Genomic DNA, 50,606 nt, shown 5'->3' on the forward strand with positions numbered 1-50,606 from the left:
CGTTCAATCTGAGCCATGATCAAACTCTTCAGTTTAAATCATACAAGATCCGAAGATCTTAAATCTGCTCAAGACAAAAACTCAATTCTTGACGAGTCGTTGACTTGGTATTTCTTACCGAAATACTCCCGTCAGCGCCCACACGAATTACTTGGTTGATTTTTTAAAGAGCGTTTGAGCCGTGGCTCAATCAGGAGGCGAATCATACATCGTTTCGCTGCCCTGTCAACCGTTTTCGCGTTCAAAGTTTGAATGACATTTCCTAAACTTTTCAACGTCTTACCAAACAGTTCCCGCTTAATCTCTGCCCCCTCTAATCCGGGGTGTCCCTCAAGCGAAATGCGCATTCTACAGACTTCTCGGGACAGGTCAACAGCCAATCTGAACTTTATCAAAAAACCTCAAACTGGCCTTGAGTCACCTGTCAGGTGTCCATGAATGGCCACCTGAACCTACCCAAATACTATAGCTAGTTCAGAGACACTTTAATAGCACTTGCGGCGTTTCTTGCTTTTTCCCGCGCAGCGTCAATAGAACCAGCCAGCGCCAGTGCAACACCCATGCGACGCCGGCCACTGAGTTCCGGCTTACCAAACAGACGTAACTGTGTATCGGGCTCAGCCAGTGCCAGTTGCATACCACTGTATCGGATACGCTTCGAGTCACCTTCCGGCAGCACCACCGCCGATGCCGCAGGGCCGTATTGACGTATAGAAGGAACCGGCAATCCGAGAATTGCCCGGACATGCAAAGCAAATTCAGAAAGGTCCTGACTGATCAACGTTACCAAACCCGTATCGTGAGGCCGGGGCGACACTTCCGAAAACCAAACGTCGTCGCCCTTAACGAACAGCTCTACGCCATACACCCCCAAACCACCCAGGCTTTCAACCACGGTACGAGCAACGCGAGCTGCTCTCTCAAACGCGAGATCCGACATCGGCTGAGGCTGCCAGGATTCGCGATAATCACCGTCATCTTGACGATGGCCAATAGGATCGCAAAACGATATGCCATCACGGTGCTTCACCGTCAGCAGAGTGATCTCGTACTCGAAGCCCACAAAACCTTCAACAATCACCCTTCCTTTACCAGCACGACCGCCGCTTTGGGCATAATCCCACGCAGCCTCGATGTGCTCGGCGCGGGTTACCGTTGACTGCCCTTTACCAGACGAACTCATTACCGGCTTTACCACTAGTGGCAAACCCACCTCTTCCACCGCCGCCAAGTACTCTTTCTTAGTACCTGCGAACTGAAAAGGAGACGTCGGCAATTCCAGCTCTTCAGCTGCCAACCGACGGATGCCTTCCCGATTCATGGTTAGATGCACAGCTCTTGCCGACGGAATCACCGTGAAACCTTCGTTTTCGAGCTTAACCAACTCTGCGGTAGCGATGGCTTCAATTTCCGGCACAATCAGGTTCGGCTTTTCAAGCTCGACAATCCGCCGTAATGCCTGAGCATCCAACATATCGATAACGTGACTGCGGTGGGCAACCTGCATCGCGGGTGCGTTGGCATAACGATCAACGGCGATAATTTCCACACCGAAGCGCTGCAGCTCTATTACAACTTCTTTGCCCAACTCACCGGCACCGCAAAACAGAACTTTGAACGCGGTGTCTGTTAACGGTGTTCCCAAGGTGACGTCTGCTATTTTTTGTTCCATAACAATTCCATCGGATGATATTGAACGGCCAGCAGCCGGGTTCAGATTAAAGCTTTTTTCTCACGCTCGGCAACCAGACGCAATACCTCGCGCCGCTCGTCGTTGTTCATTTGCATCCAACGCATAATTTCATCACTGGAACGATGGCAGCCAATACACACGTCATCTTCATTAAGCGCGCAGATGCTGACACAAGGCGACCTGACTTTATTAGCAACGCTCATCGCTCGGGCTCACAGGGTTGCAGGTTGTCCAGATAGTACGCAGCATTCTTGACGTAACTGAGCGCGGCCATTTCCAGCATCTTTTGCTGCTCCGGGCTTAATTGGCGTTTTACCCGTGCCGGCGAGCCTATAACCATCGAGCCGTCGGGTATAACCATATGTTCCGGTACCAGCGTGTTCGCACCTATCAAGCAGTGCTTGCCAATTTTGGCACCGTTCAGCACAACTGCGTTGATACCGATCAACGAATAATCGCCCACATCACAGCCGTGAAGCATGGCCTTGTGCCCCACAGTCACACCACGGCCGATGTTTAACGGTAATCCCGGGTCGGTATGCAATACGGCACCATCCTGCACGTTACTCTGCTCGCCAATCGTAATCAGCTCGTTATCACCGCGAATCACCACGTTAAACCACACGCTGGCTTTGTCTAACAAGCGAACACTGCCGATCACCGAGGCATTATCGGCAACAAAATGGCCACTTCCTTCTAACACCGGAACTCTGTCGTTCAATTTGTAAAACATAATTTCCTCTTGAAGTATGCCATCTCTGTTGGGCTCTCGAGCCGATTAACACCACAATATTAACGCAAGGGCGGTCGTTCCAGATCAATACCGGCATCGTACACAGCGTTCATAAAATCGACCAATACTACGGCTGACAAACCCCATATCTGGTATTGCTCCCAGCGGTAGCAGGGCACGTGAATGATGCCGCCCATAAAAGGTAAGGCATCGGTACGCTCACGCCGGTCTTCCAGCAACCAGGCTATGGGGACACGGAACACACTTTCGATTTCTGCGGGATTGGGGCGTAGTGGATGGTCTTCGGGTACCACGCCTACGTATGGTGTTACAAGAATACGGGCATGAGATGTGACCTGGCTTAGTGATGACACAATCTGCACCTGGTCTGGCGGCAAGCCGATTTCCTCATGAGTCTCCCGAAGAGCCGTGACCATCAGGTTTTCGTCTTCGGGGTCGCGCCTGCCACCAGGGTACGCTACTTGGCCACGATGGGTTTTGAGGTGGGCAGATCGCAAGGTGAACAACATCTCCGGATTACCGCTGTTGTCGGTAATAGGCACCAAAATACCAGCTTCAGGATAGTCCAGCGCCAGCTCGTTAGGCCGGTAGCCTGCTAACCGGGAATGTAACAGGTGCTTCAAAGTATCTCCTGGCATGCTTCAATCAAAGGCGCCATGGCGCTAAGGTGGCTCAGATGGTTAAACTAACGGCCTTTAAGACATCTATTATCAGTATACGGGGAAAGCTATGAATTACTGCAGTGACTGTGGTGAACAGGTAGAACAGCGGATCCCCGACGGCGACAATCGTCACCGCTATGTATGCACCCACTGCGACATCATTCATTACCAGAACCCTCGTATTATCGCAGGCACGGTGCCGGTATGGAACAACCGTATTCTTCTGTGTCGCCGCGCCATCGAGCCTCGTTACGGTTATTGGACTCTGCCTGCAGGCTTTATGGAAAACCAGGAAACAACCGTGGAAGCGGCAGCTCGCGAAACCCGTGAAGAGGCTCTGGCGGAAGTTTACATTGAGGGCCTTTACGCCGTAATCGACGTTCCACACATCGATCAGGTACACATATTTTACCGCGCCACGCTGATTGATGGTAAATATGGCGCAGGCGAGGAATCACTGGAAACACAATTGTTTGAGCTGTCAGACATTCCCTGGGACGAACTGTCATTTCCGACTGTGCGTAAAACCCTTGAGCTTTTTATAAACGATATGAAAAAGCAGACGTTCGGGGTTCACGTTGACAGTATTCGTCACCCTATGGCGAAATCCGGAAAAGCCTGATCAAAACTGCGTCAGAGCAAGCACTTCGTAGGCGGGCTCCTCGTAAGGGTGCGCCGCCTTTAATGCAGCAATGGCATTTCTCACGCAGCCTTCAGCACAAACCAACTCCACCTTGTACTCTGCAACGGTTTCCAGAACACCCGCTTGACCGATAAACGGCTGGCTTCCGTCCAGTGGTCGAAACTGCCCTCGCCCTGATATTTGCCAGGCACATTGATCGTAATCGCCAATGCGCCCCGCTCCGGCGCCGAACAATGCATGTTTGGTTTCGTCAAGATGGCTTTCTGGCACAAAGTAGCAAATTTTATACATAGTATCCCTCATAGACGGTCAAATTCTAAACACCTGAACATTCGAAAAAGTTACCCACAGATTCTGTGGATAACTCTGGGGAAAGTTTTTAAGTAGCGCCCCAAAAACCCCGCCATTGCTGCCTTTAAGACAGATTGGTGACAAAATCGCCGCCTATAAATAATCGTTATTTATCAATTACTTAAATTTTTCTACTGAAATTATCATGGTAAATCATGGGGTTGCTTACAGAACATACAGTGAATACCCGAAAATGTGCATAAAATTTACCAGTCAAGAGTTTTTTTTGGAAATTATGCAGTTTTTTCTCTTGATATCCCCAAACAACACGAATTTCAGGCAAAAAAACCGGGCATCCGCCGACTCCTTTAACAGAGCCGAAAAAAGCCCGACTTTTACACCAACGACTTAGCCAAACCAGCGCCGCGCATTACGGAACATCCGTAGCCACGGGGCGTCTTCGTCCCAACCTTTTGGTTGCCAGGAATGCTGCACTGCGCGGAATACGCGCTCCGGGTGCGGCATCATGATCGTTACCCGGCCGTCACGAGTTGTGAAACCGTTCACGCCAGCCTCAGAACCGTTAGGATTAAACGGATAGCGTGTAGTAGCGGCGCCGTAATTGTCCACGTAGCGCAAAGCGATTTGTTCGCTTTCTGCCAGCGACGCCAACGAGATGTTGCTGCTCAACTCGATCTGGCCCTCGCCGTGCGCTACGGCAATGGGCATACGCGAACCCGCCATTCCTTCGAAGAAGGCCGACGGTGAAGGCAACACCTCCACCATCGCCAGTCGCGCCTCGAACTGCTCTGACTGATTGCGAACAAAGCGCGGCCAGCCTTCACTGCCAGGGATCAGTTCATGCAGACTGGACAGCATCTGGCAGCCGTTACACACGCCCAGAGCCAGGGTGTCCTGACGGTTGAAGAAAGCCGCAAACTGGTCACGCACACGATCGTTGAACAGTATGGATTTGGCCCAGCCTCCGCCGGCGCCCAAAACGTCACCAAACGAAAAGCCGCCACAAGCCACCAGGCTGTTGAAGCCTTCCAGTGACATTCGACCAGACAACAAATCGCTCATGTGTACGTCAACAGCGGTGAAACCGGCACGATCAAACGCCGCCGCCATTTCAACGTGGCCGTTTACGCCCTGCTCTCGCAACACGGCTACTTTGGGTCGCGCGCCCATGTTGATAAAAGGCGCACTGATGTCTTCATTGATATCGAACGTGGTTACTACCTGCAAACCCGGGTCTTTGGCATCCAGAAGGTTGTCAAACTCCTCCCGCGCGCAATCTTCGTTGTCGCGCAACGATTGAACACGGAAGCTGGTTTCGCTCCAAAGGCGCTGCAAATCGAGCACCGACTCATCCACTACAAATTCGCCGTTAAAGCTCATCTGTACACGAGCCTCCGAAGTCGGCTCACCAATAACGATCGTATGGTTGCCTAATTCAGCTGCGGAGAACTGCTGCAGCACGAATTCGGTATCGTCGCGGCGCACCTGAATCACCGCACCCAATTCTTCGTTGAACAGTTCGCGGGCAAACTGCGAGGCATCTTCCGCCACTCCGTCCAGCTTGATGTCGATACCGGCACGACTGGCAAAGCACATTTCAACCAGAGTGACAAAAAGGCCGCCATCCGAGCGATCGTGATAGGCGAGCAATTTTCGGTCAGCGTTCAGGCCCTGAATCACCGCGAAAAATGCTTTCATGTCTTCCGGATCGTCCAGGTCCGGCGCTACTGCGCCAACCTGGCTATATACCTGGGCCAACGCAGAGCCGCCAAGGCGGTTCTGGCCCGCAGCGAGGTCTACCAGGATAAGATCGGTATCGCCAGCGTCCAGCTGAAGCTCGGGCGTTAACGTAAGCCCCACATCGGTAACCGGCGCAAAACTGCTAACCACCAGCGACAGAGGCGCCGTAACGCTTTTCTGCTCACCACTGCTTTCTTCCCACACGGTTTTCATGGACATCGAATCTTTGCCCACGGGAATGGTAATACCCAACTCTGGGCAAAGTTCCATACCCACCGCACGCACGGTTTCATAAAGATTCTCATCTTCCCCCGGGTGGCCAGCCGCGGCCATCCAGTTTGCTGACAAGCGCACATCTGACAGCTTGGCGATAGGCGCCGCAGCCAGATTGGTCAACGTTTCACCCACCGCCATACGGCCAGACGCCGGCGCGTTGACCGCGGCAACCGGCGTGCGCTCGCCCATGGCCATAGCTTCGCCGCTGCGCACGTCAAAGGAACTGGCGGTTACCGCTACGTCTGCGACTGGAACCTGCCACGGGCCCACCATCTGATCCCGTGCTACAAGCCCGGTAATGGTGCGGTCGCCAATGGTGATCAGGAAGCTCTTGGAACCAACCGACGGCAAACGCAACACGCGACGAATCGCTTCGTGCAGGTCCACCCGGGTGGAATCGAATAAGCGTTTGGTAAATGACGAGCGTGTAATGCTGCGATGCATACGCGGAGCCTTGCCAAACAGCACATCCATCGGCAGATCGACCGGCTTGTCATTGAAGTACGAATCGGCCAACTCCAGGTGGTGCTCTTCAGCGGCTTCGCCAATCACCGCATACGGGCAGCGTTCACGACGACAGAGCGCATCAAACAACTCCAGGTTTTCTGGCGCCACGGCCATAACGTAACGTTCCTGAGACTCGTTACACCAGATTTCCAGCGGCGACATACCCGGCTCGTCGCTGGGGATTTCACGCAACTCAAACTTACCGCCGCGACCACCGTCTTTCACCAGCTCCGGCATGGCGTTTGACAAACCACCGGCGCCAACGTCGTGAATAAAGCAAATCGGGTTGCTGTCACCCATCTGCCAGCAGCGATCAATCACTTCCTGACAACGGCGCTCCATTTCCGGATTGCCACGCTGTACCGAGGCAAAATCCAGATTCTCATTGCTGGAACCGGAATCCATAGAGGATGCCGCTCCGCCGCCCAGGCCAATCAGCATAGACGGGCCTCCCAGAACAATAAGCTTGGCGCCTACCGGAATGTGGCCCTTCTCTACGTGCTCGGCTCGAATGTTACCCAGGCCGCCGGCAATCATGATCGGCTTGTGGTAGCCGCGCACTTCTTCGCCTGCAGGGCCTGCAACCTTGGCTTCAAAGGTACGGAAATAGCCCGTGAGGTTTGGCCTGCCAAATTCGTTATTAAAAGCCGCGCCGCCGACCGGGCCTTCAATCATGATGTCCAGCGCGGAGGCAATACGGTCTGGTTTGCCATAACCGATTTCCCAAGGCTGGATGTCGCCCGGCAAATTCAGATTAGAAACGGTAAACCCGCTTAAGCCGGCTTTTGGCTTGGAGCCACGACCGGTTGCGCCTTCGTCACGAATTTCTCCACCAGCGCCCGTGGCCGCTCCGGAAAATGGCGCAATCGCCGTTGGGTGGTTGTGGGTTTCCACCTTCATCAGGATGTGGATGTCTTCCTGGTTGTAGCCGTAGACACCGGTATTCGAATCCGGGAAGAAACGGCCACCGCGACTCCCGGCAATAACAGAGGCGTTGTCTTTGTAAGCCGACAACACGCCTTCGCTGTTCATTTCGTAGGTGTTACGAATCATCCCGAACAGGGATTTTTGCTGATTTTCGCCGTCGATGTCCCAAGACGCATTGAAGATCTTGTGGCGACAGTGCTCGGAGTTGGCCTGGGCGAACATCATCAGTTCAACGTCTGTGGGGTCACGCTTCAGATCAGAGAACGCAGCCACCAGGTAGTCAATCTCGTCGTCCGCCAGCGCCATGCCGAGGCGACGATTGGCGTCCACCAAGGCTTTGCGGCCGCCGGCAAGAATACCCACGCAACCCAACTCGCGGGGTTCGTCGTGGCTGAACAGCAACTCGGCGCCGCCGATCTCGTGAAATACTTTTTCTGTCATGCGGTCGTGCAAGAGCGCCGCAATTTTGCCCCGCTGCGCCAGGCTTAGCTTCTTCGCAGAACGCACGTAGTAAGCAATACCCCGTTCAATACGCAGAATGTGACGCAAGCCACAGTTGCGCACAATGTCGGTTGCCTTGGATGACCAGGGCGAAAGCGTGCCGGGGCGGGGAACCACAAGAAACAACACGCCTTCGGGCTGCTCTACGGGCACACTCGGGCCGTAACTCAACAGCCGATCAAGAATCGCCTGTTCCACGTCAGACAGGTCGCCATCCAAATCGGCAAAATGCATGAACTCGGCGTACACATGGTCAACTTCGGGGACGCTGTCTTTCAGGCAGGCGTGCAGTTTGTTGAAACGAAAAGGTGAAAGCGCTGGTGCGCCGCGAAGTTCAAGCATGGTAGCAACCTGTATCGCGCGTAGCGGGGGTTTGGGGAGACATTTTGAAGGCAGCATCATACTCGAAAGCGCCTTCGGGATACAGCGATCCAGCACCTTATTAAACAACGCCATCAAGGATGCCGCTGATCGCTCTTTTATTGACCGGACCACGCACAACATAGATGATTGCAAGAACCTGTCTGCACCAAGACAGACAATCAGAAATTGGCCGCACACCCGCTTAAAGCCCTACGGAGATAACGCTTTTGCCGGCAAACACCCAGTTGCAGCTCGCTTCCCGGCGGGTGTTGTCGTTGCGCGAGCGGGTCCGCAGGGGCTCAGCCATGGTAGCACTGCTGGCGTTTACTTTGGTTTTGAGTGCCTGCTCACGGCCAACAACCCTGCAACAGATCAAAGCCGAAGGTGTACTGCATGTCATTACCCGGGTTGCCCCCTCAATCTATTACAAAGGTCGCGACGGCCCCACCGGCTATGACTACGAACTGGTGCAGCTGTTCGCAGAACACCTGGGCGTAGAGCTCAGGATTCGCGTTGCCGAAGACAACACCGAAATTCTATCTGTGCTGACCCATGACTTCGCCCACATAGGGTTAGCCGGGCTGTCAGGGCAAAAACAGTTCCAGGGTCAGATGCGGGCACTGGCGACCGGTATAGAAGTAGAGTCAGTGGTGGTGTATCACCGCGACTCTTCCAAGCCCGAAGCTCTTGCCGATTTAGCAGACAAACCATTGCATATAGTGGCCGACAGCAATCACGAACCACAACTGGAAGAGGCGCGAATCGATGTCCCTCAGCTGTCCTGGCAGGTTCACCCGGGCCTCGATGCCGCCGGTTTGCTGGCACGGGTCGAGACCGGTGAGTTGCCTTACGCGGTGGTGTCATCCAACGAGCTGGCGCTGAACCACGTGTTTTTCCCCGATGTAAAAGAAGCAATACCGCTGGGTCCGCCGCGCGAGCTGGCCTGGCTGTTTCCTGCAATGCAGGATCGGTCATTGATTGATGCTGCAGGGCAATTATTTGGAATGCTTGCCGAAGACGGCACCATGGAGCAGATCACCGAGCGTTTTTACGGTCATCTGGACCGGCTGAACTACGTTGGCGCGTTAACATTTGTGCGTCACACCGAAAAACGCCTGCCAAAATATGAAAGCCTGTTTCGCTCTTACGCCGACCAATTTGCCATGGACTGGAGGCTTCTGGCGGCCATTGGTTATCAAGAATCCCACTGGCGACCTCGGGCAACCTCGCCCACCGGCGTACGCGGACTGATGATGCTTACCCGCTCAACGGCAAAATACGTGGGCGTCAAAAATCGCCTCAGCGCTGAGCAGAGCATTCGCGGCGGTGCCAAGTATTTAACGATTGTGCACGACCAGATTCCCGACCGTATTGAGGAGCCCGACCGCACCTGGTTTGCTCTGGCTTCTTATAACGTTGGATTTGGCCACTTGGAAGACGCACGCATACTGACCGAACAGGCAGGCAGGAATCCGGACCGCTGGCTGGATGTAAAAGAATTTCTGCCACTGCTAACGCAAAAAGAATGGTACAGCCAAACGAAGTTTGGTTATGCCCGCGGCCACGAGCCAGTGATCTATGTACAGAACATCCGCCGCTACTACGATGTGCTGGTGCGCATGACCGAACCTGCCGCAACACCGGATACCCTGCTAGCCGATGACCCGCTGAGACAGCTTGGCAACGACGGCGAGGCGCTTATGGCCGCACCCGAAATTCAGGCCGCCTTACCAGAGCAACTGACCGACGTACCACCTACACTGTGATCTTTCGGAGTCCAGGCCTGCAGCGCCTATGCCGGCTCGACTGCATCCAGCGCGGCATTAATCTGTTCCTGGGTAAATCCGCGGCGCTGAAGGAAACGCATCTGGCGCAATCGTTCTTCCAACTGCCCGCGCAAATCTAATAACCCGAAGCGCTTACGGCGCAGTCGTACGGCCTGGTCACACCAATCCTGCGAGCTCATTGCCTGCAGAGCATCAGCATTTTCAGACACACCACGTTGGCTCAATTCACCCGTTATGCGCAGCAGACCGTAACCCGCCTCAATACGTTGCCGCGCATAGGCTTCGGCAAAGCGTTCATCGCTCAGCCAATCCTGCTCTTGGTAGTCATCCAGCACCGTTTCAATGACCGCTTTTGACAACTGGCGCTGCAACAACTTACGGGTAAGTTCAAGCCGGCTGTGTTCACGCCGGGCCAGTAAGCGCAACGCCACAGAACGGGCTTTATAATCGTCATCCTGATCATTTTCAGATTTTGCCATGACATCTCTTTCCGCATCGCTTCACAAAACGCTAGACTAGCGCTCGCGTTCTATACGCCCGGTAGCTTCGTACCAAGAAATCCAAGCGTCCAGCGCCAACCTAAACGGGTGCTGAAGAACGGTAGCGGCACACTTTGCCCGACACCGCAGACTGGTATCAACCAGAAAGATACTCTAAGGAAAACACCCATGGCCGCATTTCTTCGCAGATTGTTCAAATCCCGCACAACACAGCTGAAAACACCCGCACCGGCGGTCAACAAACAGCCTCGGCAGACGGACGCTGCCAAATCCGCAAAAGAAGATCGCGGCGCCCGGATTGCGAAGCAGCTGGAAGCCGTACAAGGCATGCCGGCGCAAAAAAAACTGGCGGAGCTGGCCATTGGCGGGTTAACCGCTGAAGTTCGCAGTCGTGCCGCCAGTGGCCTGCGCGACGAAGCCTTGCTACATGACGTTATCCGCCAGGCTAAAGGCCGGGACAAGGGGGTTTTCCAGATAGTCCGCCAAACACTTCAACAGCTGCGCGACGTCCAAGCCGCACAGAATGAACTGGAAGAAAAGCGACAGCAGCTGATTCAACAAGCGCAAGACCAAGCCCGCAGTGAAGACACCACCCTGTACGAGCCACGCTTGGACACGCTGTTCAAGCAGTGGAAAAGCGTAGAGACTGACGCCAGTAACGAGCAAATCACCGAATTTCTGAGCGCCACCCACCAGTGCCGTGAACGCGTTCGCCAGATGCAGCAACAGCATGAAAAACTCGACCAGCGCAAGCAAACCTTGACGCTACTGGGCGAAACGCTGACCCAATTAAAAACCGACGACACCCGCGAGCCGCCCACGCTGACAGCTCTGGACGCACTGCTGAAAACCCAGCACAACCGCTGGCTTGAGGCCAGTGAAAATACCGACGTAAGCGCGCCCGAACAAAACCGTTACAACACCGCCAGCACCGCTCTACGCGCCTATGTAGAAGCACACGAGCGACTTATGCAGGGGCAAGAACAAATCGCCAAGCTGGCAACCAACGCAGCTCCGGGCGACGAAACCACAGATGATGCAGAGCTTGGCGTTGAAGCAGCGGAGCAGGCCAAGGCCCTGCTCGCCATACTGGACTGGCCAACGATGTTTCCGCAGCCCGAGCCCCTCATTGCGCTACAGGCACTGGCCAAACAGCGCAAGAAAGCAGAACCGGTCGAACAGCCAGACCCAGCACGCCAGAACAGCCTGTCAGCAGATCTGGACAGGCTCCTCACGGAGCTTGATAGCGCCCTGGAGAACAAACAGCTGAAGCCCGCCAAGCAGCTGCTAAAAAACGCCCAGCAAATTACCAAAAAACTCGATTCCCGCCACCAGAAGCCATTTGTTGCGCGCATGCAATTGCTACAAGGCCAGTGTAATGAACTCAGCGACTGGCAGGGCTTTGCCACCACACCCAAGCAGATCGCACTGTGCGAACAAATGGAACATCTGGCAGAGCAGCCTATTGATCCAGAAGCCAAGGCGGCTCACATCAAAGAGCTGCAAGAAGAATGGAAAAGCCTGGGCGGTTCCTCTGACCGGTTGCTGTGGGCCCGCTTCAGGCAGGCATCCGATGCCGCCTATGAACCATGCAAAGCTTACTTCGCCGCAAAATCCGATCTAAAGCACGCCAACCTGGCCACACGCCGACTTATCTGCCAGCAACTGCAGGAATTTGTGGCTCAGGCCGACTGGTCTAGTATTGACTGGAAAGTGGCCGAACGTATTCATCAAACCGCACGCCAGGAATGGAAGGCCGCATGGCCGGTAGAATTCCGCGACAACCGTCCGTTGCAAAAACAGTTCGACGAGTTACTGAAACAGCTGGATGCCAAACTGAACGATGAGCGCCAGCGCAATGAAGCTCTGAAGCAGGCCATTGTTGCCAGCGCCGAAGAACTGATGAGCGCCGAACCCCTGGCCGACGCCATAGTGCAGGCCAAAGAGCTACAAGGCCATTGGCAGGCTATCGGGATTACCCGTCATCGCGAAGACCGCAAACTCTGGCAGGCATTCCGCCAAGCTTGCGACGCCATTTTTGCCCGTCGTGAACAAGAAAATAGCCGCCAAAAGCAAGCCGTTGTGGCAGCCGATGAGCAAGTGACCAGCATTTTGGAACGCGCCGACCAGGCCCTGAATGCAAGCACAAACAGCGACGAACTCAGCGCCATCTGGACCGAACTGGCCACCTACAACCCACAGGCGCTGTCTACCAGCACCCGCGACCGCTACAACGATGTACGCCAGCGTTTGCACACGGCCAAACAGCGGCAGGAACTCGTCGCTCGCCTGCAACAATGGACCGGATGCATTCAGGCCCGCGGCCAGGCCCCTATCGATAGAACCGGCGTCCCCTTGGAATGGACAAAGTTTAATCAGCTCGACCAGCCCATCGATTTTCAGGAGTTGGCTATCCGTACCGAAATACTCGCCGACCAGCCGTCACCCGCGGCAGACCAGCGTAAGCGCATGGAGATTCAGGTGCAGCGCCTGGCACAGAACATTGGCGCTGCCGAACAATCGGCCAGTCCACTCACCGACGCCGAAAAACTGGTGGCGTTATGGTGCCTGGCTCCGGCCTCCGCCGCGGCCTCCAAAGAGCTGGAACAACGCATGGTGAATGCGCTTGAAAGCTTGGTTTAAGGTGGCTGCGCAAGCAGACATAATCATCCGCGTACACCTTTGCGCCGTAATAGTAATGAATAGATTGTCACCTGGCGCAACGGTACATCTATAGCCAGGCGTGTAGCGCTTGCCTACAATCATTAAACGGGTCGCTGGTTGAACACCTTAGCCGCGGCCACCAGCATTTAACTCGGTCAGGTAGGTTCTATGTCCATTGTGGAAAGACTGTGCTCACAGCGCGTAGCCCGCAGCAAGCCCGTAAAAGCGTTGGCGCTCGCGATTTCGCTTTCCGTGTCTTTCGGGGCCGTCGCCAGCAGCGAGTCGCTCCAAAGCTATCAGCCGGTTGCGCCCACCATCGATCAGGCACGAGCCAACATACTGATTGCAAGGCAACTGCAGTTCACTCATTTTCGCGACTTGCGGGTTAGCGATGATTTGTCTGGCGACATCTTCGACACGTATCTGAAATATCTCGACGGCCAGAAGGTCTATCTGACCCAAGACGATCTGGACGGTTTCGTCGATATTCGAGATCACTTGGGTTCGGCCCTGCGCACCGGTAAGTTGCAGCCGGGATTCGATATTTACAATCTGGTGCAAAAACGGATCATCGAGCGTCTGCATTTTGCTCTGAACCTGCTGGACCAAGGCGTTGGCACCTTAGACTTCGGCAGCAACGACAGCATATTGCTAGACCGTTCTGACAGCGACTGGGTCGCTAATAGTGCCGGGCTAGACGAACTCTGGACCAAACGCATCAAAAACGCCGTGCTGGCTCAACGCCTGAACGGTAGCGACGACGACGCCATAACAGACACGTTGCGGCAGCGTTACGAAGGCCAGCTAAAGCGCGCTTACCAAGCCCGCAGCGAAGATGCGTTTCAGGCCTACATGAACGCCTTTGCCGGCATGTGGGACCCACACACATCGTATTTTTCACCACGCACCTCTGAAAACTTCAATATCAATATGAGCCTTTCGCTGGAAGGCATAGGTGCCGTGCTGCAAGGAGACAACGAATACACCAAGGTAGTGCGATTGGTTCCTGGCGGCCCGGCATTTCAGCAAGGCCAGTTGCAACCCGCAGACCGGATTGTGTCGGTCACCCAAGACGGCGAAACGCCGGTCAACGTGATCGGCTGGCGCCTGGATGAAGTGGTCGATCTGATCCGCGGACCGCGCAATTCCATAGTCACACTGGAAGTCATTCCGTCTGGCGCGGCCGATGAAACCATTACCAAAGCCATCGCTATCAAGCGCGATCAGGTCAAGCTGGAAGAACAAAGCGCCAGCAAAAAAGTGATAGAGCTCGATCGCAACGGTGAAACCTATAAGATCGGCGCCATTACCATTCCCACCTTTTACGCCGACTTCCAGGCCATGCAGGCCGGCGATCGCAACTATAAAAGCACCACCCGCGATGTGCGCAGGCTGCTTGGAGAACTTGAGGCTGAAGGTGTTGAAGGATTGGTCATTGATCTGCGCAACAATGGCGGTGGTGCCCTGCACGAAGCCAACGATCTGGTAGGGTTGTTTATAGACAGCGGCCCAACCGTGCAAATTCGCAACGCCAATAACGACGTGCAGATTCTGAACGATGAAGACCCAGAGGTTGCCTTCAAAGGGCCGATGGTGGTGCTGGTAAACCGAATGAGCGCATCCGCGTCTGAAATCTTTGCGGGCGCTATTCAGGATTATGGCCGCGGCCTGGTAGTGGGTTCCCAAACCTTCGGCAAAGGCACGGTACAAGCAGTTCGGCCGCTGAATCACGGCCAGCTGAAAATCACTCAGTCCAAATTCTACCGGGTTTCCGGCGGCTCAACCCAGCATAAAGGCGTTGTGCCCGACATCGAAATTCCGTCGCGCATCGATAATAGCCTTATTGGGGAAGATGCGCTGGACCACGCCCTGCCCTGGGACCAAATTGATGCTGTTGACCACACCCAGTATTTTGACTTCAGCAATATAATTGACGAGCTGCGCCTGCGCCACGATAAGCGCTTTGAAGCCAGCCCCGAGTTCAGCTTGCTACAACAGGAAATCGACTTTCTGAAACAGCAACGCCAGCAGAACTCCGTCAGCCTGAATATGGACGAACGCCAGCAACAGCATAAACAAATCGAACGCACCCGGCTGACCATTGCCAACGCCCGCCGTGAACTGCTCGGCGAAACGCCATTCGGCACCATGGAAGAACTGGACGACTGGCAGGACCTGCAGGCGGCCGACCTGAACTCCAACGATGAGGAAACCGATTTTGTTATCCGCGAAGGCGGACAAATTATGGCGGACATGCTTGAGCTGGACCGTCGAACAGCCGCGCTGCCGGCGATGGGCTCGCCCCTGACGGCCAAAGCACAAACTGTACGGGCGTCATCCGAGCTCTAACCGAAAGGCTGATTCATGACGGCAGAAACCATTGTAGCGGCGGATACCCGTATCAACGCCCGCTGGGTGATTCCCATCGAACCTGCGGATCAGGTTTGGCATCACCACGCGGTGATTGTGCAAGGCGGTCATATTGTTGCCGTATTGCCCCAGGCCGAGGCCGACACTCATTACCGCACTCGCGAAACCCTGAATTTGCCACATCATGTGCTGATGCCAGGGCTAATCAATTTGCACGGCCATGCCGCCATGTCGCTCTTCCGCGGCGTAGCTGACGATATACCGCTAATGACTTGGCTGAACGACCACATCTGGCCACTGGAAGGCGAATTTGTGTGCGAACAGTTTATTGCCGATGGCACCCAGCTGGCCATGGCGGAAATGCTGCGCACCGGCAGCACCACATTTTCTGATATGTATTTTTTCCCGGAAATTGCCGCCCAATGCGCCGCTGATGCCGGCATGCGGGCGCAAATCTGCTTTCCGCTGTTAGACTTTTCCACTTGCTGGGGCAGTGGCCCGGAAGAATACCTGCGCAAGGGCGAACAGTTAATCAATGCCTGGCAAGGCGACGAATTCATTATGCCCGCCATAGGCCCCCATGCGCCCTACACCGCTAACGATGACACTCTGGCTGGCGCCGTCGCTCTGCAGAAAAAGACCGGCGTGAAATTACAGATCCATCTGCACGAAACCGCACTGGAAGTGCAAAACGCCGAGCAGCACTCAGGCCAGCGCCCAGTCAGCCGAATGGCTCAGCTGGGCGTGCTGGGGCCAAACACCCAGTGCGTACACATGACCCAAGTTGATGACAGCGACCTTGAACACCTGTTGCACAGCGGCGCCCACGTTGTTCACTGCCCGGAATCCAATATGAAACTGGCCAGCGGCCAATGTCCGGTCCAGCGCCTGAGCAAGGCCGGTGTTAATGTCGCCATAGGCACCGACGGCGCTGCCAGCAATAACGACCTCGACCTGTTCAGCGAGCTGCGTAGCGCAGCGATGATGGCCAAACATCTGGCCGGTGACCCTGCCGCGCTTTCTGCCCATCAGGCATTGCGTATGGCCACCTTGCAGGGCGCAAAAGCCCTGGGCCGGGAACATGATCTGGGCTCGCTGGAAGCCGGCAAGTGCGCCGATATCATCGCCGTTGATCTCAGCGACCCGTTTTTACAGCCAGTGTACAACCCTGCTTCGCACCTGGTTTACAGCCTGCACGGTCGCGCTGTCAGCCACAGCTGGATCAACGGAGTGCCCCAGATACAAAATGGCGAACTAACACGCATTGATGTGCCCGACCTTATGCTGCGTGTGGCAGACTGGGCCGAACGCATTGGCCGTTATCAGGCCGGCTAAAAAAGCCAGCACGGCCAGCTGTATGTAACCGTATTTAAATCGCATCACCAGGCAGGCAAACATGACGACTCCTAACCCAGGCCGTAATTCAGATCACCCTTCAAATCACTCTTCAGATCGCTCCTCAGATTCCAGCGTGAACCACAATGTGGATCGTAACGAAATCGCCAAATTTGAGGCCCTGGCCAGCCGCTGGTGGGATCCCGGCAGCGAATTCAAACCCCTGCACGACATTAACCCGCTGCGCCTGAACTACATCGACGAACGCGTGTCTCTGCCTGGTAAAAAAGTCATCGACATTGGCTGCGGTGGCGGCTTGCTATCAGAAGGCATGGCCCGCCGTGGCGCCCACGTGACCGGTATCGATATGGGCGAAGCACCGCTAAGCGTGGCGCGCCTGCACGGGCTGGAAAGTGGTGTTCAAGTCGACTATCAGAAAATTACCGTGGAAGAATTGGCCCGCGACCCACAGCACGCAGGCCAATACGACGTTGTTACCTGTCTCGAAATGCTTGAGCACGTGCCAGATCCGGGCTCGGTCATTCGCGCTTGCGCCAGTCTGCTAAAACCCGGCGGCCATCTGTTTGTGTCCACCATCAACCGCAACCCGAAATCGTTTCTGTTTGCCATTGTTGGGGCTGAATATGTGTTGAGCCTGCTGCCCAAAGGCACCCACGAATGGAAAAAGTTCATTCGCCCGTCAGAAATGTCAGACCACCTGCGCAATGCCGGCCTGGATATTCGTGAACTGACCGGAATGACCTACAACCTGTTGACCAAAGTGTACAAGCTTGGGCGCAATGTCGATGTCAATTATATGATGCATGCAAAGGATGGCCGTGAAGCCTGAACTGACTCCTTCAGCGGTGCTGTTTGATCTGGACGGCACCTTGATTGACACCGCGCCGGACTTTGTCCGTGTTCTAAACCGCATGCGCACTGCCTACGGCCTTGACGAGTTGCCGGTGCCGTACATTCGCTGCATGGTGTCGAACGGCGCCCGTGGCATGGTCCGTGTGGGATTTGGGCTGGAGCCGGACGATGACGGCTACCAACAGAAACACACCGAATTCCTAGACCTTTACGAACAGGGCATGACCATAGACACCTGCCTGTTCGAAGGTATGGACAGCTTGCTGCGCAATTTAAAGCAGCGTGCTATTCCCTGGGGCATAGTGACCAACAAACCGATGCGTTTCGCGGCGCCCGTGGTGGCGGCCCTGGGCCTGGCGGAACGCTGTGGCACCTTGATTTGCCCAGACCACGTCAGCCAGCGCAAACCTCACCCGGAACCCATGCTTCTGGCCTGCAAAGAAGTGAATGTAGAGCCGCAAACGGCCATTTACGTAGGCGATCACCAGCGCGACATAGACGCCGGTATTAACGCCGGCATGACCACCATCGCCGTGCGTTACGGTTATATCGAAAAGCCTGAAGAAGCGGATCTATGGGGTTCTCACTATACCGTCGATAGCGTCAGCGAACTCGCAAAGCTGTTACAATAGTTCCCATTACGTACCGATACCGGCGGGCCAGTAACCTGTCGGATTTTGTCGTGCACTTTTGCCCTAAATGGAGACAGGTCATGCAGAATTACCAGGCCCCCGCCGACTTACTGAAAGATCGCATTATTATGGTCACCGGCGCCGGCAGTGGTATTGGCCGCGCAGCGGCTATCGCCTACGCCGCCCACGGCGCAACGGTGATACTGGTCGGCCGCACCGTGTCTAAACTGGAATCTGTGTACGACGAAATTGAAAACGCCGGTTATCCCAAGCCCGCCATCGTTCCCATGAACTTTGATGGCGCCGCCATGAAAGACTACGAAGAACTGGCGATGACCCTGGAAGACAATTTCGGCAAGCTCGATGGCCTGCTGCACAACGCCGCTATTCTGGGCGATCGTAGCCCGGTGGAACTGTCTGACCCGGAAAAGTGGGCCAAGGTGATGCAAGTCAACAGTATGTCACCGTTCCTGCTAAGCCGTGCGATGATACCGCTGCTGCGCAAGTCCGGTGATGCATCAATGATCTTTACCTCGTCTAGTGTAGGGCGTTCCGCGCGGGCCTACTGGGGTGCCTATGCAGTATCAAAATTTGCGGTAGAAGGGTTAAGCCAGCTATTAGCGGATGAGCTCGATGACGAGCGGAATAACATTCGCGTTAACACCCTGAACCCGGGTGCTACCCGCACCAACATGCGAGCCCACGCGTACCCGGCGGAAAACCCCCAGCAAAACCCGGCACCGGAAGAATTGATGCCCATCTACCTGTACCTGATGGGCCGCGACAGCGCAGGGGTTAACGGCCAGCAGCTAGACGCCCAGCCGAAGTAATGGAGCTGTCGTTCTACACCACCGCCCAGTGCCACCTGTGTGAACTTGCAGAGGCGCTATTGGTCAACACCCCCACGCCACAGCCAATACCCGTGAACGTGGTGGATATTGCCCAATCAGAGCAATTGGTCGCCCGCTACGGCACTCGCATACCGGTTTTACGCCGCAGCGACACCGGCAATGAACTGAACTGGCCATTTACCCAAGACCAGCTTCTTAGTTTTTTACAATGAGGTTTGCCTGACATGCTGATGGTTATTTCCCCTGCGAAAACTCTGGATTATGAAAGCCCGCTGGCAACCGACCACCATACCCAGCCCGACTTTCTAGAACCAGCACGGGAGCTGATTGACCAGCTCAAAGAACTGGAGCCGCACCAGGTCAGCAACCTAATGAGCATTAGCGATAAACTGGGGCAGTTGAACGCCGAACGCTTCAGCGACTGGAGCACACCGTTCACGCCCAGCAATGCCCGCCAGGCAATTCTTGCGTTCAAGGGCGATGTTTACACCGGGCTGGATGCCGAAAGCTTTAGTAACAGCGAATTTCAGTTCGCGCAAAAACACCTGCGCATGCTGTCCGGACTTTACGGGGTGCTCAAACCGCTCGATCTGATGCAGCCCTACCGCCTGGAAATGGGCACAAAATTTGAAAACCAGCACGGTAAAGACCTGTATGCGTTCTGGGGCGACACCATCACTCAAGAGGTCAATCGCCTGCTAAATGACGACGACGGCGTACTGGTGAATCTGGCGTCTAACGAATATTTCAAAGCGGTGCACAAGAAAGACCTTGAAGGACGACTGATCACCCCCAATTTTAAAGATCAGAAAAACGGCCAATATAAAATCATCAGCTTTTATGCCAAAAAGGCCCGCGGACTGATGTGCCGCTACGCCATACAAAATGGCATTACCAAGGCCGAAGACCTGAAAAAGTTCGATCTTGACGGCTACTACTTCAGCCCCGAGCAGTCTGATGCCAACAACTGGATCTTCCTGCGCGAGGAGCAAACCAAGGCCTGATTCTGCGGCTTAGCGGCCATAATCCAAATACTCTTTGCCCGGAGCGCTTTAAGCCGGAGCCAAAATGTCTATTGCTGAGTTTAAATCATCTAAGGAGCCTATTCATGAGCGAAGCGGTATTCTCGCAAATTTCCATGGCCGTTCTGTTGACCGGGCTTATGGTCTGGATGGGTTTTATTGTTTGGGATCTGGCCAAAAAGTCCAAAGCGGGGAAATTCGGCACCATTATGATGTTTACTATAATGGGTGCGGGCGTTCTGGGCTTTTTAATCAAAACCGTGCTGGTTGAAATCATCCAGCTATAGCGGCTCTATCTATTACAATTGAACCTTTTACAGTTCAACGTCTGCTTTTTATCTTCTACCCCTGCACGATCTGATTTTGACTCAAGGATGCTTCCAGTATGTGGTTTCGCAATGCCCGTGTTTTTCGTTTTACCAAACCCTTCAATATCACCACGGATGAACTGGAAGCAAAGCTCCAGGCAGACACGTTCAAGCCCTGCGGGCCTCAAGAAACCACTCGTCAGGGTTGGGTAGCGCCGCTGGGCAAACACGGCGAAACACTGGTGCACAGCGCCAATGGCTATCACCTGATTGCACTGCGCCGGGAAGACAAAATTTTGCCCAGCTCGGTGATTAAGGAACTGATGGAAGAGCGCGCCGAAGCCATTGAGATTGATCAGGGCCGAAAAGTACGCCGCAAGGAAAAAGACGAGCTGAAAGAGCAGGTCATGCTGGAAATGCTGCCCCAGGCGTTTTCCAAAAACCGTCGCAGTTTTGCCTATCTGGCACCGAAAGATGGCGTGATGGTGGTGGATGCAGGCTCGGCCAAACAGGCCGAAGAAATCGCCTCGGCGCTGCGCAAAAGCATCGGCTCATTGCCCGTGCGGCCACCCGCCGTGGAACAGGCGCCCATCTTCACCTTTACTGGCTGGCTGGATGAATCCATTGATTTACCGGCACAAGTTGAGCTGGGCGATGAATGCGAGCTAAAAGACCCAGCGGAAGACGGCGGCGTTGTGCGCTGCAAAGGTATGAACTTGCAGGCGGATGAAATTCAAAACCATCTTCAGGCCGGCATGCAAGTCACCAAGCTGGCCATTACCTGGGACGACAACGTGTCGTTCGTGCTCGACGAAGAGCTGGGCATTCGTCGCCTGAAGTTTGGTGAAACTCTTCAAGAACAACTGGAAAACGTTGACGCTGACGACGCCCTTGCGAAATTCGACGCCAGTTTTAATTTGATGACGCTGGAACTGGCTAAGCTGATCCCAGGGCTACTCGAAGCCCTGGGCGGCGAAGATCACTCGGCTTTAATAGATGGCGAAGACCGCCCTGCCCCGGTCAGCGATTAACCCCACAGCGGGCGGCGTGATTTGAAGATCAGTGGCCGCCCTTGTTTAATCTTTCCTTCTGCCAGTCTTTTTCAGGTTCGTTCAATACCAGGCTCAGGTCCATCACTTCCTCATCCTGATTGAACTTGATGTGGAAGCCCAGATGCTCGGCCAGGTTCAACATGGGCCGGTTGTCTGGCAGTACGTCCCCCACCATTTCCGAGGTACCACGGGCACGGCAGTAGTCGATCATTTTCCCCATCAGCGTCTTGCCCAAACCTTCGCCCTTCATTTTGTCGTGTACCATCACCGCAAACTCGCAACGCAAGTTATCTGCGTCGGTCCAGGTGCGCACGGTGCCCAAGGTTTCTTCGCCGTCTTCGCGGGGCGCGTTGGCAATGAACACCATCTCGCGGTCGTAATCGATCTGCACCATCTGCGCCACGTCTTCGCGGGAAAAATGCTTGCGATACTGGAAGAACCGATAGCGAATAGACTCCGGTGACTGCAGTTCGTGAAACACCCGGTGGGCAGGCTCGTCTTCTGCAAGTACCGGCCGAATAATCACTCGGCGGCCAGACCTTGGCAGCACTATCCACTCCTCAAGCTCCCGCGGATAAGGCTGAATGATCGGTTTACCCGGCTCTTCAGACAGGTTGATTGCCACATTAACGGCCACCGCGCCTTCGTCGTTAAACAACAGCGGCGAAATTTCCAGCCCCTGAATCTCCGGAATGTCGATCACAATTTGCGACAGCGTCACCAGGGTTTCCGACACAGCGCGAATATCGTGCTCCGGTTTCAGACTGTGTTCCTTCAGGAGCTTGTACATATAGGTGCGCCGTAAAAGCTCGCGCGCCAGCACCATATTCAACGGCGGAAATGCAATCTGTCGGTCGGTCATGACGTTGATCTGGGCGCCCGCAGCGCCGCACACTACCAAGGGGCCGAACAGCGCATCACGGGTAATGCCCACGCTGAACTCAATCCCGCCCACATGCTGGTAGGAGAACTGCACCGCAAAACCCAAAAAACCGCTTTCCGGAAAATGCTTGCCGTATTCCTCCAACAAGCTCTGACAGCCATCAATAATGGCTGCCTCGCTGTTAAGTTTGGGCATGGTGCAATTGTAGCGTTTTTGATTGGGACTGTAGGGCTGAAACGGATGGCAGGCCTGCTCGTGCACCAAGGTAATATCCATGGGCCGACGCTCTACCGAGAATGCCCCCAGTACCTCATCCACATCGTCGCAAAATAGTGTGTCTATAGCGCGAATGTTATAATCGCTCAGCACGCCGCGCGCTTCTTCATTGGTCAAATAATGACGCCCGGCACGCAACGCGTTCACGATCACCCGGCGGGTTTTGCTGTGGTCTGACAAATGATCGGTAAACGATTCCGGGGTTTCTGTCAGCAGGCGCTGCACCCGCTGATGACGCACATGCTGCATAAACGCCATCACCGCTTTTTCCGGGTTAAAGAACGACGGCACGCCGGCGCGATAGAATTCCTCACGGGAATCCATCACCGTGCTCTGGCCCAGCCAACAGGTAAATACGTTCAGCCGCGTGCCCTTCATGGCCTGGATCACCGAGTTGGCAATCTCGCGGCTATCGCCGGTCAGGCTTGGCGCGTACATCACCAACACGTTCGCAAGCTCCGGTTCTTTCGACAGAATCTTCAGTACTTTGGCGTAAAGCTCCGGCGACGCGTTGTATCCCAGGTCAATAGGGTTGCGGCGCGTCCAATACGGTGGCAGCAACTCTGCCAACGCCTCAATGGCCGACTCCGATAACGTGGCGAGCTCCCCACCCAGATACGCCAAACGGTCTACTGCCAGCACGCCCGGCCCAACACCGTTGGCCATCATAACCAACGATTCACGGCGCAGAGGCTTCATGCGCGTCAGCGTTTCCAGAGCATCAAACATCTGCCCCAAGCCATCTACCCGCAGCACACCGGCGCGCTTGAGCATGGCATCGTAGATGGGATCGCTGTGTTTGATGCCGGCCGGCAGTTCGTGAACGAACCATTCCGATTCCGGCACCCGGCCAGACTTCAGGGCAATAACCGGTTTTGTGCGCGACGCTACCCGCACCGATGACATGAAACGGCGCGGGTTAGGCACGTTCTCAAGGTGCAGTAAAATGGCGCGAGTACGGGTGTCTTGGGCCAGGTAATCGATAAGATTGTCATGGTCGATGCCCATGCCATCGCCCAGGGTCAAAAAATACGAAAAGCCAACACCGCGGGCAAAGGCCCAATCCAGCACCGCGCTGGCAATGGTGCCCGACTGGCCAACAAAAGCCACCCGACCCGGAATGGCACCCATGTGGGCGTAGGTGGCGTTCAACTTGCGTGCCGGCACCATCAGCCCGATGGTGTTGGGCCCTAGCACCCGAATTCCACTTTCACGAGCGGCGTCGCGTACCGAATACATCAATGGCCGGCCGGTTTTGCTGTGGCTGCGCGACATACCACCGGTCATCACAATGGCGGTACGCGCACCGGCCTTGCCCAAGCGCCGAATCATTTTCGGTACGGTTTTCGGCGGCGTACAAATAATCGCCAATTCCGGCACAAACGGCATGTCGGCAACACTTTTTGCGCAGGCCACGCCGTGCACGTTGTCGTAATTGCTCGGGTTCAGAACCAGCAGCTTGCCAGGGTAATCGCCTCCCAACAGGTTGCGCAGAACCATACCGCCCAGGTTGTCAGCCCGTTCAGAAGCACCCACCACCACTATAGACTCGGGATTAAACAGGCTTTCCAGGTATCGAGTGCTCAAGCGCAGGCTCCTTAGTAATCGGGATCACACGAATCAGTGTATCTTAGGCGCTGTTTAATTAATGTAAAACGTCAATTGGCGCAATTTTGACCAGGGTTAAGGTTAGACCAAAGAAAAACCGCAACCAATTTTTTCCTGATATGATAAAAAATACAATAAACCAGCGGGGCAGCCAACGTATTATGACCACGGCCTTTTTTTCCCACGACGACTGCAACAAACACAACATGGGCCCAGAGCACCCAGAACGCCCTGAGCGCATGGTCGCCATTCAGAGTTACCTGGCAGACACCGCGCTCGACCAGGATCTTGACTACGTTCGCCCGGATGAAATTACCCGCGATCAGCTGCTGATTGTTCACCCGGAAAGCTATCTGAAGCAGCTCGACATGATGCAGCCAACCCGTGGCCGCGTGTTCACTGACCCAGACACCGCGATGATGCCCGATACCCTGCGCGCTGCGCGCCTGGCGGCCGGCGCCAACATTCAAGCGGTTGATATGGTGATGAGCAGCCAAGTCACCAATGCGTTCGTGTGCGCCCGCCCACCTGGCCATCACGCCGAACGCAGCAAATCTATGGGTTTCTGTTTTTACAACAACGTGGCCCTGGCGGCCATGCGTGCACTGAGCTTCCATCGCCTGGAACGGGTTGCGATTATTGATTTTGACGTTCACCAGGGCAACGGCACCGTAGACATTGTCGGCGGTGATGAACGCATTCTTATGTGTTCAAGTTTCCAGCACCCGTTTTACCCGCACACTCATGTGCACCGCCAGGCTGAAAACATCATTAATATTCCACTGCCGGCGGATTGCTCAGCACTGGATTATCGCAACGCTGTGGAAGCTGGCTGGCTGAAACGGCTACAGAAGTTCAAGCCACAACTGGTACTGATTTCTGCCGGATTTGATGCGCACAAGCTGGATCCGATGGGCGAATTCAATCTGGAAACTGAAGATTTTCGCTGGTTGACCGAAATGCTGGTCAGCGTTGCCAAAGACCACGCCAACGACCGGATTATCTCGTCGCTGGAAGGTGGGTATCATCTAAAGGCCCTGGCGGAAAGCGTAGCCACCCATCTGGAAGTGCTGCACGCCGTAAAATGAATCAGAGCAAGCCTTGCGCGCCGCTGTTAACCGCCGCCATTAGCCTGCTTAATTAACCGGCCATCAACCAGCACCAGGCTCAGATATGGCGCTGGCCTGCTGCCATTGTGTGCTATCGCCCTCACGCTCCATGCGAATAACAACGCGCCGGTTTTGCGCCGGGTTTCCGGAGGCCGCGAATTGGTCACCGTGGGCGCGCACTATAATTCTGCTTCCCTCAACACCCTGGCTTTTCAGGTAGCCCGCCACCGCATCGGCGCGGTCTTGCGCCAGTTTCCGGTTGTCAATCCGGCTTCCCGTTCTGTCGGTATGGCCGTCCACCAATACCCTAGTCACCGTTGAATCGGCCAGTACATAGGCCACAACCTGATCCAGGCTGCGCCTGTCGGCATCGTTCAACGCCACACTGGCCGAAGAAAACAGAATACGGGAACCCTGCAACTGATCAAAATTGGCCGGCAACAGATTACCTGCACAGGCGAGATAACCTTGAAATGGCGAAGCGAAGTTGATGTTCGACACGTGTACCAGCGCACACTCAAAGACCGACTCCGACAAATACCACTGGCTGTTTTCGATGCCCGCGCCAAAGCTGGTTGCCAGCGCAGGCGCGCTCAGTAAAGGGCAAACCATCAAGGCTGCCGGCAAACAACGGGTTAACAATTGCGTTCGCAACGTCATCGATCACTACCTTTAGGAGTCTTCGTGGCCACACGGGTTGGCCGTTCAACGCTCGGTTTCCTTAGGTATCGGCCAGTCGCTTTGCATCTTTAGGTCGCCACCCATTTTTATAACGCGGCCGTTGCCATCAAGGTCCCTTGAGTAAAACAAACCGCGCAACCTTCTGTTATGCTATTGTCAATTTTTCGGCGCCGCAGCGTATCTTTCGCGCATAGCATCTTTCACCTTTTGCATCTTTCACGTTTTAAAACGCATCGGTTTTTTAATGAGTGGCTCGCAATCATGACCCAGAAACTGACGATTACCCGCCCCGACGACTGGCACCTGCACGTTCGTGACGGCGCTATATTGAATGACGTGGTACCGAATACCGCTGCGGTATTCGGTCGCGCTATTATCATGCCCAATCTGGTACCGCCGGTGACCACTGCCGACCAGGCGTTGGCCTACGCCGAGCGTATTCGCAGCGCGGCCGGTAACAGCCATTTCGAACCGTTGATGACCTTGTACCTGACCGAAACCACCACGCCAGAGTGCGTGCGACAAGCCAGGGCGCAGGGCGTAGTCGCTGCCAAACTGTACCCGGCCGGAGCGACCACCAACTCGGATTCCGGTGTAACCGATGTGGCCAACATCTTTCCGGCACTGCAGGCCATGGCCGATTGCGGCATGCTGCTGCTGGTACACGGCGAAGTAACCAATGCCGACATCGACATTTTTGATCGTGAAAAAGTATTTCTGGAGCGGGTTCTGGCGCCGACACTGGCGGCGTTTCCGAACTTGAAAGTGGTTTTAGAGCACATCACCACCGCAGATTCCGCCGACTTCGTGCGTCAGCACCAAGGCGACAATCTGGCGGCCACCATCACCCCCCAGCATCTGATGTACAATCGTAACCACATGCTGGTTGGCGGTGTAAGGCCTCACTTGTACTGCCTGCCCATTCTTAAGCGCAATCGCCATCAACAGGCGCTGCGAGAAGCAGTGGCCAGCGGCGACAAACGGTTTTTTCTGGGCACCGATTCCGCACCCCACGCCAAAGACCGCAAAGAAACGGCGTGCGGTTGCGCCGGCTGCTACTCGGCGTTTGGCGCTATCAGCCTGTACGCACAAGTATTTGAAGAGTTGGGCGTGCTGGATAAATTTGAAGCTTTCGCCAGTTTCAACGGTGCCGATTTTTATGGCCTGCCGCGTAACACAGACACCATAACCCTGGTACGCGAGCCCTGGACCATGCCTGATGAGCTGCCGCTAGCCGGTGGCAGCATCGTGCCATTGAGCGCCGGTGAAACCATTTACTGGCGCCTGGCGTAATCCTTCATTACATTATCTTTTCACATAGCGCCATCGTTGGAGTTTGAGTGACCGAAGAAAACAGCCAAACGCACCCCATGTCCCGTCGCTTTCGCGGGTTTCTTCCTGTTGTCGTAGATGTTGAAACGGCCGGATTCAACCCCGCCAAAGACGCTTTGCTGGAAATAGCAGCGGTGATGGTCACCATGGACGAAAACGGCTTTCTGCACCGTGGCGAAACTTACCTGCAGCAGATAGACCCGTTTGAAGGCGCTAACTTCGAGCAGTCATCGCTGGACTTTACCGGCATAGATCCGTGGGACCCAGAGCGTGAAGCGGTGCCGGAACGCGAAGGCCTGAGTGAAATATTCAGTCCGATACGCAAGGCGATGAAGGCCTTTGACTGCAAACGTGCGGTTCTTGTGGGGCACAACGCCACGTTTGATCACAACTTTGTATTCGCCGCCAGCATGCGCGCAGACATCAAACGCAATCCGTTTCATCCGTTTTCGACGTTTGATACCGCCACCCTGGCAGGCCTGGCTTATGGCCACACAGTGTTGGCCCAGGCCTGTAAACTGGCCCGCATCCCGTTTGACAGTAAAGAAGCGCACTCCGCGGCTTACGACGCGGAAAAAACCGCCGACCTTTTCTGCAGTATCGTGAATCGCTGGCAGGAACTTGGGGGCTTTCCACCCCCGCCTTTCGAATAGTGTTATTGCAGAATTGAAAAGTTGCGGTATAAAAAAAAGCGGCGGTGCCAGGGTCTGTTGACAATTCACATCGGCAACCAGATAAATGGCGCAAGCCAATGACACGATGCTCTCATAATGACGAGTCAGTTTGTCATATCGGGTGGCGACGGCCCGATAATGCTTGAGTCTGGCAAACGCGTTTTCCACCCGATGTCTGAGCTTGTACAACGGCCAGTCGAGTCCCTTATTCTCGTCGTAGCCACCCGCGGCGCCGGCACTGTGCTGGTGTGCTTTCACAGAGCGGCCATCAATGAAGACCCATTCCAGATCGGAGTCTGTTTTCAGCACGTTGAAGAGCTTTTTCCAGATGCCTTTTTTCGACCAGTCATTGAAGACTTTGTAGACAGAATTCCATTTTCCGAAGTGGCCTGGCAGATCTCTCCAGGGCACACCGGTCCGCATTCTGAACAGAATNCCTTCGACTGTTTTGCGCAGACCTGCCTTGTTATACAGACTGAATTGAAGCAATATTTCTCTCAGCTTGGACCACAGTTCCTCTGTGAGCCTGTATCTGGGCATTGCGGGCTCGTATGATTGTTGTTTCGGAACTTCATTATACGAGCTTGCTCTTACCTTTCAAAGACTTACAGTCAATTGTCAACAGACCCTAGGGGACGTGCCGAATCCACTGCAAAAGATTTGCCTCACACAATCTAGCATGCAGCTCTTCAGAGCGCCTCTGAACCTCTTGCTTGCCGAGCTTCTTTAATGCTTTCTTTCGTTCCCCGTCCATACTTCTATGACGGCTAACGCCGAAGCGCACTGATGACTTTGATGCAGCGAAGCGGAGGCAAAGGCATTCGCGTGCCGCGCCTGGCTAGCTGTTGGCCAGCATGTAAACACGAAGCTGCCGCTGCGCGCTCATCCAAGGGCATCAGCTCCAGCCGCGAGATTCAGTGGTGCTGCGAAACCAACATCATCTTTAACGATCAGCAGGGCCAGGCCGTTGGCCTGCTTGCGGAAATCAATCGGCGCCCGGTACAGATAAATCTCCGGCAATCCCAATGACGGGCGCAGGTACCGGCGTCGCATCACAACTGCCTCAGGACCGCGCCCAGCAACTCGATATTGCCCGCATGCAACTCGGTGATCGAGATGCCGCCGGGTAATGACACGGTTAGCTCCTCTCCGGGAGCAAACGCCGGAATGCGCGCCACCCTGGCAAATCCCGTGACTGCGGACTTCTCATCCGGGTGGTGATCAGGCTCTGTCAGCTTCTTGCGCCAGTAGACAAACCGGTGGTAACTGAGCGATTGTTCCTTGCAGAAAGCAGCGCCGGACAAGCCAAAGGCCTGCCAGTCAGATAGTGTCTGGTCCCAGCACGGGTGTAGGTCGGGATTGTTCATGCGAGATTCCTCCTCGGGTAACAGGCAGGAATCAGTGTGGCGAACTCTGGATTCTGGGTACAGACGCGAATTTATTGGCGCTTACCTCATTGCTGTTCAATAGTCTCTGCTAGACTTACTCAATATGTCGTCATAAAACACAGGCAGGGTGAGTGATGTCGCGCCGAGGTTGGGTAAACAGTGGACTGGTGGTGGTACTGATTCTGGCAGGCGGGCTGGCACTATACGGCTACCGCTCCCTGCAGTCGGATATAACGCAGCTGACCGATGCACGCTCGACCGCTGAATCCAATGCGGAAGATCTGCGTAGCCAACTGCAACAAAACGAGCAGGCGCTGACGGCAGCTCGGGCGCGGCTCGAACATCGCACCAGCAGTGCGGATAAACTGGAAGCCGAACTCGACCGCCTGCGTCAGACGCTGGCCGGGGCCAAGGCCGACTTGCAGACTGCGCAACAGCAGGCTGAGAAGCTCAAGTCCCAGCTGGAAACAGCGCAGGCGGCGTTGGCCAAACGGGAGGGGCAGGTCGCCGAGCAGGGTAGTCAGCTCAAACGGAGCCGGGATCAGATCGCTGCTCTTACGGCGCAGCTGGCTGCAGCCACCAAGCACGTTGAGAACTTATCCCAGCGACGCAACGCACTGACGTCGGACCTGAACACGGCGACCGCCAAGCAGACCGACGCGCAGAACCGCATTGCCGAGCTTGAAAAACAGCTGGCGGAAGCCAACGCCGCGCTTGCCGATGCGCGCCGGGAAGTCTGGCAGCATCAATCCGCACTGGCGTCGGCAACCGAGCAGCGCCAGTCTGTTGCCGAGCAATACCAACAAGCACGTGAGCAGCTCGCGCTACAGCAAGCTCGCAGCCAGTCTGCCACCGAGACCATCAACGTGCTGGAAGCCCGGATGGCACAGGAAAAAGCGGCAACCGATAACCTTCAGTCGCGGCTGCAATCCCTGAGTCATGAGAAGGAAAGTCTGGTGTCCCGGCTGGAAGATGGCACCACCGTGATCAAGCTGCCGGAGAGCATCGTGTTTAATTCCGGTTCTGCCAGAATCGGCAAAGCCGGCCGGCACACCCTGACGTTGCTCGCTGATGCACTGAAAAGCTTTCCGGATCACCTGATCAGTATTCAGGGGCACAGCGACAGCCGCTCCATTGCTCCTGCCTTGCAGAGTTTGTATCCAACCAACTGGGAGTTATCGGCGTCACGGGCTGCGTCAGCGGTGCGGGTGTTGAGAGAGGCCGGTATCGACCCCAGCCGGATGCAGGCAGTGGGTTTTGCGGATACCCGACCGCTGGTTAAGGAAATTGATACCGTCAGTCGTCGGAAAAACCGACGTATTGAGGTGCTGTTGTATCCGTCTCAGTTCAAGATAAAAGCCTACCGACCGGGCGGCCGTGAGCCGGCCCGGTAGTGGTTTCGTCCGGAGCTGCCGGACGGTTGATTAATAGTTCGCCGACGATATTTCCTAAATAGAGAAGCACCGGGGATGCCCATTTTCTCTACCGTAGGGTTTTCAATATAGGCCACGTATCCTCCGGGCTGCCACTGGTTCAGGGCGGCCCCACCCAATGCGACATTCGAATCGCCCCCGGGCTGTTCTGAGCACCCGAGTATATTACAATGCCGGCTTTGCCCGGACGCACCATGACCCTACTGATTGACCAACCAACCCTGCTCGAAGTTTTCGGAACCGCTACCCTGCAAAGGGGCAGACGCTACTTCAACGAGGAGCGGGTTCTTTACCTGAACAGCTCCCTGGAGGGGGCCAGCATCCGCAAACTGGATGCGGTGGTGGAAGGCAGCGGTCAGACCTATCAAACCCTGGTATCCATTGACCCCCGCAGCCCATGGGCTCTGCGTTCCTTGTGCACTTGTCCGGTAGGGAATTTGTGCAAACATGCCGTGGCCGTATTACTGGAGGCAAACCGTCGCCAGGAACAGGAGGCAACCGACCGCCCGTCCGGAACAAACGATCTCGCCCTGACCAACTGGTTCAATGCGCTGCGGGCACGCTCCAAACCACAGGCGAAGCCCTCCAATGAGCAGCTCATTTACACCCTGAACGAGTTGAAGTTCGGGCATGGCCTGTCTGTGTCGGTAGGCAAAGTCCGCATCAAGAAAAACGGCGAGTTCGGCCAGAAGTCGCTGACCTCCGCCTGGACAAACGCCAACCTGGATTATAACCGTCCCAAATACATCCAGGATGCAGACGTACCAGCCCTGTGCTGGCTGAAAGCCGCCCCCACCGCGCTCCGGCTTAGCCCCACCCTGGAAGGCGCCACCGGAGCCCACTTCCTCGAAGCGGCGGTGGCCACGGACCGCCTTTACTGGACTCACGAGAGCAACCGCCCCCTGAGTGCAGGCGAGCCCGTGCAGGCGGAGTTCACCTGGCAGCAGGGCCCAGACGGCCGCTGGAGCCTGATGCTGACGGGGCTGCCGGAGGAATGCCGGGTTGTGACCACGGAGCCTCCCTGGTACATCGACACCCAGAATCACAAAATCGGTCGCCTGAACCTGCCCTCTTCCGGGGGGTCACTGGACTTGCTGTTGTCGACGCCGACTCTGAGCTCAGAAGACATCAGCCGCCACGTTCTGCACCTGAAACCCGTGCTGGACCAGTTCGACATCGGCCTACCGGAGGGCATCCGGGAACCCCGCAGCATTCAGGCCGACCCGACACCCATTCTCCAGCTCTATTCCTTGCCCCGGCCTGACGGCCTGCCGCCACGGATGGCCGCCAAACTGCTGTTCAGCTACGACGGCGTGATTCTGGGTCTGGGCGAGACCATGGCCGTTGTCCAGCTGGAACAGGACGGCGAAACCCTGCTGGTTGAACGCAATCCGCGCAGGGAGTTCGAACACCGGAACCGGATTGTCGGCCTGGTTCCCCTGGCGCAAATGGCCGAGGGGCTGATGACCCTGCCCCCGGCTATCCGGAACGATCTGACCTTTCCCGCCCATGGAGACTGGCTGGACTTTCTGGCCTGGACGCTCCCGGCTCTGGAGGCCGACGGCTGGGTCATTGAAATGGACGAGTCCTTCCAGGTGCCGGTGGTGGAAGCCGACGAATGGTACGGCGCCTCCAGCGCCGCCGGGGAAGACGGTTGGTTCGACCTGGAGCTGGGCATTGTGCAGGACGGCCACCAGATCAACCTGATCCCCCTGCTGCTGCAATGCCTGGAATTACTGCGCCCCGACTTCGGCACAGACTCCACCGGCGAGCTCCAGCTACCGGAAAACCTCTGGCTGCACGACGAAGAAACCCTGATCCGGGTGCCTTCGGAACGGATCCGACCCATGCTGGAGACCCTGTTCGAGCTCTACCGGGACAAAGACCCGTCCGATCCTTTCCGCCTGCCCAGAATTGAAGCCGCCCGGCTGATCGGCCAGTCCGAGGCCGACTGGCGTGGTGGCGAACAACTGCAGGACCTGGGCCGCAAGCTGACAGACTTCACCGGGCTGGACACAGTGCCCGCCCCCGAAGGCCTGCAGGCGGCTCTTCGCCACTACCAGCAGGAGGGCCTGAACTGGCTGCAATTTCTTCGCGACGCTGGCCTGGGCGGCGTGCTGGCCGACGACATGGGCCTGGGCAAAACCCTGCAAACCCTCGCCCACCTCCAGGTTGAGAAACAGGCGGGTCGCCTTATCAAGCCCGCAATGGTGATCTGTCCCACCAGCGTGATACCCAACTGGCAGGCGGAAGCCGCCAGGTTTACACCGGGCCTGATGGTAACGGTGCTGCACGGCCCCAAGCGCAAAAAACAGTTCCAGGAACTGGACACCACCGACCTGGTAATCACCAGCTATCCGCTGCTGGCCCGGGATGGAGAGATGCACGACAAAACCGCCTACTCCACCGCGGTCTTCGACGAAGCCCAGAACCTGAAAAACCCCAAGGCGGCGGTCTCCAAAGCTGCCAGGGCTCTGAAAGCAGAACACAAGATCGCCCTCACCGGCACCCCCATGGAAAACCACCTGGGAGAGCTCTGGTCCCTGTTCGACCTGGTACTGCCCGGCTATCTGGGCGATCACCAGGAATTCCGGGAGTTCTTCCGCAGCCCCATCGAGAAAGACGGCAACCCCGAGCGCCACACTGCCCTCTGCCGTCGCATACGGCCCTTCCTGCTGCGCCGCACCAAGGAACAGGTAATCCCGGAGCTACCGGAGAAAACCGAGATGGTGCGCATGGTTGAGCTCAACCGGGGCCAGCGCGACCTGTACGAAACCATCCGCGCCAGCATGGACAAAAAGATCCGCGACCTGATGGCCGACAAGGGCATCGCCCGCAGCCAGATCGAAATTCTGGAAGCCCTGCTGAAACTGCGCCAGATCTGCTGTCACCCCGCCCTGCTCAAACGCCAGGCCAGCGACAGCGAACTGGCCTCTGCCAAGCTGGACCTTCTGCTGGACATGGTCACCGAGCTGCTGGAAGAAGGCCGCAAGATCATCATCTTCTCCCAGTTCACCTCCATGCTGGGCATTATCGAAAAAGCCTTTCAGGAGCGCGGGCTGATATACGCCAAACTCACCGGCCAGACCAAAAACCGCGCAGCCCCGGTAGAACAGTTCCAAAGCGGCGCAGCGCCCTTGTTCCTGATCAGCCTGAAAGCCGGCGGCGTAGGCCTCAACCTGGTCGCCGCCGACTGCGTGATTCACTACGACCCCTGGTGGAACCCCGCCGTCGAACGCCAGGCCACAGACCGCGCCTGGCGCATCGGCCAGGACAAGCCCGTCTTCGTCTACCGGCTGATATGCGAGGGCACTGTCGAGGAACGCATACAAACCCTGCAAGAGAGAAAAGCCCGGCTCGCCGACAGCCTGTACGGCACCACAGAAACCTTCTCCGCCGCGCTGACAGCGGACGATGTGAAGGCGTTGTTTCAACCATTGAAGTAGCGTTTAAGCTCTGGGATAAAACCGGCGGTAGGCCGATGCTCATTCAGGTGCGACGGCAAACAAACGACCCTGACCGCCATTATCGAGAACCTGACCCAGACCGCCGCCATCGGCATATGATGCTTCGGTGGTCTTGCTTCCAAGTGAACGGCCAGCAGCGACAGCAGCCCTATTAAATTCGGCGTTGTCCGATCCAACGCCAGCAAGCGGTCCGGCACCGATTCGACCAGGCTGGCCTCGGCGATCAGGCCCGCCAGCACATCGACGCTGACCAGGGGCAGCCAGTGGTCTGGCGTTCCAGGCACCATCGCAAGCCGTCCCGCCACCAGATTTTCAATCAATGCGTACAAAGGCTGAGCTGTGTCCAGTTCACCCGTCACGCTGTGGCCGGAGACGGTTGCGGGCTGCACCTCCACCATCGCCAGGGCGTTTTGCTCGGCGAATGCCCGAACCCTGAGGGCGCCTTCCAACTTGCTGGCCTCGTAGGCACCGGCCTGTCGGTCAAGATCACCCGCGACAGCCTCGACCAACGCCCCTCTGCCACCCAAGTGGTCCACCTGTTGCCGTAAATCAGCAAGCTTTGCCTGTGAACGCATCAAGGCGAATACCTGAAGGCCCCGCCCGGTCAGCGCTGCCAACACATAACGCCCAATAAAGCCCGTTGCACCCGTTACCAAGATTGTCATGATGATGCTCCTCTGCTGGTTGTCCATCGACAACACCATGCTAAAGTATTGAGTTAGGTCTACAGTCAACAGGAAAAATCACCATGCACATTGCCGAACTTGCAAACCGCACGGGCACCGGCCGTCACGCGCTGCGTTACTACGAGAAACAGGGCTTATTGGTGGGTATCAAGCGCGATCAGAATAATGACCGGGATTACCTGGAAGCCGCCGTGGAGCAGGTGAATCTACTGCGGCAATTGCAGTCGCTCGGCTTCTCGCTCAAGGAAATCCGGGAAATACTGGATGGTCTGCGCAACAACCACATGGACTGTGCCGAGGGTGCCCGACTGATGGCCGAGAAACGCGTCAAGGTGGAACAACAAATCGCCCAGTTACACGCCGTCAGCGGGTTGCTGGCACGGGAACAACAGCGACTGAAGGAAAGCGCCGCCCGGCAGTGTGCAGGTTAAAGCGTGCGGGCTACTGCTTCTCAAACGCTGGCGCACCGGCGTATCACTTTTTAACCATCGGCTCGTCATCCCGCACTCGCATAAAGCTGGCAAATCGCGGCAACCCGTTGAAGTGTGGCCAAAGAATTTATACGTCACCGTGGCGCCTATGGCTGGTGGCGACGCTCGCTCCACATCGCTCAACCCCGAACCGAGCTTAAACTGACGACCATCCGGACGCTCAACCCGAAGCGCACCCAGCATGCCGTCATACTTACCCTCTCCCGGTGAATAACCAACCACGACGGCTTCTGCGTCCTGATAGCGCTTCACCTTGAGCACGTCATCCGAGCGGCCCGCCCGATAAAGACTGTTGCCGCGGTGCAGCATCAAGCCCTCGCCATCCAGTTCGATCACCTCATCGAGCCGTGCCATCAGCACGTCGTGAGTGGTTGCACGTTGTTGTTCGATCCGCCTTCTGGGAGTGGTGTTTGATAAAACCCTTGGTTTTGTATTGTCACAAATCAGGAATAGCATTGTATTGCACATTTAAAAAGGTGATGCTGCGCTATGTCACATACAATAGAATGAGCTGATAAGAGTAAATTATTTAATGCCTATAGAACGGATTTTTAACGATGCGGACGCGCAGCGCTTACTCGACATGAACAGCGCCCTACCATGCGGCGGTCGAAACTCGGCACTGATTATGGGGGCGCTTTATTGGGGGCTAACGCCAACAGAGCTAAGCCTGTTGCGCCTTGAGGACGTGATGGATCAATCCGGCGAATTTTTCCGGATATGGACGCTACCAGATACCACCGCATACAACGGCGAATCGAGGGAGCTGCATACGGAAGATCATGTGCTGCCATTTTTCGAGCAATACATGAATTGGAGGGTTGCTGAGGGGCTTTTTAAGAGCAACCAATCTTGGTACCGAGGTTCGAATCCAAGAAGTCAGTTTTTTGTTAATGATCGCGGGCAGCCATTCAAGCTGTCACCACGAAAGAAGGGAGGCGATGAGTATCAGCCTCGCTCTATGACAGCCAAACTGAAGTCATTTATTAAGATGGCGGGAATTGAAGGTGCGACGGCGGCCACCTACAGAGACAGCTTCGTTAAAGCCATGCATGACAATGGCTGCCATCACAAGGATCTGATGCGTGTAACCGGCATCAAGCAAAAAGAGACGATAGACCGAAAGATTCGTCCGCAAATTCAGGATCTGGACAAAGTTTTCAAAAGCGTCTTTTCCCGAGTGAAAGTAACCGATTAGAGAGTGTAGGCGATGGACTCAAAAACCAAAAAATCGGCAGCCCAGTTTATAAAACTGGCTTCTCGGGATTTTAATATTTCCCAGTTCGTCCTCTTCGGTAGTCGGGCACGGGGCGATTATCACTCGGAAAGCGATGCCGATATCGCGGTCTTTCTCCGAGGCTCTAAGGGCAATTTTGTAGAAACGAAACTGGAATTGGCCGACCTCGCTTTCGACGTACTTCTGGAAACGGGCGTCCTCATTCAACCCCTTCCTGTCTGGGAAGACGAGTGGGAGCGTCCAGGTGAGTACGCCAACCCGCGATTACTTGAAAACATTAAGCGTGAAGGGGTGATCTTGTGAGTGAGTTGATGGATAAAGCTCAGCGAGCGTCGGAATCGGCGGCAGTTTTGCTGGGTATAGGTGATAACGAGGGTCCCTAATGCACCGCCGCTTTTTTGTTACCCGTAATAATGCCTGTTACCAGTGAATACCCCGCATAATGGCCGCAAATGCCACCTGGTCGGTGGATGCCCCCTTTTCAATGCTTACCTCTTTGCCCTTTTTAGGCATGGAGTCCGGGAACATTTTATAGCCGGTATTCATTAGAATTTCACTCGCCTTGGGTGCCAGCGCGTTCAACACCTGAGCAAACACGCCAAGCCGCGTCGCGATGCGCTTGGGCCGGTAAACAATCGCATTCACCACCATGTCCGCTGCCTCTTCCGGGCTCAGTGTGGGCACAGAATCATAGATTTTAGTGGGCGCTATCATCGGCGTTTTCACCAACGGCATGTTGATGGTGGTAAAACAAACGTGCCGGTCTGACCACTCCGCCGCCGCGCAACGGCTGAATGCATCCAATGCCGATTTAGAAGCCACATAGGCCGAAAAACGCGGCGCGTTGGTCAGCACACCAATAGACGAAATATTGATGATGTGGCCACGGCGACGTTCTAACATGGCCGGCGCAAAGCCCATGATCAAACGCAACGAACCAAAATAGTTCAGCTGCATGGTGCGTTCAAAATCGTGAAAACGATCAAAGGACTTGTCCAATGAGCGGCGTATGGAACGGCCGGCATTGTTTATCAGCACATCCACCGCACCATGGTTCTCGCTAACGGTTTGAATAAACCGGTCACAGGCGTCCATATCCGCAAAATCACACTGATAAGCATGTACGTTGGCGCCTCGCGCGTTCAACTGTGCGCTCACTTGGTCCAGGGTTTCCTGCGTACGCGCTCCAATCACCAGAATCGCACCCGCGTCCGCCAGCTTTTCCGCAGTCGCCAGGCCAATACCGGAGGTGGCGCCGGTTACCACACACACTTTACCTTCCACAGTGCCGCGCAGAGTGCGGTCTATGAAAAGATCGGGGTCCAGATTGCGCTCCCAGTAATCCCAGATCACCGGTGCATAGTCTGGCAGGCGGGGTACTTCTATACCGGTGCCCTGCAACACTCGCTCGGTTTCGCGGGCATCAAAGCGAGTGGGATAATTGATAAAAGACAGCACCGACGCAGGAATACCCAGATCATCCAGCAGAGCGCGACTCATACGCTTCACCGGAGGCAAATTTTTCAGGCTCTGGCGAATAAAGGGTGGCACAAATCCGAACATGCGCGAATCAATACGCATGCCCATCTTGGGTGCATGGCCCGCCTCACAGAATATATTGAGTATTTCACCCACCTTATACGGGTCAGAATCCACCAGATGGAAACACTTGCCGTCCTCGTCTGGCAGGTGGGCGATGTGGTCCAACGCATCTGCCACAAAATTCACCGGCACAATGTTCAGACGGCCGCCTTCAAGGCCTATGGTGGGCACCCACTGGGGCAGCGCGCCGCGAATCTTCTGAATCATCTTGAAGAAGTAATAAGGCCCGTCTACCTTGTCCATCTCACCGGTAGCAGAGTCACCAATCACCATACCCGGGCGGTAAATGCGGAACGGCTCCTTGCATTCGTCGCGTACCACCCGCTCAGACTCGTGTTTGGTGCTGAAGTAAGGGTGGTCCAGCTTACCGGCCTCGGCAAACATATCTTCACGGAAGGTGCCTTTAAACAGACCGGCTACCGCGATGGACGACACGTGATGAAAAATCCCGGCGCTAAGTGCCTCGGCTGCGGCCACGGCAGCGCGAGTGCCATCAATGTTGGCGGCTTGCTGTGATTCTTCACTGGCAGACATATCGTAAATGGCCGCCAGGTGAAAAAAGTGATCAATCTTTCCACTCAGCTGCTTTAATGTTTTTTTATCAAGGCCCAGGCCCGGGGCCGTCAAATCACCGACCACCGCCTTAATCTGCTTTTCATCAACGCCCAGCTTCTCCCGCAAGTCCGCCAGTTTTTGAACCGACTGCTCACGCACCAGTACATGAACGATGGCGCCGCGCGCCAGCAACCTGGCGATCAAAAACCGACCGATAAACCCGGTGCCGCCTGTTACAAAATAATTCATGCATTATCCGCCCTAATGGTTACGTTATTGTAAAAATAAGTTATAGCAGTGTTTGCGTATAAAGACCCAAGGCATCGAGGTTTTAGCAACCCGCGGCCATCAATGCGATAATCAGGAACTTTCGACGCACACCCGCGTCTGTTATCCATCGTATCTGTTGTTTGGAATGACTTCATGTCCCAGAAAAACCCCAACGCCGAGCGCTACATTGCCATCGCGCGCGCCTGCCTGAAAGCCATCAACGACACCGCCGCCAAAGCGGGCGATCGGGAGCAGAAAATTCAGGCCGTTTACGAAGCCATAGACACCGCTTTTCAAGCCGAATTCAAAAGCCAGCGCCAGACTGTTGCGGTTATGGCAACAGTACTGGAACGCATTGCCTCTGGCGAGCTCAGCGCAGACAAAGCCGCCGACCTGGCGCGAAAAACCTTAAATCAACAACCACAGACCCACGGCAAAACAAGGATGCACTGAAATGATGCCTGCCCTGACGCGGCTGCCACGCCGAAACCGATTCTGGCCAGCAGCCCTGACCTTCTTATCTCTGTTAGTCGCCAGTTCATTCAGCCTTGCCGCCCAGGAACCAACAAAAAGCCCCAACGACGCCAACCTGTATCGTTATTTACAATTGGATAACGGCCTGCGAGTGTTACTGGTGTCAGACAAAAGTGCAGACAAAGCCGCCGCGTCTTTAAATGTAGCCGTTGGCAGCGGCGACGACCCCGCCGACCGCGAGGGCCTGTCTCACTTCCTGGAACACATGTTGTTTCTGGGCACCGAGAAATACCCTGAACCCGGCGAGTACCAACAGTTCATCGCCAGCCACGGCGGCAGCCACAACGCCTTCACCGCGTTTCAGGACACCAACTACTTCTTTGACGTACAGGCCGAATTTCTAGAGCCGGCTCTGGACCGTTTCGCCCAGCAGTTCTCCGCGCCCCTATTCACCGCTGAATTGGTAGATCGCGAACGCAACGCGGTGCATTCCGAATACAGTTCCAAACTCAAAGAAGACGGCCGTCGCTTTTTTTCAGTTCGCAAAGCGGTTACGCCTGCCGAGCACGCTTTCCACCAGTTTGCCGTGGGTAACCTGACCACCCTGGAAAACAGCGAACAAAGGCCGTTACGTGAAGACCTGGTCACATTCTGGCGCCAGCACTACTCGGCCAACCTGATGAACCTCGCCGTTTACGGACCGCAGTCGCTGGATCGCCTGGAACAATTGGTGCGTGGCCGCTTTGACGCTATCGAAGACCGCAACCTGACGCAGAAGCGCCACAGCGCGCCTTTGGTTGATCGTAAGCAACTGCCCACAAAAGTGACGGTAGCGTCGCTGAAAGACATCCGCAATATGTCCCTGGTATTCCCTATTGCTTCACAGCAGGATCAATACCGCACCAAGCCAGAGCGCTACGTGACCAACCTGTTAGGCCATGAAGGCCCTGGTAGCCTGTTTGACGTGCTGAAACGTGCGGGCCTGGCCGAAAGCCTGTCGGCGGGCCTGGGAATGGACACGGGCGATGGCGCCACACTGGAAATCTCCATGGCCCTCACCAAACAAGGTCTGGAGCAGCAAGACACCATTCTTCCGCTGGTGTTCGCCTACATCGACAAAGTGCGCGACAACGGCATCAGCGAGCAACGTTTTGAAGAAATGCGCAAGTTGGCCGACATTGATTTTCGCTTTAACGAAAAAAGCGACCCCGTACACCATGTAATGCGCCTGGCCGGGCAACTGCAACACTATCCGGCAGCCGACATACTGCGCGCGCCCTGGTTGCTGGAAAGCTACGCGCCCGACCAGTACCGCGAGATTCTTGAGCAACTCACCACCGACAACCTTCTGCTGTTTGTGCTGCAACCCGAGCCCGATCTGGGCGAGGCTCGCGCTACGCAGTGGTATAACACCCAGTGGCAGCAGGAGCCCTTGAGTGCTCAACAATTGAACCAACCCGCCAGCGCCGCTTTGGCCAGCCAGCTTGCGCTACCGCAAGCCAACCCCTTCATACCGGAAAACCTTGCCATGCTCAGTGGCAACACCATGACCCAGCCCGAACAACTACTGAGTGCTGGTGCCGATGATGATGTCAATAATGGTGGCGGGATTGAACTGTGGTACGCGCGCGATACCCGTTTCGGCACCCCCAAAGCCAACGTATACCTGAGTCTGCGCACGCCCCTGGCACAGGAGTCCGCCCGCAACTCTGTACTGCTGCGACTGCTGACCGACGCCCTGAATACCAACCTGAACGCCTGGGCCTACTCAGCGCGCCTGGCCGGGCTGGACTACAGCATTTACCCCCATCTACGTGGATTAACACTGAGGGTAGGTGGCTACAGCGACCAAGCCAACACGCTGCTGGGCCAGATTTTACAACAGGTAGCCAACCCGGAACTGACCCAGCAACGCTTTGACATCGCGCGCCAGAACCTTGTGGACAGCTTGGTGAATGAATCCCGTAATCCTCCCAGTGAACAGATTGCCGACTATATTCAAACCGCACTTCTGCAGGGCGCCTGGCAGACCGAAGACAAGCTAAAAGCCGCTCAAGAAGTCACCCTGAATGACCTTCAAGCCTTCCAGCAACAGCTGATGATCAACCTGGACCCTGTCATGCTGGTTCACGGCAACCTCAGCACCGCGTCTGCGCTGAACATGGCCCAGCAGGCACGGGCTCTGATCATGGCCAACAGCCAGTACACGAACGTAGAACGCAGCCGCATACGCCAGATCCCCGCAGGCGAAACCCGCGTGAATATGAACATAAGCCACCCGGATGCCGGCTACACCCTGTACCTGCAAGGTCCGAATACCAGCCTGGCAGAGCGCGCGCAGTATCGGCTACTTACTCAGATTATCCGCAGCCCGTTCTACGAGAACATTCGCACCCAGCGCCAACTGGGCTACATCGTTTACGCAACATCATTCGAAATGCTGGAAACCCCGGCGCTCGCGTTAATCGTGCAATCTCCAGACACCAACCCGCAGGCTATCGATGCCGCTGTGGACGAGTTTATGGAAAGCTTCGCCAGTGCCCTGGCAAGTATTGGAAGCAAAGAGTTGGAGCAGGAAAAGCAGGCCGTTATCAGCGGCATACTGGAACAAGACCGCCAGCTGGGCGATATCTCCGGGCGCTTCTGGCAGGAAATTGACCGCGGCAACAGCAACTTTGACTCCCGCGAGCAATTGGTAGCAGCGATTGAAAATGTCAGCCTGGCGCAATTGCAAAGCACTTTCCGCACCGCATTGGAACAACGTGAGCGGGCGTTACTGGTCACCTCGGACGGCCAGATTACAGACGTAAGCGCAGACGTAGACTCAGGAGCAGACAAGACCGCGTCAGCAAATCACGGCAATGCAGACGAACAAATGCAAAAACTCAGAGCCCAGCCGCCGGTCACAGAGGGCTAACGGCTCTTGAAACAGAGGCAGCGATTTCAGCCAACAAACTCACGCTGAAATCGCTGCCAGTCTTCAGCTTCATCCACATCCCAGCGCATGGGTAACAAGCCAACGCTCAGCCCCGCACTTTCGAGTTTCTCACAGGTTTGCCGCAGAACATGCTCACTACCCCAGTGAATACCGTCCAACATGCCAGGCACCACCTTGCGCGCGCCGATCAACACATAACCACCGTCTTCCGATGGCCCCAACACCACATCAACGTGAATCAGCTTTTCAGCGGCCAGAAGAACATGAGAGGCATCCACTGACGGGCAATCGCTGCCTACAATGATGGCGACTTTGTGGCTATGCAAAGCACCACACAAAGCCGCGGCCATGCGATCACCAAGGTTGCCATCGCTCTGAAAACGCTGCTGCACGCATTGCCCTTGCAACTTTTTCATCACTTCAGCAGCTGCTGCCGGGGGCGTACGATCACAGTCCCACCACAGCTGCAGCGGTAAAGCCGTCGCCAGCAAATTATCCAGCACCGCCAGGGTTAACTCGCAATGCGCCGCCAGAGCCCCCTGCTCGCCCAGTGCGGGTATTAAACGGGTTTTTACCTTGCCGGCTTCAGGCCATTTGGCGAACTGCATGACCAGCGGCTGGTCAGAGTTGTTTTCATTATTCGGCATTACGAACATCCGATGGGTAGGCTTGGGCCAAAGACTCAGCAGACTCACCGCGCCAATAGCGCCAGCGCAGCCGCCACATCAGCACAATCGTTGCCCAGGCACCTTGTTGCTGCCAGCGCCGGCTGTCTGTCGTTACCGGGCTTGCTATGCAGAAAGGCCGCGACACATCGCGCAAGCGCCGCGACAACTCGATATCTTCCATTAACGGCTGGAGTGCAAAACCGCCCAGGGCTTCAAAGGCATCACGGCGCACAAACATCGCCTGGTCGCCGGTACAAATACCGGTCAACCGCGAACGCTTATTCATAAACCAGGAAATCACACGAAACAGCGGCCGCGAGCCACTTAAGCGAACGTCGAATCGACCCCATACGTTCAGCGTTGGCACAAATGCCTGCAATTGCTGCACGGCATCCGCAGGCAACTGCGTATCGGCATGCAGAAACAACAACACGTCACCCTGGGCAACCGCAGCGCCGGCGTTCATCTGCGCCGACCGCCCTAACTCCGCACTCACCAGCTGATCACATAAAAGCCGGGCCAAGTCTTGCGTGCCATCTGTGCTGCCGCCATCCGCCACAATCACCTCATGGCCTGCAGCCCGCAGCGACTGCAACAAAGCGCCAATCGCAGCGGCCTCATTCCACACCGGCACAATCACACTCAGCCTTACATTCGTTTTCAAATCCGTCATCACAGTGTTGATCGCGCCGCTTCCAAAAATAAACAACCCGCGCAAAGCCTTGAGCCACGCGCCTCAGCCCGTTATCATACCGCTCTTCTTGGCATTATGCCTTCGTAGCTCATCTGGATAGAGCGTCCCCCTCCTAAGGGGAAGGTAGCAGGTTCGAGTCCTGCCGAGGGCACCATTAACCATTCCAAAGACTACCTAGAAAGCCCGCAAACCACTGAAAAAATTAGAATTTTACTCCTTAAAGAACCTTGCCGGAACTACCGGGACACCACTGGAAATACCCACAAGATGCGGGTACTCTTGCGGGTACTGGCGATAGAGAGCGCCAACGGTACCCACAAACAGGTAAAGGTGACGGTATGGCCAGGGAAATCAATAAGCTGACTGACAGCACGGTAAAAGCCGCAAAGCCGGAAGGCCAGAGACGCCGCAAGCTGGCGGACGGTGGCGGGCTGACGCTGGTGGTAAAGCCCGAGTCCAAAGTGTGGTGGTTTCGATATAGGTTTGCCGGCAAAGAAAAAACATTCAGCCTTGGCAGCTATCCAGAAACCTCTCTGAAAAGCGCACGGGCAGGAAGGGACAATGCGCGGCAACTACTCGACCAAAACAAAGATCCTGTCACGCATCGCCGCTCAGAAAGCGCAAAGAATCTATCCGCTAACGCCAACACGTTTCAAGCGGTTGCCGAGGATTGGCTGAAGCTGCAAACAGGCCAGCTAAGCGACAGCACCATTTCAGTTACACACAACCGCCTGACAAACTGGATATACCCACACCTTGGCAGCCTGCCAATCACCGATATTGAACCGCCTCTGGCCCTTCAGGTATTGCGAAAAATCGAAGCCAAGGGCAAGCACGAAACTGCACACCGTATGCGCCAGCGAATCAGCCAGATATACAGATTCGCCATATCGGAAGGCCGCGCCACCAGAGACCCCACCGCAGACCTACGCGGCATTTTAAAAGCCGTGCCCGCAAAAAACAGAGCCGCCATTGTTAAGCCGGAAGAGTTAGCCAAACTGCTCCGAGCAATTGACGCCTACGCGGGCCAGCCTACGACCTGCGCCGCCCTGCAATTAGCCCCTCTGGTATTTCTCCGCCCCGGTGAGCTACGCCTAGCTGCATGGTCAGAAATCGACCTGGATGCGGGCATATGGACAGTGCCAGGCAAGCGCATGAAAGGCACAGTGAAGGCCAAGCGAGCTGGACTGGTGCCAGACCACAGAATCCCACTGTCACCACAAGCCATTGAGATCTTAAAGCCGTTGAAGCAGCTAACGGGCCACAGGCCATACGTATTCGAGTCGGTAAGGCCAGGCCGGCCAATGTCTGAAAACACAGTTAACACAGCATTGAAAAGCATGGGCTTTGACGGTGCGACCATGGTGGGGCACGGATTCAGAGCGACCGCTTCAACGCTTCTGCACGAGATGGGATGGCCGCCGGAAATCATTGAGCTGCAACTGGCCCATCGCCAGCGCAACCAAGTGGCCGCCGCCTACAACCGATCCGCCAGGATTGATGAACGCACGAAGATGATGCGGCAGTGGGCCGACTACCTAGACAACCTGAAGAAGCCGAACAGCAACGTGGTGGCCATAGGCCAGACCGCCAGCAAATAACCCAAGGGGTGAATCATGAGTCTACAAACCGAAATAGCCGAATACCGAAAACAGCACGCTGATGGGTTCGTAGTCGTTTCAGGCGATGCCGTAGCCGGTTGGGTGTCCAGTCTGGAAAATGCCGCAGGCTGGCAACCTGAATGCATAGCGATTGCACCGAACGGCTTCAAGTGGGTAGCTACCGGCGGCAATGACTACGATGGAGTTACAGCATGGGAGAAGCGGTAATGAAGATCACCAGACCCCGCGGCGCGTAAGCCATAACCGTTTTGGCCGTGCCTAGCCTGACGGGGCCGGGCTGCGGGAAATAGCCGACATTCTAGGCCACAAAACACTAGCCATGGTTCAACGCTATAGCCACCTGACACAAGGCCACAAGGCCGCCGTTTTCGAGTATTAAGTATGACGATGAACCTTGAACATCAGCTCGAAATGAAAGAGATACAGAATTGGATGCTGCTTTATGGCTTAGGGAAAAAGAATGGCAAAGTCATTCCATACCCATCTGCCGAATACGTCCATAGCAACCTTTTGTCCAGTCCGGTTAGCAACCCCATGTACTTAAATATATCCCGCAAGTTTGAGCGCAATGCGGCACTCAAAGGGGATAAGTCCTGGGAGCTTCTGGCGCACTGGCATATCGAAGGTCTTGCTGTTGAAGGATACGAGAAAAATAGTCCAAACCCTTTAGAGAACGTGACAGTCAAAGCAAAAGATTTAAAACTCTTTCTAGAGCGGAGTCAGTACCCATTACCTGACTGGCTAGCAAGCGCATTAGGGCTAACCAACCAAGCAATTTCGCACGACACCAGCACCGCAGCCACCGGACAAGCCGATGATGGCAGAGATAGCGCAGAGCTTCGCAGCACCCAGCGAGCACTTGCCGCCCTTGCTTTGGGCCTTGCAGCGAAGCCCGGCACCTACAACAAAGCAGGTAAGCCCAACGTCTTACAACTGGCGAAATTGGCCACAGAGCACTTACGCGATGGGCAGAGCGACCGCACGCCCCACGGCTTCAGTGAAACCACCGTTCGCAACACCATTACCGCCGCACTCAAGGCTTGCCCCGAATTGAAAGGTTAGGTTTTGTCAGTTGGCAATTGCTTTTGCCAGTTGGCACCTAATGCCCCGCAGAAACTAGACCATGGCCCCGTACCACATCGGACGATAACGGGAGTTCATGGCATGACCGCACAAACCAACTACGCACCACTCGACAGAATGCTACGCCGCCCGGAGGTTGAGCAAGTCACCGGCATGGCGCGAACCACCATCTATGACGGCATGGCCGCCGGTACCTTTCCCAAGCCCGTCAAAATTGGCGCACGTGCCGTTGCTTGGCCAGAATCGGTAATCCGTAACTGGATTGCTGAACGGATGGAAGGGCGCAAGGCATGAAAAACGAGACGCCCGCCCTGACAGCAAGACGCCTGCGCCAGTATATCACCCCACGGCACCGCCGCTTAATCATTGCGCTGCTAATAGGCCAGTTACCACGTGAAGAAGGCGACAGCGTAGCCGGAGCCAGCAACAGCCCGCACTACATCGGCGAACTGCGCGACAAGTTCCACCTGAGCATACGCACCGAACGGGTAGAGAAGATCGACCGCGATGGTTTTGTGACGCGCCCTGGTATCTACCACTTAGAGCCAGAGTCTAGGGAACTTGCCCGCCTGCTACTGGCCCCCAAGTGAGGGCCGGACTATGGCTAAGCAAAAGTCTAAGTTGCCGTTTGACGGTAAAGGCGGAACCGTTGTTATTCAGCGCCGCCTGCTGGCCTCTGAGGCGTACTTGAAACTGACCCCCTACGCCAAGGTGCTTATCCATCTTATACACCGGCATTGGACGCCAGCGGGCCCCGTAGGGTTTGGAGTTCGGCAGGCAGAGCGCGAGATACCGTGCTCTAACAAACCTGCCATACGGGCATTCAAAGAGTTAGAGAAATCTGGTTTTATCGTCAAAGTAGATGAAAGCCTTTTTTGCTCTCGCACACAGTCTAAAGCTCGAACCTGGAGACTTACGTGGATGCCATGCTGGCGAAATCGAGCGCCCACAAATGACTGGGAAAAGGCCCGTGAATAAAAGCTCTACCGGTGTATATTCGACACCCCTAGACCACCCAGAGGTGTCACTTTCGACACCCCGTTATATGAAATCAGGGCCAGAGGTGTCGAATTGTACCCCTGTAGAGCGCTTTTTCAGGTTTTACAGGTGTCGTTTATACACCACTCCTACTTATGCCACCCCCTACCACTTCTCATTGGGGTTTATGCAGCCTCTGAACAGTGCTTTTACACACGGCGGCCCAAAGCGATTGGCCAATAAGCTCGAAGGAGCCAGACCATAAACGCATTCACACATTGCCCGGCTGCTAGTCGCTGCACACTGGCCAGGGAAGGCAGGTAAAGGCGAGTGTGCAAAACTTGTAATTGGAAAGCCTATTTCTACTTAGCTCTATTTTAGAAACACCCGAAACTTCCCGACTATAAAAGACCGTGAACAATGCAGGAGCACACACCATGAGCAACGTCACCAGATTGACCGGCAAGCCCCGAATCACCCTACGCTACCAAGCCGGAGACATTACCCGCGCCCTGGCAGAGGGGCTACGCCATGACCTGATAACCGCCGATATTGAATCGGCACTACACGACCTGTTATTCATTGCAGGCCCCGAGGACGTTCTGGCAGCCCGGGAACTGCTATCCAGACTGCTACACGTGCCTGCCTAACAGCCGAATGCTTGTCATACCCATTGCACTGGCTGACGTGCCCCACAGGGCCGGTATTGCGATGGAGGGGCCGAACTACGGCGAGTTTATTGGGATGCTCAACAGGCCGCCAGATAAGGGCCAGAGCACTGGACAAAGCAGATTGAGTGGTGAACCAATACGCCCGCCATTGTTCAGGCTTTTTATGCTTTCAGACCCTATAATTTTCAACACATCAAAGCCTAGAGCGCAGAAAGCAATTCACGTTTAACGCCAATCAATTATTGAAAAATCGGCGACAACAGATTTCTATGAATCATGGCAATTGCTTCTTCAATAGTCGGGGCCGGCAGCCCTCTTGACCATGACCACCGGTATGTTCCAAGAACTGTGTTTGTTTTCCTGTCTCTCAGGGACGCGGCAATTAATTGAATGCGATCCTGTATCGGGCGATAGCCCAGTGATAACTCATAACGATAGTTTGAATCACTTACATTTTTGAACGTCGTGCTTCGATCCCCTGAATTAACCTGCACATCTTTTAGAGACTCCTCAGTGCTAAGAGCCACAGCATATCCGTAAAAAGCTAGCTCCTGTTTTAGCTCTACACTTATCAACAGCGGGTCGCCTGCCAAGCTGACAAAAATCTCTTTTGGCCCTTCAGCCTGTGAGGCAATTTTTGCTTTATTAACGCCACAACCCGTAATTAAAATTGCGACCAGGAAAAACACTAATACCTTCATGGTGGCTCCTCACCTATTTGTCTTTTAAAACTAGCACAGATGTGAATTTGTGCGTGAGCCGCCTCGTACCCTGTTGGCGAATATTGCCATTTTTCATAGCGACATGTGGCAAATGGCGGCAAGATTTCAAATTGGTACGCAGCGTTGGTACGAACTGGCCTGTTAGCAATAGTAAGCATTTGAACCTGATAAAACCTGAAACGAATCCGCCGCGCCGAATCAGTCAGGACGCCACCGCCAGCCAAGGCCGCCGAACCACCGCAGAGCCACCTAGAGAGCGCCGAGGCATGGAAGCCAGCGCACGAGGCCATGATGAATCACGTTGTGGCCTGCGCCGCTTGCTGTGCCCCACAAAGCCGGTATTGCAACGAGGGGGCAGACTTGCGAAGGGTGTATCTAGACACCCACCAAAGCGCCACCAGCCCGCCAGGAATTGATAAAACTTGAAACTAGAAAGCCCGTTACCAGAGAGAGGGGAAGTTATGAGCCGTAACCCGCGCAAATTCCGCCAACCAGTTCGACTAATCGTTTCAGTTGAAGCCCAGACCGTGGACGCCATTGATGCCTTGATGAAGTCCGGCTATCACTGCCACCGCAACCGGTCGGAGTTCGTCCGCCTCGGCGTAGAGCGTGAGCTTAGGCGCTGCACATCTGATGATTTTCAGACCAGTACACGCGCGCGCGACTGATGATTTCCATACACGTTGGCTAGACCGCCAGCCGCTGATGAATTTTGCGTAACTTTACGCGAGGCAATAAAGGCTTTCCCGAAGTTACTACGTGAGGGACTTTGATGATTTCGAGATACCGTAAAAGGGGGAAGCCGGCCAAGCTGCCGATTTTTCGGCTGATGGAGTTTCCCGAATATAAAAAGCCCATGAAATGAGGTGAAGCCCAGACCATGAACACTATTGTCAGATTGCCCGAAATCCCCGAAATCACCTACCACTATCAAGCTGGCCCTTGCCATTCGCTAGTGGTTAGCGTTCAATCGGGTAAAATCGGCTGAACGGTGATCTTCCCACAGGGGACTTTCACCCCATTAGTTCATGCCCATGCTGGGCGTACATCGGGTAGCCGAGGGTATCTAACCCTCAGCCCCCACAACACCCTGCATGCGGGTCCGCACAGGGCGTTTCACTTAGGATAGTGAAGCTTGATCCAACCATCACGCAACGAATAAAGCCCCTCAGATTTCAAATATTTTAAAGACAATGCTTGATTGATCCCTGGAGTTTTAGCGCTACGCCATGGCCCTTTGCTGGTAATGCCACACGCAACGGCTGACTGCACATGCACACCTCGTCTCATCA

46 protein-coding genes, 1 tRNA gene and 1 pseudogene are annotated in these 50,606 nt (G+C 55.3%); 30 read left to right on the forward strand and 18 right to left on the reverse strand.

Annotated features, from left to right (window positions below; translation table 11 throughout):
• Positions 1-469: 469 nt before the first annotated feature.
• Genes purT through A3OI_RS0108195 form a run of 4 tightly spaced genes read right to left on the reverse strand, consistent with a single transcriptional unit; the run spans position 470 to position 3,070 of the window.
• Positions 470-1,672: a formate-dependent phosphoribosylglycinamide formyltransferase gene (gene purT, locus A3OI_RS0108180; protein ID WP_018403797.1), complete on the reverse strand. Its 1,203-nt coding sequence runs from the start codon at positions 1,670-1,672 to the stop codon at positions 470-472.
• A gap of 41 nt (positions 1,673-1,713) precedes the next feature.
• A complete protein-coding gene (locus tag A3OI_RS0108185; RefSeq protein ID WP_026224078.1) occupies positions 1,714-1,896 on the reverse strand; it encodes a DUF1289 domain-containing protein in 183 nt (60 codons plus the stop codon).
• Positions 1,893-2,426, reverse strand: a complete 534-nt coding sequence (locus tag A3OI_RS0108190) for a gamma carbonic anhydrase family protein (protein ID WP_018403799.1) — start codon at positions 2,424-2,426, stop codon at positions 1,893-1,895. Before A3OI_RS0108190 ends, A3OI_RS0108185 begins: the two co-directional genes overlap by 4 nt.
• Before the next feature lie 59 nt (positions 2,427-2,485).
• Positions 2,486-3,070 (reverse strand): NUDIX hydrolase, encoded by a 585-nt coding sequence (locus tag A3OI_RS0108195; RefSeq protein WP_018403800.1) that lies wholly within the window; start codon positions 3,068-3,070, stop codon positions 2,486-2,488.
• 106 nt (positions 3,071-3,176) lie between these two features.
• On the opposite strand from A3OI_RS0108195, the gene A3OI_RS0108200 reads away from it, so the two are divergent.
• Positions 3,177-3,731, forward strand: coding sequence for an NUDIX hydrolase (locus A3OI_RS0108200; protein ID WP_018403801.1), 555 nt, complete (start codon positions 3,177-3,179; stop codon positions 3,729-3,731).
• Here A3OI_RS0108200 and A3OI_RS0108205 read toward each other — a convergent pair whose 3' ends face one another.
• Both A3OI_RS0108205 and purL read right to left on the reverse strand, forming a co-directional pair.
• Positions 3,732-4,043, reverse strand: a complete 312-nt coding sequence (locus A3OI_RS0108205; RefSeq protein ID WP_018403802.1) for a Nif3-like dinuclear metal center hexameric protein — start codon at positions 4,041-4,043, stop codon at positions 3,732-3,734.
• A 408-nt stretch (positions 4,044-4,451) separates the two neighbouring features.
• On the reverse strand, positions 4,452-8,357 hold the full coding sequence (gene purL, locus A3OI_RS0108210) for a phosphoribosylformylglycinamidine synthase (protein WP_018403803.1): 3,906 nt from the start codon (positions 8,355-8,357) through the stop codon (positions 4,452-4,454).
• Positions 8,358-8,683: 326 nt separating this feature from the next.
• Between purL and mltF the strand changes: the two genes are divergently transcribed.
• The gene (mltF, locus tag A3OI_RS0108215; protein WP_018403805.1) at positions 8,684-10,144 is read left to right on the forward strand and encodes a membrane-bound lytic murein transglycosylase MltF; all 1,461 of its coding nucleotides are present in this window, start codon (positions 8,684-8,686) and stop codon (positions 10,142-10,144) included.
• Positions 10,145-10,170: 26 nt separating this feature from the next.
• Here mltF and A3OI_RS0108220 read toward each other — a convergent pair whose 3' ends face one another.
• Positions 10,171-10,644, reverse strand: a complete 474-nt coding sequence (locus A3OI_RS0108220) for a regulatory protein RecX (RefSeq protein ID WP_018403806.1) — start codon at positions 10,642-10,644, stop codon at positions 10,171-10,173.
• Positions 10,645-10,833: 189 nt separating this feature from the next.
• On the opposite strand from A3OI_RS0108220, the gene A3OI_RS0108225 reads away from it, so the two are divergent.
• From A3OI_RS0108225 to rdgC, 10 genes are all read left to right on the forward strand, one after another.
• A complete protein-coding gene (locus A3OI_RS0108225; RefSeq protein ID WP_018403807.1) occupies positions 10,834-13,308 on the forward strand; it encodes a DUF349 domain-containing protein in 2,475 nt (824 codons plus the stop codon).
• Positions 13,309-13,497: 189 nt separating this feature from the next.
• The gene (locus A3OI_RS0108230) at positions 13,498-15,678 is read left to right on the forward strand and encodes a carboxy terminal-processing peptidase (RefSeq protein ID WP_018403808.1); all 2,181 of its coding nucleotides are present in this window, start codon (positions 13,498-13,500) and stop codon (positions 15,676-15,678) included.
• 15 nt (positions 15,679-15,693) lie between these two features.
• The gene (locus tag A3OI_RS0108235; RefSeq protein WP_018403809.1) at positions 15,694-17,034 is read left to right on the forward strand and encodes a TRZ/ATZ family hydrolase; all 1,341 of its coding nucleotides are present in this window, start codon (positions 15,694-15,696) and stop codon (positions 17,032-17,034) included.
• A gap of 61 nt (positions 17,035-17,095) precedes the next feature.
• On the forward strand, positions 17,096-17,884 hold the full coding sequence (ubiG, locus tag A3OI_RS0108240) for a bifunctional 2-polyprenyl-6-hydroxyphenol methylase/3-demethylubiquinol 3-O-methyltransferase UbiG (RefSeq protein ID WP_018403810.1): 789 nt from the start codon (positions 17,096-17,098) through the stop codon (positions 17,882-17,884).
• Positions 17,874-18,539 carry an HAD-IA family hydrolase gene (locus tag A3OI_RS0108245; RefSeq protein ID WP_018403811.1) on the forward strand — a complete coding sequence of 222 codons (666 nt, stop codon included), beginning with the start codon at positions 17,874-17,876 and terminating at the stop codon, positions 18,537-18,539. The genes ubiG and A3OI_RS0108245 overlap by 11 nt, the downstream gene beginning before the upstream one ends.
• Before the next feature lie 80 nt (positions 18,540-18,619).
• On the forward strand, positions 18,620-19,369 hold the full coding sequence (locus A3OI_RS0108250) for a YciK family oxidoreductase (RefSeq protein ID WP_018403812.1): 750 nt from the start codon (positions 18,620-18,622) through the stop codon (positions 19,367-19,369).
• Positions 19,369-19,602, forward strand: coding sequence for a glutaredoxin family protein (locus A3OI_RS0108255; protein WP_018403813.1), 234 nt, complete (start codon positions 19,369-19,371; stop codon positions 19,600-19,602). Before A3OI_RS0108250 ends, A3OI_RS0108255 begins: the two co-directional genes overlap by 1 nt.
• A 12-nt stretch (positions 19,603-19,614) precedes the next feature.
• Positions 19,615-20,394 carry a peroxide stress protein YaaA gene (gene yaaA / locus A3OI_RS0108260; RefSeq protein ID WP_018403814.1) on the forward strand — a complete coding sequence of 260 codons (780 nt, stop codon included), beginning with the start codon at positions 19,615-19,617 and terminating at the stop codon, positions 20,392-20,394.
• A 104-nt stretch (positions 20,395-20,498) separates the two neighbouring features.
• A complete protein-coding gene (locus tag A3OI_RS0108265) occupies positions 20,499-20,699 on the forward strand; it encodes a DUF2788 domain-containing protein (protein ID WP_018403815.1) in 201 nt (66 codons plus the stop codon).
• A 98-nt stretch (positions 20,700-20,797) separates the two neighbouring features.
• On the forward strand, positions 20,798-21,751 hold the full coding sequence (rdgC, locus tag A3OI_RS0108270; RefSeq protein ID WP_018403816.1) for a recombination-associated protein RdgC: 954 nt from the start codon (positions 20,798-20,800) through the stop codon (positions 21,749-21,751).
• 28 nt (positions 21,752-21,779) lie between these two features.
• Here the strand turns inward: rdgC and A3OI_RS0108275 are convergent, their stop codons facing one another.
• On the reverse strand, positions 21,780-24,518 hold the full coding sequence (locus tag A3OI_RS0108275) for a bifunctional acetate--CoA ligase family protein/GNAT family N-acetyltransferase (protein WP_018403817.1): 2,739 nt from the start codon (positions 24,516-24,518) through the stop codon (positions 21,780-21,782).
• Positions 24,519-24,700: 182 nt separating this feature from the next.
• Here A3OI_RS0108275 and A3OI_RS0108280 point away from each other — a divergent pair, with 182 nt between their 5' ends.
• Entirely contained in the window at positions 24,701-25,627 is a 927-nt protein-coding gene (locus tag A3OI_RS0108280; RefSeq protein ID WP_026224081.1) for a histone deacetylase family protein, read from the forward strand.
• 63 nt (positions 25,628-25,690) lie between these two features.
• Here the strand turns inward: A3OI_RS0108280 and A3OI_RS0108285 are convergent, their stop codons facing one another.
• A complete protein-coding gene (locus A3OI_RS0108285) occupies positions 25,691-26,308 on the reverse strand; it encodes an OmpA family protein (RefSeq protein ID WP_018403819.1) in 618 nt (205 codons plus the stop codon).
• Between the two features lie 282 nt (positions 26,309-26,590).
• Between A3OI_RS0108285 and pyrC the strand changes: the two genes are divergently transcribed.
• A complete protein-coding gene (gene pyrC / locus A3OI_RS0108290; RefSeq protein ID WP_018403820.1) occupies positions 26,591-27,622 on the forward strand; it encodes a dihydroorotase in 1,032 nt (343 codons plus the stop codon).
• A gap of 47 nt (positions 27,623-27,669) precedes the next feature.
• The gene (rnt, locus tag A3OI_RS0108295) at positions 27,670-28,314 is read left to right on the forward strand and encodes a ribonuclease T (protein WP_018403821.1); all 645 of its coding nucleotides are present in this window, start codon (positions 27,670-27,672) and stop codon (positions 28,312-28,314) included.
• A gap of 65 nt (positions 28,315-28,379) precedes the next feature.
• Here the strand turns inward: rnt and A3OI_RS21785 are convergent.
• The 3 genes and pseudogenes from A3OI_RS21785 to tnpA all read right to left on the reverse strand — a co-directional run bounded on the left by A3OI_RS21785 (position 28,380) and on the right by tnpA (position 29,702).
• A pseudogene (locus A3OI_RS21785) lies at positions 28,380-28,875 on the reverse strand (transposase).
• Between the two features lie 342 nt (positions 28,876-29,217).
• Positions 29,218-29,391, reverse strand: coding sequence for a hypothetical protein (locus A3OI_RS22680; protein WP_155903055.1), 174 nt, complete (start codon positions 29,389-29,391; stop codon positions 29,218-29,220).
• Positions 29,388-29,702, reverse strand: a complete 315-nt coding sequence (gene tnpA, locus A3OI_RS0108310) for an IS66 family insertion sequence element accessory protein TnpA (protein ID WP_018403824.1) — start codon at positions 29,700-29,702, stop codon at positions 29,388-29,390. Before tnpA ends, A3OI_RS22680 begins: the two co-directional genes overlap by 4 nt.
• Positions 29,703-29,857: 155 nt before the next feature.
• On the opposite strand from tnpA, the gene A3OI_RS0108315 reads away from it, so the two are divergent.
• Both A3OI_RS0108315 and A3OI_RS0108320 read left to right on the forward strand, forming a co-directional pair.
• Positions 29,858-31,117 carry an OmpA family protein gene (locus tag A3OI_RS0108315; RefSeq protein ID WP_018403825.1) on the forward strand — a complete coding sequence of 420 codons (1,260 nt, stop codon included), beginning with the start codon at positions 29,858-29,860 and terminating at the stop codon, positions 31,115-31,117.
• A gap of 233 nt (positions 31,118-31,350) precedes the next feature.
• Positions 31,351-34,602, forward strand: a complete 3,252-nt coding sequence (locus A3OI_RS0108320; RefSeq protein ID WP_018403826.1) for a DEAD/DEAH box helicase — start codon at positions 31,351-31,353, stop codon at positions 34,600-34,602.
• On the opposite strand, the gene A3OI_RS19635 is transcribed toward A3OI_RS0108320, so the two are convergent.
• Positions 34,587-35,288, reverse strand: coding sequence for an SDR family oxidoreductase (locus tag A3OI_RS19635; protein ID WP_018403827.1), 702 nt, complete (start codon positions 35,286-35,288; stop codon positions 34,587-34,589). The two genes, A3OI_RS0108320 and A3OI_RS19635, sit on opposite strands and share 16 nt — an antisense overlap.
• An 83-nt stretch (positions 35,289-35,371) precedes the next feature.
• Here A3OI_RS19635 and A3OI_RS0108330 point away from each other — a divergent pair, with 83 nt between their 5' ends.
• The gene (locus A3OI_RS0108330) at positions 35,372-35,740 is read left to right on the forward strand and encodes a MerR family transcriptional regulator (protein WP_018403828.1); all 369 of its coding nucleotides are present in this window, start codon (positions 35,372-35,374) and stop codon (positions 35,738-35,740) included.
• Here A3OI_RS0108330 and A3OI_RS21790 read toward each other — a convergent pair.
• Entirely contained in the window at positions 35,663-36,256 is a 594-nt protein-coding gene (locus A3OI_RS21790; RefSeq protein WP_323806873.1) for a hypothetical protein, read from the reverse strand. The genes A3OI_RS0108330 and A3OI_RS21790 overlap by 78 nt on opposite strands.
• A 76-nt stretch (positions 36,257-36,332) precedes the next feature.
• On the opposite strand from A3OI_RS21790, the gene A3OI_RS0108335 reads away from it, so the two are divergent.
• Together A3OI_RS0108335 and A3OI_RS0108340 are read left to right on the forward strand one after the other, a co-directional pair.
• A complete protein-coding gene (locus A3OI_RS0108335) occupies positions 36,333-36,998 on the forward strand; it encodes a site-specific integrase (RefSeq protein ID WP_018403829.1) in 666 nt (221 codons plus the stop codon).
• Between the two features lie 12 nt (positions 36,999-37,010).
• A complete protein-coding gene (locus A3OI_RS0108340) occupies positions 37,011-37,340 on the forward strand; it encodes a nucleotidyltransferase domain-containing protein (RefSeq protein WP_018403830.1) in 330 nt (109 codons plus the stop codon).
• A 117-nt stretch (positions 37,341-37,457) separates the two neighbouring features.
• Here the strand turns inward: A3OI_RS0108340 and A3OI_RS0108345 are convergent, their stop codons facing one another.
• On the reverse strand, positions 37,458-39,443 hold the full coding sequence (locus A3OI_RS0108345) for an SDR family oxidoreductase (RefSeq protein WP_018403831.1): 1,986 nt from the start codon (positions 39,441-39,443) through the stop codon (positions 37,458-37,460).
• Between the two features lie 174 nt (positions 39,444-39,617).
• Here A3OI_RS0108345 and A3OI_RS0108350 point away from each other — a divergent pair, with 174 nt between their 5' ends.
• A complete protein-coding gene (locus tag A3OI_RS0108350; protein ID WP_018403832.1) occupies positions 39,618-39,917 on the forward strand; it encodes a hypothetical protein in 300 nt (99 codons plus the stop codon).
• 1 nt (position 39,918) lies between these two features.
• A complete protein-coding gene (locus A3OI_RS0108355) occupies positions 39,919-42,855 on the forward strand; it encodes an insulinase family protein (RefSeq protein WP_018403833.1) in 2,937 nt (978 codons plus the stop codon).
• 26 nt (positions 42,856-42,881) lie between these two features.
• Here A3OI_RS0108355 and A3OI_RS0108360 read toward each other — a convergent pair whose 3' ends face one another.
• Both A3OI_RS0108360 and A3OI_RS0108365 read right to left on the reverse strand, forming a co-directional pair.
• The gene (locus A3OI_RS0108360; protein WP_018403834.1) at positions 42,882-43,523 is read right to left on the reverse strand and encodes a TIGR04282 family arsenosugar biosynthesis glycosyltransferase; all 642 of its coding nucleotides are present in this window, start codon (positions 43,521-43,523) and stop codon (positions 42,882-42,884) included.
• Positions 43,513-44,217, reverse strand: a complete 705-nt coding sequence (locus tag A3OI_RS0108365; RefSeq protein ID WP_051078077.1) for a TIGR04283 family arsenosugar biosynthesis glycosyltransferase — start codon at positions 44,215-44,217, stop codon at positions 43,513-43,515. The genes A3OI_RS0108360 and A3OI_RS0108365 overlap by 11 nt, the downstream gene beginning before the upstream one ends.
• Before the next feature lie 98 nt (positions 44,218-44,315).
• On the opposite strand from A3OI_RS0108365, the gene A3OI_RS0108370 reads away from it, so the two are divergent.
• From A3OI_RS0108370 to A3OI_RS0108405, 7 genes are all read left to right on the forward strand, one after another.
• Positions 44,316-44,392, forward strand: a tRNA-Arg gene (locus A3OI_RS0108370).
• Positions 44,393-44,576: 184 nt separating this feature from the next.
• Complete coding sequence (locus tag A3OI_RS0108375; RefSeq protein WP_018403836.1) at positions 44,577-45,839, forward strand: tyrosine-type recombinase/integrase; 1,263 nt, start codon at positions 44,577-44,579, stop codon at positions 45,837-45,839.
• A gap of 15 nt (positions 45,840-45,854) precedes the next feature.
• Positions 45,855-46,067 carry a hypothetical protein gene (locus tag A3OI_RS19640; RefSeq protein WP_018403837.1) on the forward strand — a complete coding sequence of 71 codons (213 nt, stop codon included), beginning with the start codon at positions 45,855-45,857 and terminating at the stop codon, positions 46,065-46,067.
• Positions 46,068-46,241: 174 nt separating this feature from the next.
• Complete coding sequence (locus A3OI_RS0108385) at positions 46,242-46,922, forward strand: hypothetical protein (RefSeq protein ID WP_018403838.1); 681 nt, start codon at positions 46,242-46,244, stop codon at positions 46,920-46,922.
• Between the two features lie 102 nt (positions 46,923-47,024).
• The gene (locus A3OI_RS0108390; RefSeq protein ID WP_018403839.1) at positions 47,025-47,237 is read left to right on the forward strand and encodes a helix-turn-helix transcriptional regulator; all 213 of its coding nucleotides are present in this window, start codon (positions 47,025-47,027) and stop codon (positions 47,235-47,237) included.
• Positions 47,234-47,533 carry a hypothetical protein gene (locus A3OI_RS19645; protein WP_018403840.1) on the forward strand — a complete coding sequence of 100 codons (300 nt, stop codon included), beginning with the start codon at positions 47,234-47,236 and terminating at the stop codon, positions 47,531-47,533. Before A3OI_RS0108390 ends, A3OI_RS19645 begins: the two co-directional genes overlap by 4 nt.
• A gap of 825 nt (positions 47,534-48,358) precedes the next feature.
• A complete protein-coding gene (locus tag A3OI_RS0108405; protein ID WP_018403842.1) occupies positions 48,359-48,571 on the forward strand; it encodes a hypothetical protein in 213 nt (70 codons plus the stop codon).
• A gap of 260 nt (positions 48,572-48,831) precedes the next feature.
• Here A3OI_RS0108405 and A3OI_RS0108410 read toward each other — a convergent pair whose 3' ends face one another.
• A complete protein-coding gene (locus A3OI_RS0108410) occupies positions 48,832-49,293 on the reverse strand; it encodes a hypothetical protein (protein WP_018403843.1) in 462 nt (153 codons plus the stop codon).
• A 482-nt stretch (positions 49,294-49,775) separates the two neighbouring features.
• On the opposite strand from A3OI_RS0108410, the gene A3OI_RS0108415 reads away from it, so the two are divergent.
• Positions 49,776-49,982, forward strand: a complete 207-nt coding sequence (locus A3OI_RS0108415; RefSeq protein WP_018403844.1) for a ribbon-helix-helix domain-containing protein — start codon at positions 49,776-49,778, stop codon at positions 49,980-49,982.
• Positions 49,983-50,606: the final 624 nt, after the last annotated feature.

Origin of the sequence: Marinobacter gelidimuriae, from assembly GCF_000372805.1 — a bacterium.
Taxonomy (GTDB): domain Bacteria; phylum Pseudomonadota; class Gammaproteobacteria; order Pseudomonadales; family Oleiphilaceae; genus Marinobacter; species Marinobacter gelidimuriae.

Coding starts and splice junctions, on each gene's coding strand:
- purT (WP_018403797.1), bottom strand. CDS start 1,672: ATGGAACAAAAAATAGCAGACGTCACCTTGGGAACACCGTTAACAGAC.
- A3OI_RS0108350 (WP_018403832.1), top strand. CDS start 39,618: ATGTCCCAGAAAAACCCCAACGCCGAGCGCTACATTGCCATCGCGCGC.
- A3OI_RS0108320 (WP_018403826.1), top strand. CDS start 31,351: ATGACCCTACTGATTGACCAACCAACCCTGCTCGAAGTTTTCGGAACC.
- A3OI_RS0108220 (WP_018403806.1), bottom strand. CDS start 10,644: ATGGCAAAATCTGAAAATGATCAGGATGACGATTATAAAGCCCGTTCT.
- purL (WP_018403803.1), bottom strand. CDS start 8,357: ATGCTTGAACTTCGCGGCGCACCAGCGCTTTCACCTTTTCGTTTCAAC.
- A3OI_RS0108255 (WP_018403813.1), top strand. CDS start 19,369: ATGGAGCTGTCGTTCTACACCACCGCCCAGTGCCACCTGTGTGAACTT.
- A3OI_RS0108200 (WP_018403801.1), top strand. CDS start 3,177: ATGAATTACTGCAGTGACTGTGGTGAACAGGTAGAACAGCGGATCCCC.
- A3OI_RS0108230 (WP_018403808.1), top strand. CDS start 13,498: ATGTCCATTGTGGAAAGACTGTGCTCACAGCGCGTAGCCCGCAGCAAG.
- A3OI_RS0108365 (WP_051078077.1), bottom strand. CDS start 44,217: ATGACGGATTTGAAAACGAATGTAAGGCTGAGTGTGATTGTGCCGGTG.
- A3OI_RS0108405 (WP_018403842.1), top strand. CDS start 48,359: ATGAGCAACGTCACCAGATTGACCGGCAAGCCCCGAATCACCCTACGC.
- A3OI_RS0108265 (WP_018403815.1), top strand. CDS start 20,499: ATGAGCGAAGCGGTATTCTCGCAAATTTCCATGGCCGTTCTGTTGACC.
- A3OI_RS0108205 (WP_018403802.1), bottom strand. CDS start 4,043: ATGTATAAAATTTGCTACTTTGTGCCAGAAAGCCATCTTGACGAAACC.
- A3OI_RS0108190 (WP_018403799.1), bottom strand. CDS start 2,426: ATGTTTTACAAATTGAACGACAGAGTTCCGGTGTTAGAAGGAAGTGGC.
- A3OI_RS0108340 (WP_018403830.1), top strand. CDS start 37,011: ATGGACTCAAAAACCAAAAAATCGGCAGCCCAGTTTATAAAACTGGCT.
- A3OI_RS0108410 (WP_018403843.1), bottom strand. CDS start 49,293: ATGAAGGTATTAGTGTTTTTCCTGGTCGCAATTTTAATTACGGGTTGT.
- A3OI_RS19640 (WP_018403837.1), top strand. CDS start 45,855: ATGAGTCTACAAACCGAAATAGCCGAATACCGAAAACAGCACGCTGAT.
- A3OI_RS21790 (WP_323806873.1), bottom strand. CDS start 36,256: ATGCTATTCCTGATTTGTGACAATACAAAACCAAGGGTTTTATCAAAC.
- A3OI_RS0108185 (WP_026224078.1), bottom strand. CDS start 1,896: ATGAGCGTTGCTAATAAAGTCAGGTCGCCTTGTGTCAGCATCTGCGCG.
- A3OI_RS0108330 (WP_018403828.1), top strand. CDS start 35,372: ATGCACATTGCCGAACTTGCAAACCGCACGGGCACCGGCCGTCACGCG.
- ubiG (WP_018403810.1), top strand. CDS start 17,096: ATGACGACTCCTAACCCAGGCCGTAATTCAGATCACCCTTCAAATCAC.
- pyrC (WP_018403820.1), top strand. CDS start 26,591: ATGACCCAGAAACTGACGATTACCCGCCCCGACGACTGGCACCTGCAC.
- rdgC (WP_018403816.1), top strand. CDS start 20,798: ATGTGGTTTCGCAATGCCCGTGTTTTTCGTTTTACCAAACCCTTCAAT.
- tnpA (WP_018403824.1), bottom strand. CDS start 29,702: ATGAACAATCCCGACCTACACCCGTGCTGGGACCAGACACTATCTGAC.
- A3OI_RS0108355 (WP_018403833.1), top strand. CDS start 39,919: ATGATGCCTGCCCTGACGCGGCTGCCACGCCGAAACCGATTCTGGCCA.
- A3OI_RS19645 (WP_018403840.1), top strand. CDS start 47,234: ATGAAAAACGAGACGCCCGCCCTGACAGCAAGACGCCTGCGCCAGTAT.
- A3OI_RS0108235 (WP_018403809.1), top strand. CDS start 15,694: ATGACGGCAGAAACCATTGTAGCGGCGGATACCCGTATCAACGCCCGC.
- A3OI_RS0108335 (WP_018403829.1), top strand. CDS start 36,333: ATGCCTATAGAACGGATTTTTAACGATGCGGACGCGCAGCGCTTACTC.
- A3OI_RS0108250 (WP_018403812.1), top strand. CDS start 18,620: ATGCAGAATTACCAGGCCCCCGCCGACTTACTGAAAGATCGCATTATT.
- yaaA (WP_018403814.1), top strand. CDS start 19,615: ATGCTGATGGTTATTTCCCCTGCGAAAACTCTGGATTATGAAAGCCCG.
- A3OI_RS0108315 (WP_018403825.1), top strand. CDS start 29,858: ATGTCGCGCCGAGGTTGGGTAAACAGTGGACTGGTGGTGGTACTGATT.
- A3OI_RS19635 (WP_018403827.1), bottom strand. CDS start 35,288: ATGACAATCTTGGTAACGGGTGCAACGGGCTTTATTGGGCGTTATGTG.
- A3OI_RS0108390 (WP_018403839.1), top strand. CDS start 47,025: ATGACCGCACAAACCAACTACGCACCACTCGACAGAATGCTACGCCGC.
- mltF (WP_018403805.1), top strand. CDS start 8,684: ATGGTAGCACTGCTGGCGTTTACTTTGGTTTTGAGTGCCTGCTCACGG.
- A3OI_RS0108285 (WP_018403819.1), bottom strand. CDS start 26,308: ATGACGTTGCGAACGCAATTGTTAACCCGTTGTTTGCCGGCAGCCTTG.
- A3OI_RS0108375 (WP_018403836.1), top strand. CDS start 44,577: ATGGCCAGGGAAATCAATAAGCTGACTGACAGCACGGTAAAAGCCGCA.
- A3OI_RS0108415 (WP_018403844.1), top strand. CDS start 49,776: ATGAGCCGTAACCCGCGCAAATTCCGCCAACCAGTTCGACTAATCGTT.
- A3OI_RS0108385 (WP_018403838.1), top strand. CDS start 46,242: ATGACGATGAACCTTGAACATCAGCTCGAAATGAAAGAGATACAGAAT.
- A3OI_RS0108345 (WP_018403831.1), bottom strand. CDS start 39,443: ATGAATTATTTTGTAACAGGCGGCACCGGGTTTATCGGTCGGTTTTTG.
- A3OI_RS0108225 (WP_018403807.1), top strand. CDS start 10,834: ATGGCCGCATTTCTTCGCAGATTGTTCAAATCCCGCACAACACAGCTG.
- A3OI_RS0108280 (WP_026224081.1), top strand. CDS start 24,701: ATGACCACGGCCTTTTTTTCCCACGACGACTGCAACAAACACAACATG.
- A3OI_RS0108360 (WP_018403834.1), bottom strand. CDS start 43,523: ATGCCGAATAATGAAAACAACTCTGACCAGCCGCTGGTCATGCAGTTC.